48 protein-coding genes and 1 tRNA gene (2 of these 49 running past the window's edge) are annotated in these 57471 nt (G+C 68.0%); 21 read left to right on the forward strand and 28 right to left on the reverse strand.

Annotation, left to right across the window (positions count from 1 at the left end; genetic code table 11):
- From O9271_RS03140 to O9271_RS03185, 10 genes are all read right to left on the reverse strand, one after another.
- A protein-coding gene (locus O9271_RS03140) for a GxxExxY protein (protein WP_298266102.1) crosses the window boundary here: on the reverse strand, positions 1 to 35 show its start. It extends 349 nt beyond the left edge of the window; the window shows 35 of its 384 coding nt (coding positions 1–35); its start codon is at positions 33 to 35; its stop codon lies beyond the left edge, outside the window.
- Between the two features lie 244 nt (positions 36 to 279).
- Entirely contained in the window at positions 280 to 5007 is a 4728-nt protein-coding gene (locus tag O9271_RS03145) for a 2-oxoacid:acceptor oxidoreductase family protein (protein WP_298266104.1), read from the reverse strand.
- A 157-nt stretch (positions 5008 to 5164) separates the two neighbouring features.
- Complete coding sequence (locus O9271_RS03150; protein WP_298266106.1) at positions 5165 to 5332, reverse strand: hypothetical protein; 168 nt, start codon at positions 5330 to 5332, stop codon at positions 5165 to 5167.
- Positions 5333 to 5621: 289 nt separating this feature from the next.
- Positions 5622 to 7229 (reverse strand): M56 family metallopeptidase, encoded by a 1608-nt coding sequence (locus O9271_RS03155; RefSeq protein ID WP_298266108.1) that lies wholly within the window; start codon positions 7227 to 7229, stop codon positions 5622 to 5624.
- Entirely contained in the window at positions 7226 to 7600 is a 375-nt protein-coding gene (locus O9271_RS03160; RefSeq protein ID WP_298266110.1) for a BlaI/MecI/CopY family transcriptional regulator, read from the reverse strand. The genes O9271_RS03155 and O9271_RS03160 overlap by 4 nt, the downstream gene beginning before the upstream one ends.
- 89 nt (positions 7601 to 7689) lie before the next feature.
- Positions 7690 to 7893, reverse strand: a complete 204-nt coding sequence (locus O9271_RS03165) for a hypothetical protein (protein ID WP_298266112.1) — start codon at positions 7891 to 7893, stop codon at positions 7690 to 7692.
- Complete coding sequence (locus tag O9271_RS03170; protein WP_298266114.1) at positions 7890 to 8747, reverse strand: TIM barrel protein; 858 nt, start codon at positions 8745 to 8747, stop codon at positions 7890 to 7892. Before O9271_RS03170 ends, O9271_RS03165 begins: the two co-directional genes overlap by 4 nt.
- Positions 8748 to 8809: 62 nt before the next feature.
- Positions 8810 to 9919 (reverse strand): hypothetical protein, encoded by a 1110-nt coding sequence (locus O9271_RS03175; RefSeq protein ID WP_298266116.1) that lies wholly within the window; start codon positions 9917 to 9919, stop codon positions 8810 to 8812.
- Positions 9920 to 10062: 143 nt separating this feature from the next.
- The gene (gene mtgA / locus O9271_RS03180) at positions 10063 to 10788 is read right to left on the reverse strand and encodes a monofunctional biosynthetic peptidoglycan transglycosylase (protein ID WP_298266118.1); all 726 of its coding nucleotides are present in this window, start codon (positions 10786 to 10788) and stop codon (positions 10063 to 10065) included.
- Positions 10789 to 10798: 10 nt separating this feature from the next.
- Complete coding sequence (locus tag O9271_RS03185) at positions 10799 to 11749, reverse strand: lysophospholipid acyltransferase family protein (RefSeq protein WP_298266120.1); 951 nt, start codon at positions 11747 to 11749, stop codon at positions 10799 to 10801.
- Between the two features lie 73 nt (positions 11750 to 11822).
- On the opposite strand from O9271_RS03185, the gene O9271_RS03190 reads away from it, so the two are divergent.
- From O9271_RS03190 to O9271_RS03215, 6 genes are all read left to right on the forward strand, one after another.
- Complete coding sequence (locus O9271_RS03190; RefSeq protein ID WP_298266122.1) at positions 11823 to 12731, forward strand: cation diffusion facilitator family transporter; 909 nt, start codon at positions 11823 to 11825, stop codon at positions 12729 to 12731.
- The gene (locus O9271_RS03195) at positions 12728 to 13180 is read left to right on the forward strand and encodes a pyridoxamine 5'-phosphate oxidase family protein (protein WP_298266124.1); all 453 of its coding nucleotides are present in this window, start codon (positions 12728 to 12730) and stop codon (positions 13178 to 13180) included. Before O9271_RS03190 ends, O9271_RS03195 begins: the two co-directional genes overlap by 4 nt.
- On the forward strand, positions 13177 to 14019 hold the full coding sequence (locus O9271_RS03200) for a PPK2 family polyphosphate kinase (RefSeq protein ID WP_298266126.1): 843 nt from the start codon (positions 13177 to 13179) through the stop codon (positions 14017 to 14019). Before O9271_RS03195 ends, O9271_RS03200 begins: the two co-directional genes overlap by 4 nt.
- A gap of 206 nt (positions 14020 to 14225) precedes the next feature.
- Positions 14226 to 14299, forward strand: a tRNA-Pro gene (locus O9271_RS03205).
- Between the two features lie 153 nt (positions 14300 to 14452).
- On the forward strand, positions 14453 to 14956 hold the full coding sequence (locus O9271_RS03210; protein WP_298266128.1) for a TspO/MBR family protein: 504 nt from the start codon (positions 14453 to 14455) through the stop codon (positions 14954 to 14956).
- Positions 14957 to 15074: 118 nt separating this feature from the next.
- Positions 15075 to 16715 (forward strand): amidohydrolase family protein, encoded by a 1641-nt coding sequence (locus tag O9271_RS03215; RefSeq protein ID WP_298266130.1) that lies wholly within the window; start codon positions 15075 to 15077, stop codon positions 16713 to 16715.
- A 4-nt stretch (positions 16716 to 16719) separates the two neighbouring features.
- Here O9271_RS03215 and O9271_RS03220 read toward each other — a convergent pair whose 3' ends face one another.
- Positions 16720 to 17796 carry an alpha-hydroxy acid oxidase gene (locus O9271_RS03220; RefSeq protein WP_298266132.1) on the reverse strand — a complete coding sequence of 359 codons (1077 nt, stop codon included), beginning with the start codon at positions 17794 to 17796 and terminating at the stop codon, positions 16720 to 16722.
- Positions 17797 to 17825: 29 nt separating this feature from the next.
- On the opposite strand from O9271_RS03220, the gene O9271_RS03225 reads away from it, so the two are divergent.
- A complete protein-coding gene (locus O9271_RS03225; RefSeq protein ID WP_298266134.1) occupies positions 17826 to 18188 on the forward strand; it encodes a hypothetical protein in 363 nt (120 codons plus the stop codon).
- 75 nt (positions 18189 to 18263) lie between these two features.
- Positions 18264 to 19724 carry a M20/M25/M40 family metallo-hydrolase gene (locus tag O9271_RS03230; protein ID WP_298266136.1) on the forward strand — a complete coding sequence of 487 codons (1461 nt, stop codon included), beginning with the start codon at positions 18264 to 18266 and terminating at the stop codon, positions 19722 to 19724.
- Positions 19725 to 19988: 264 nt separating this feature from the next.
- Here O9271_RS03230 and O9271_RS03235 read toward each other — a convergent pair whose 3' ends face one another.
- The 5 genes from O9271_RS03235 to O9271_RS03255 are packed head-to-tail and all read right to left on the reverse strand — an operon-like array spanning position 19989 to position 23689.
- Positions 19989 to 20732: a DUF4159 domain-containing protein gene (locus O9271_RS03235; protein WP_298266138.1), complete on the reverse strand. Its 744-nt coding sequence runs from the start codon at positions 20730 to 20732 to the stop codon at positions 19989 to 19991.
- The gene (locus O9271_RS03240) at positions 20732 to 21109 is read right to left on the reverse strand and encodes a thioesterase family protein (RefSeq protein WP_298266140.1); all 378 of its coding nucleotides are present in this window, start codon (positions 21107 to 21109) and stop codon (positions 20732 to 20734) included. Before O9271_RS03240 ends, O9271_RS03235 begins: the two co-directional genes overlap by 1 nt.
- A complete protein-coding gene (locus O9271_RS03245) occupies positions 21043 to 21921 on the reverse strand; it encodes a hypothetical protein (protein WP_298266142.1) in 879 nt (292 codons plus the stop codon). Before O9271_RS03245 ends, O9271_RS03240 begins: the two co-directional genes overlap by 67 nt.
- Positions 21918 to 22862: an FAD:protein FMN transferase gene (locus O9271_RS03250; protein ID WP_298266144.1), complete on the reverse strand. Its 945-nt coding sequence runs from the start codon at positions 22860 to 22862 to the stop codon at positions 21918 to 21920. The genes O9271_RS03245 and O9271_RS03250 overlap by 4 nt, the downstream gene beginning before the upstream one ends.
- Complete coding sequence (locus tag O9271_RS03255; protein ID WP_298266146.1) at positions 22859 to 23689, reverse strand: FMN-binding protein; 831 nt, start codon at positions 23687 to 23689, stop codon at positions 22859 to 22861. Before O9271_RS03255 ends, O9271_RS03250 begins: the two co-directional genes overlap by 4 nt.
- 564 nt (positions 23690 to 24253) lie before the next feature.
- On the opposite strand from O9271_RS03255, the gene O9271_RS03260 reads away from it, so the two are divergent.
- Entirely contained in the window at positions 24254 to 27337 is a 3084-nt protein-coding gene (locus tag O9271_RS03260; protein ID WP_298266148.1) for a SusC/RagA family TonB-linked outer membrane protein, read from the forward strand.
- Positions 27338 to 27345: 8 nt separating this feature from the next.
- The gene (locus O9271_RS03265) at positions 27346 to 28758 is read left to right on the forward strand and encodes a hypothetical protein (RefSeq protein WP_298266150.1); all 1413 of its coding nucleotides are present in this window, start codon (positions 27346 to 27348) and stop codon (positions 28756 to 28758) included.
- Positions 28759 to 28997: 239 nt separating this feature from the next.
- Here the strand turns inward: O9271_RS03265 and O9271_RS03270 are convergent, their stop codons facing one another.
- Positions 28998 to 29507 (reverse strand): TonB-dependent receptor plug domain-containing protein, encoded by a 510-nt coding sequence (locus O9271_RS03270; RefSeq protein ID WP_298266152.1) that lies wholly within the window; start codon positions 29505 to 29507, stop codon positions 28998 to 29000.
- 192 nt (positions 29508 to 29699) lie between these two features.
- On the opposite strand from O9271_RS03270, the gene O9271_RS03275 reads away from it, so the two are divergent.
- From O9271_RS03275 to O9271_RS03290, 4 genes are all read left to right on the forward strand, one after another.
- The gene (locus tag O9271_RS03275) at positions 29700 to 29909 is read left to right on the forward strand and encodes a hypothetical protein (protein WP_298266154.1); all 210 of its coding nucleotides are present in this window, start codon (positions 29700 to 29702) and stop codon (positions 29907 to 29909) included.
- A 221-nt stretch (positions 29910 to 30130) separates the two neighbouring features.
- Positions 30131 to 30871 (forward strand): SH3 domain-containing protein, encoded by a 741-nt coding sequence (locus O9271_RS03280; RefSeq protein WP_298266156.1) that lies wholly within the window; start codon positions 30131 to 30133, stop codon positions 30869 to 30871.
- A 144-nt stretch (positions 30872 to 31015) separates the two neighbouring features.
- Entirely contained in the window at positions 31016 to 31501 is a 486-nt protein-coding gene (locus tag O9271_RS03285) for an Rrf2 family transcriptional regulator (protein ID WP_298266158.1), read from the forward strand.
- Positions 31502 to 31582: 81 nt separating this feature from the next.
- Positions 31583 to 32524 (forward strand): glutamate--tRNA ligase family protein, encoded by a 942-nt coding sequence (locus tag O9271_RS03290; protein ID WP_298266161.1) that lies wholly within the window; start codon positions 31583 to 31585, stop codon positions 32522 to 32524.
- Between the two features lie 183 nt (positions 32525 to 32707).
- On the opposite strand, the gene O9271_RS03295 is transcribed toward O9271_RS03290, so the two are convergent.
- The 5 genes from O9271_RS03295 to O9271_RS03315 are packed head-to-tail and all read right to left on the reverse strand — an operon-like array spanning position 32708 to position 36139.
- Positions 32708 to 34030: a M20/M25/M40 family metallo-hydrolase gene (locus tag O9271_RS03295; RefSeq protein ID WP_298266163.1), complete on the reverse strand. Its 1323-nt coding sequence runs from the start codon at positions 34028 to 34030 to the stop codon at positions 32708 to 32710.
- 5 nt (positions 34031 to 34035) lie between these two features.
- Positions 34036 to 34470 carry a Rieske (2Fe-2S) protein gene (locus O9271_RS03300; protein WP_298266165.1) on the reverse strand — a complete coding sequence of 145 codons (435 nt, stop codon included), beginning with the start codon at positions 34468 to 34470 and terminating at the stop codon, positions 34036 to 34038.
- Between the two features lie 20 nt (positions 34471 to 34490).
- Positions 34491 to 34997, reverse strand: coding sequence for a Rieske (2Fe-2S) protein (locus O9271_RS03305; RefSeq protein ID WP_298266167.1), 507 nt, complete (start codon positions 34995 to 34997; stop codon positions 34491 to 34493).
- Between the two features lie 7 nt (positions 34998 to 35004).
- Positions 35005 to 35526: a hypothetical protein gene (locus tag O9271_RS03310; RefSeq protein WP_298266169.1), complete on the reverse strand. Its 522-nt coding sequence runs from the start codon at positions 35524 to 35526 to the stop codon at positions 35005 to 35007.
- Positions 35527 to 35557: 31 nt separating this feature from the next.
- Entirely contained in the window at positions 35558 to 36139 is a 582-nt protein-coding gene (locus O9271_RS03315) for a hypothetical protein (RefSeq protein WP_298266171.1), read from the reverse strand.
- 173 nt (positions 36140 to 36312) lie between these two features.
- On the opposite strand from O9271_RS03315, the gene O9271_RS03320 reads away from it, so the two are divergent.
- The gene (locus tag O9271_RS03320) at positions 36313 to 38607 is read left to right on the forward strand and encodes a BamA/TamA family outer membrane protein (RefSeq protein ID WP_298266173.1); all 2295 of its coding nucleotides are present in this window, start codon (positions 36313 to 36315) and stop codon (positions 38605 to 38607) included.
- A gap of 11 nt (positions 38608 to 38618) precedes the next feature.
- Complete coding sequence (locus O9271_RS03325) at positions 38619 to 43217, forward strand: translocation/assembly module TamB (RefSeq protein ID WP_298266175.1); 4599 nt, start codon at positions 38619 to 38621, stop codon at positions 43215 to 43217.
- A gap of 115 nt (positions 43218 to 43332) precedes the next feature.
- On the opposite strand, the gene O9271_RS03330 is transcribed toward O9271_RS03325, so the two are convergent.
- From O9271_RS03330 to O9271_RS03340, 3 genes are all read right to left on the reverse strand, one after another.
- Positions 43333 to 44799, reverse strand: a complete 1467-nt coding sequence (locus O9271_RS03330) for an AarF/UbiB family protein (RefSeq protein ID WP_298266177.1) — start codon at positions 44797 to 44799, stop codon at positions 43333 to 43335.
- Positions 44786 to 45745 carry an SDR family NAD(P)-dependent oxidoreductase gene (locus tag O9271_RS03335; protein WP_298266179.1) on the reverse strand — a complete coding sequence of 320 codons (960 nt, stop codon included), beginning with the start codon at positions 45743 to 45745 and terminating at the stop codon, positions 44786 to 44788. The genes O9271_RS03330 and O9271_RS03335 overlap by 14 nt, the downstream gene beginning before the upstream one ends.
- Before the next feature lie 93 nt (positions 45746 to 45838).
- On the reverse strand, positions 45839 to 46528 hold the full coding sequence (locus O9271_RS03340; protein ID WP_298266181.1) for a hypothetical protein: 690 nt from the start codon (positions 46526 to 46528) through the stop codon (positions 45839 to 45841).
- A gap of 101 nt (positions 46529 to 46629) precedes the next feature.
- Here O9271_RS03340 and deoC point away from each other — a divergent pair, with 101 nt between their 5' ends.
- From deoC to O9271_RS03360, 4 genes are all read left to right on the forward strand, one after another.
- A complete protein-coding gene (gene deoC, locus O9271_RS03345; protein ID WP_298266182.1) occupies positions 46630 to 47676 on the forward strand; it encodes a deoxyribose-phosphate aldolase in 1047 nt (348 codons plus the stop codon).
- Positions 47677 to 47686: 10 nt separating this feature from the next.
- On the forward strand, positions 47687 to 50152 hold the full coding sequence (locus tag O9271_RS03350; RefSeq protein ID WP_298266183.1) for an aldehyde dehydrogenase family protein: 2466 nt from the start codon (positions 47687 to 47689) through the stop codon (positions 50150 to 50152).
- Positions 50149 to 51903, forward strand: coding sequence for a M3 family oligoendopeptidase (locus O9271_RS03355; protein ID WP_298266184.1), 1755 nt, complete (start codon positions 50149 to 50151; stop codon positions 51901 to 51903). Before O9271_RS03350 ends, O9271_RS03355 begins: the two co-directional genes overlap by 4 nt.
- A 195-nt stretch (positions 51904 to 52098) precedes the next feature.
- On the forward strand, positions 52099 to 52800 hold the full coding sequence (locus O9271_RS03360) for a hypothetical protein (RefSeq protein ID WP_298266186.1): 702 nt from the start codon (positions 52099 to 52101) through the stop codon (positions 52798 to 52800).
- Between the two features lie 76 nt (positions 52801 to 52876).
- On the opposite strand, the gene O9271_RS03365 is transcribed toward O9271_RS03360, so the two are convergent.
- The 3 genes from O9271_RS03365 to O9271_RS03375 are packed head-to-tail and all read right to left on the reverse strand — an operon-like array spanning position 52877 to position 57234.
- Entirely contained in the window at positions 52877 to 55240 is a 2364-nt protein-coding gene (locus tag O9271_RS03365) for an FAD-dependent oxidoreductase (protein WP_298266188.1), read from the reverse strand.
- A gap of 60 nt (positions 55241 to 55300) precedes the next feature.
- On the reverse strand, positions 55301 to 56641 hold the full coding sequence (locus O9271_RS03370; protein WP_298266190.1) for an amidohydrolase family protein: 1341 nt from the start codon (positions 56639 to 56641) through the stop codon (positions 55301 to 55303).
- The gene (locus tag O9271_RS03375) at positions 56641 to 57234 is read right to left on the reverse strand and encodes a DUF502 domain-containing protein (protein ID WP_298266192.1); all 594 of its coding nucleotides are present in this window, start codon (positions 57232 to 57234) and stop codon (positions 56641 to 56643) included. The genes O9271_RS03370 and O9271_RS03375 overlap by 1 nt, the downstream gene beginning before the upstream one ends.
- Positions 57235 to 57353: 119 nt before the next feature.
- Between O9271_RS03375 and O9271_RS03380 the strand changes: the two genes are divergently transcribed.
- A protein-coding gene (locus O9271_RS03380; protein WP_298266194.1) for a prolyl oligopeptidase family serine peptidase crosses the window boundary here: on the forward strand, positions 57354 to 57471 show its 5' portion. 2864 nt of this gene lie beyond the right edge of the window; 118 of the gene's 2982 nt are visible here — the first part of the coding sequence; its start codon is at positions 57354 to 57356; the stop codon falls past the right edge of the window.

Here is a 57471-nt window from a genome sequence, read left to right on the forward strand (position 1 = left end):
CCGATGATGATGCCGGTCAGGTCGTCGTCGGTCATCCCCCACTATCGCCACTATCATCATCGCCCTGTCACTCGCCTGCCGGGGAATGATGAGGCGCGCGTAGCGCTGCCTCCTGGAGGCGCAGGGGAAACGCGGAATCACCGCGATCACCGAGGAGGTCGAGGACACAGAGAACTGCTGGCGCGAGCCTCCACGTCCTCCACCGCCTCCGTGCTCTCTGTGAGCACGCGTTCCCCTCACCGTCTCACCGTCTCACACGTCTCACACGTCTCACCGCGCTCAGGCGATCACCTCGGCCAGCACCGCCGCCAGGTTGGCCTTGGCCTGCGCCACCGGGAGTTCGCCCCTGTCGATGCGCCCCAGCAGCGTGCGCTGCGCCAGATAGTCCCGGTTCACGATCCCGGCCTTGCTCTGCAGCATGCGCCACGACTTGCGACGCTCCACGGCGAACAGCACCATCTGCCGCGTCACGGCATAGTACCGGAACGCCCCCTTCACCTCGGCCTTGATGTAGCAGCCGAAGTTGGGGATGAAGCTGCGGTGCGATTCGCTGAACACGTGCCGGTACGTCACGTCGTCCTGCGTGACGAAGTACAGCTGGTCGTGCATGGGCACCAGCGTGGCCGCTTCGGCTTCGCTGATCTGCTTGAGATGCTTGCGGAAGCGCCCCTCGGTGAGCGCCCAGTGGGCCACGCCGAACGTATACGCCTCGCCGTTGCTGGCGTACTTGGTGTGCCACCAGTCACGGTCCACGCTGGGGTTGCCCTTCAGGTCGAAGGCTTCCTGCACCGTCTCGCCGCGCCGCGGGTTGAACACCCATTCCGGCACGCCGCGCGCATCACGCACCATGCTGGCCTGATCGGCGCTCATGTTGTCGGCCACGCCGTGTTCGGGCTGGCAGGTGGTGTAGCACTGGTAGAAGGCCGTCCCGCGGTACTCGAGCCCATCCAGCATGGCCTTGTACATGCGCGGGGCATTCGCGACCGACACCTGCGCCACGAACGGCGATCCATGCCCGCTCGTGAACGCCTCGGCCACGTTCTTCTTCTCGGTGAGCTTACCCTGCGACGCGACACCGAACTGGTTCATGTCGTAGCCGCCCAGCATCGTGGACGAGTCAGAGTTCTGGCCGCCGGTGTTGGAGTACACCTGCGTGTCGAGCATCAGCATCTTCACGTTAGGGCGATTCTGCAGCATCACCTTCGACACGTTCTGGAAGCCGATATCCCCGAGCGCGCCGTCGCCGCCGACGACCCAGACCTTGGGCAGCTCGCGCACCTCCTGGTCGGTCATGAGCGTGTCATCGAGGTGTGTGAGGTGGAAGTAATCTTCCTCGCTCATTACCCCGCGGGTGTGCTCCAGCAAAGCATCGGACAAACGCTCCGGGGCGACCGAGCGCCGCGCATGCTCCACGATCACCGACTCCGCCATGAGCCATGAAATCGTGGCCCCGTCCTGGAAGAGGGAGTTCATCCAGGGATAGGCGTGCGGGTTGGCCGGCGGGGTGGATCCGTACACGGTGTTGCAGCCGGTGCTGGCGCCCATCATCATGACCGACATGCCGTTGGCGCGGCGCCCGTCGATGGCCTGCAGCTCACGGTGGTTGAAGGCGTCCTGGCGCAGGGCCGCCGCGAGCCCACCCACGATCTGCTCATCGCTGATCGGACCGTGAAGCGCCTCGTAGGCGGCAACACGGTTGGCGGTGTCCGTGTCGTTCTCGCCGCCCAGCCCCATCACAATGTGGATGAACGCCGTGCGGAATCGTGCATAGTCCGCCGCGTCAGACGCCTTGAGTGCCGCCAGACGCGCCGCGCCATCCTGCGCGACACGGTCCGCCTTGGCGGTGAGACGATCGGCCTTTCTGTGGTACAGCGGGCGCATGTACGCTTCCGTGATGCTGGCAATGGAGCGCAGCACGCTCTTCTCGCCGCACCCGGCGCAAGCGCCATCGCCACTCACCAGCGCCTCGTAGTTGCGCCGCACCATGAGATGATTGCGCAGCGTGGCGTCCTTGGAGCTGGTGATGTCGCTGTCGTTGTACAGCCCGAGATACTTCTGCGGCGTATCGGGAAGCAACCGGGAGAACACCTGAGCTGTGGTGAGCTCCGCGTTGAGCTCCTCGGTTTCGCGCGTCATGCGCAGCGCGTCATGGTCGCCGCACACCTGCACGCATTCGCCGCACCCCTTGCACAGGTCCGACACGAAGATCGAGAAGAGTCCCCCCTCGCCTGGGGTCTTGGCCTCGACGGTGCGGAAGATGGCCGGAACGTTGCTGTACGCCAGCGGCAGCTTGTCGATGATGCCCGTGAACTCTGCCCGTGACTGCTCGGAAACGCCGCCAACGGCCGCCACCTCCTCGCGCACGATCGTCTTGAACGGGACACCGCTCTTGCCCTTCACCGACTCGTTCATGCGTGTCCGTGCCCTTGCCTCCAGGTCGGGCAGGGCAGCCAGCAGCGCCTGCCGGTCGCCGCCATCGCGCACGTAGTTCACGACGGCGGTGCGCAGCACCGTACCCACCTCCTGCGCCGTGTTGGGGAGCGCCGTGTCGGGGCACACGGAGATGCACTCCATGCACTGCGTGCAGTTCTCCGGCACATACACCGGCGTTTCCCGGCGCGCGACGTACTTGGATTGCGTCGCGCCGGTGGCCGCAGCCATGATGCCCACCGAGGCCAGCGCGCTCGCCGGCTGGTGGTACCCCAGCCCGGCGCGGAACTCGCGGTCGAACGTCTCCCGGGTCTTGAGGGGAGCACGGGTCAACTGCGCCTCCGGGAAGGCAAACCCGCCGCTGCCGCAGCTCCCGCACCCCGCCGTGGGCGGAAAGTGCTGCTCGGGGTACGGGGCCAGCAGCGGATTGCGCATGCTCGACCGGTCGGGATCGTCCGTGCGACCCACGGTGATTTCCACGGCGCGCGCGAAGCCCTCGTTCATGACCGTCATGTTCGACTCCACCACGGCATCGCCGAAGCGGGCGAACTTCTTCACGTACTGCTTGTGAACGATCTGCTGGAACTGCTCCGGCGTGAGGTGATACCGATCGAGAAACGGTGAGACGCGGAAGAAGGCGCCCAGGAACGCATTGCCCTGCATGCGCAGTTGCAGCTCGGTCTGACTGGTGGCCTTCCGGGCAATGTCGAAGCCGGGAAGGATGTACACCGTGATGTCGTGGTCGAGGATGAACTCGCGGTGCACCGCGGGGATGCGCTGCCAGGCGGAATCGGCGCTTTCGCTCGACTCCCACACCAGCACGCCACCGCGCTTGAGTCCTTCCAGCGGGTTGGTGTGCGTGAAGGCCTTGGGATCACAGCAGAGCACCACGTCCACGTGATTGAGTTCGCAGTTCACCTTGATCTGCGACGGCGCCACCGTGAGATAGTAGTTCGTGGGGGCGCCCTTCTTCTCCGATCCGTACTTGGGGTTGGCCATCACGAAGAGCTTGTCTTCGAGAATCCCCTCCTCGTCGTACGTGGGGTCCTGTTCGGCCAGATACTGCCCGAGGTCGCCAATGATGGCGCCGAGGTTCTTGCCGGTCGTGATCATCCCCCAGCCGCCAATCGAGTGGAACCGCACGGCAATCGCGCCGTCCGGCAGGAGGCTGGGCGTATCCTTGCTGATGACGGCATACGGGTGTTGCACGCCCAGCACGAAGTAGCCCTCACCGTCCTCGGCGGTGCGGCCGTCGGTCCGGGCGGAGACGCCGGTGGCGAACTCGTACGCCCCAATGATGTGCTCGGGGCGGAAGTCGCGTGAGCCAATGCCATACGCGCCACGGAAGAGGCGGGGCGTGTCGTCTGGCGTGATGCCGGGGAGCTCGCCGCCGTAGCGCGTGGCTTCGCTGGCCTTGCCGAGGGCGACGCGGATATCGCGGGCCAGCGGGTTGTCGCCGGCGAGGCTCTCGTCGGTGCGCTCGAGGATGATCACGCGCCGCTTGCCGCGCAACGCCTCGATGACTGCGGCCTCCGGGAAGGGGCGAATGACGTTGATGTGGATCGATCCGACCTTCGCGTTGCGCTGGTCGCGCAGGTAATCGCAGGCGGCCTCGATGTTCTCCGCCGCGCAGCCGAGCGACACGAAGACCGTGTCGGCGTCGTCGGTCTTGTACCGGGTGACGAAGCCGTACTCGCGGCCGGTGAGTTCGCCAAACGCTGTGTACGCCGCGTCGAGCATGGGGAGCACATGCTCACTGAAGTTGTTGCGCCGTGCCACCACGCCGTTCATGTGATGCTCCTGATTCTGTACCGGGCCAAGCAGCGCCGGGTTCTTCAGGTCCATCATTTGCGGCACGCGGCGGCGCGTGGGGCCGAACAGTTCGCGCTGCGCCGGGGTGGGGCAGGGGATGATGTCGTCGGGGGCGCCGAGGTACTCGCGCAGGAACTCCGCCTCCGGGGCCAGGTACATGCGCTCACTGTGCGTGGTGAGCATGCCGTCCTGAATGTTCATCCCCGGGTTGAGCGCCTGCTCGCAGACCTTGCGCAGGATGATCGATTGATCGGCCGCCTGCTGCGCATCGCGTGCCATGAGCATGATCCACCCGGTGTCGAGCGCCGAGTAGATGTCGTCGTGTGCGCAGTGCACGTTGAGTGCGTGCTTGGTGAGGGCGCGGGCACCCACCTGCAGCACCATGGTGGAGAGCTTGCCGGGGGCATGGTAGTACTGCTCCATCGCGTACACGATGCCCTGGCCGCTGGTGAAGTTCACCGTGCGTCGCCCGGTGACCGCGAAGGCCGTGGCTCCCCCCTGCGCGGCATGCTCACCTTCGGTTTCGGCGGCGACCTTCTGCTGCCCCCAGACGTTCAGTTCACCGGTGGCGAACGACGCCTGATAGATCTCCCCGCCCTCGGTGGACGGGGTGATGGGGTAGAAGACGCCGCCTTCGGTAATGCGCGTTTCCACGTACTGCGTGACCAGCTGGTTGCCGCTGCAAGTCACGTGAAAGCCGGGATACTTGTGCTTCCCGTGCCGGGGGGGCGGCGTGGGCGTGGCGGAGACCGTGGCGTCGGACATGGCGGTGGGCGCAGAGGAAGACAGGGGGAGTGTCTGGGCCGCCCGGAGGGGGCCCGAGTTACGTTGCGTCCCGGTACCGCCCCCCGCTACCAGCAGTTACCTGACGACCGTCGGCGTACGGCCGCCCCGTGGCTCCTTCCGGAGCACGGCCGCCGGCTCACGGCGCGCCGTCCGCCTGCTCGCGGTAGTCCCGCTGCTCCGCCGTGCTGGGACGTGCCCCATCGGGGAAGCGCCGGGACATGAACGGCGAGCCGGTGGCATCGGGGCTCGGCGCGTAGCGGGACTGGCGGGACAGCTGCGGCTGTCGATCGAAGGACATGAACATGGAACCTCCTGGTACGAAGAAGGCCCCTCCGTGGGAGGGGCCTCGTCAGTTCGACCAGGTCACCGCCTCCCGAGTGGTCTCGGGAGGGGCGGCGTGTGCGTCACATGCTGGCGACGGTGCGGCCCTGCTCCCGAGTGCGAAGTACGACGAGTACCGTCGCTACAAGAATCGTAGCGACGGCGGGAATAAGGCTGAGAAGTCGGGCCGAGGCGAAATGCGGCGCGGTCATGAGAGGGAGTTTCGGCTTGTCCCGGGACAAAGTCAAGTCGTCCCGGTAATTGGTCGCCGGCTACTTCTTGGTCGTGATGCGGATGACGCCCTTGGCGCCTTCGGGGCCGTAGATCTTCTCGGCGGCCGCGCCCTTGATCACCTCGATGCTCTGGATACGATCGGGGGGCATCTTCATCGCGTCTTCGGTGGCCCGCACGCCGTCCACGAAGACGAGAACGTCGGTGCTGCGCGTCGTCGGGGTTGCCTGGATCTTTTCGCCAACCAGCCGTACGGTGCCCGGTTCCGTCGAGCGTTCCGAACGTTCGGCGCTCGTGGCCAGTGCCGTCGCGACGTTGGCAATGCGCAACGCCGTGGCGGTACTGTCGATCGCGTCGATCTTCATCGTGACGACCGGTGATCCCGCCTTCGCGGGCGACGCGGCCGATGCGGTCGTCGTCGCCGGCTTGGTGGTCAGGCGGATGGCATGGGCTCCCTTGTCCTGCTTCATCACCTCGATGGAGGCGAGACGATCGGCCGAAACGGCCAACGCTTCGACTTCGGTGGCCGCTCGCCCATCGATGTAGTACTGCTTCGAGGCAGACGGGGCGACAGCGGCGATCCTGGCGGTCGCGGTCGCGGCATCCATTCCATCGAGTTCCGCGCTGGTCGGGAGTTCGGCGCCGCAGGCGGCGATGACGGCGAGTGTGCCCAGCGACAGGCTCGCGAGGCGACGCGCCGTGGTGTGGGTGGCAGGGCGATTGGTCATGAAACGCAGTCTCTGTTCGAGGTGGGATGCATGGTGCGAGAAGGCCGCCGCACCGGTGAAGAGCGGGGCCGGAGTGGCCGTCGCCGAAAGGTCGATGAGCAGGGCGCCGTAGCGGCGCGGCGTGGTGCCCGACTGCAGCACGCGGGCGTCGCAATCGAGTTCGATGGCGAGGCGCAACCGCGCGAGCATGTACCACGCGCCGGGATTCCATGGCATCAGCGCCGTGAGCACGCACGCCGTGAGCAGCAGCGCCGGGTCGCCTGCCGTGATGTGCGACGCCTCGTGCGCAACGACCAGTCGCTGTTCGTCGTGCGTACGCAGCATGAACCAGGCTGGCACCACGATGCGCGGTCGCAGCACGCCATACACCGCCGGGCCCGTGCCGTCGCTGACATGCAGGGTGTGTCCGTGCGCCTCCACGCGCGTCGCGCCGCGCACCACCGTGCATTGCCGGCGGTAGCTCCACACCCCGATGGCCAGCAGTGTGGCCGACAGGACGGGCCAGAGCAGCACGAGGACGAGCTTCGCACCAAAGGGCAGGGGGCGCACCGCGGCAGCCGCTGTGGTGGTTGCCGTCGTCAGGAGTCCCTCGGTGAGACGGGCGGTACGCAAGATCGTGGCGCCGGTGATGTCCCACACCGATGGTGCCGGTGGCGCCGTGGCCGCTCGTGCCGTGACCGTGGCTGCTGGTAACGGCAACGCCAGCGGAGCCGTGGCACGACGCCACGGCTGCGTGACGGTAAACGCGAATGCCACCAGCAGGGCGGTGCCCCACACCCACCGGTTCGGGATCGTACCACGCGCGAGGCGCTGCAGGAGAACGGCGATAACGGCAAAGAGCGCGGTGACCACGAGCGCCGTCACCGCCCATGCGGCTACCAGCGGCGCCCCCTGGACAACAGCCAGCGTGAGCGTGGTCATGCGTCGTCTCCCAACCGCTCGGCCAACAGCGTGCGCATGCGTTCGAGTTCCGCCCGGCTGAGCGCCTTGTCCGACACCAGCTGCGCGAACATGCGTTCGGTGGAACCCTGAAAAATGGCGTCCTTGATCCGGCCGATGGCGCTGCTTCCTGCCTTCTCGGCGGCCACGGTGGGGAAGTAGCGATAGGCCCGCCCTTCCGCTTCCGGACGCACGAACCCTTTCTTCTCGAGCGTCTGCAGCGCCGACAGCACCGAGGTGTAGGCCAGGTCTTCGTCAAGGTGCTCGCGCACATCGGCCACGGTGGCGGAGCCCAGCTTCCACAGCACGGCCATCACGGCCAGTTCGCGAGGCGGGAAATGCAGGTCGGTCATTGGGGAGGGGAGGCACGAGGGCACGGAGGTACTGATTGTTCAGTAGTATGCAGTGCGCGCGTTCCCGTGTCAACTGGTTTTTCAGTAGATCAGGTCACGGACGCGCCGCCGCGCACTGGCAACCCCTCCCCCTCCCCCTCCCCCTCCACCGTCCGTGCCGCCCCGGTACCATGGCAGTCGCAGGCAGGAGCGACATCCCCAAGGCGCGCGGCAAAGGCCGAACGCACGAGCTCGCGGAACAGCGACTGCTGCCCCGCGAGCTCAGTGACTTCAGCGACGTCGTCGTCGCTCACACCGTGCAGGTGGCCACCGCTTCCTTGAGCGACGCCACGCCGTTGCGCTTGGGGATGAACTCGTGCGCGAACACGCCGGTGTACCCGGTGCTCGCGATGTACTCGGCGATGCCGCGGTAGTTGAGCTCCTGCGCACCGTCGATCTCGTTGCGCCCCGGCACGCCCGCCGTGTGGAAGTGCGCGATGTACGGCAGGTTGGCCTTGATGGTGGCGATCACGTCACCTTCCATCACCTGCATGTGGTAGATGTCGTACAGCAGGCGGAAGCTCGGACTGTTCAGCCCCTTCGCGACTTCCACCGCCCACGCGGTATGGTCGGCGTGATAGTCCTTGTGATCGACCTTGCTGTTGAGCATTTCCATGCACAGCACCACGCCGTGCTTCTCGGCGGTGGGCATGAGGCGCTTGAGCCCCGCGATGCAGTTGGCGATCCCTTCGCCGTCGCTCATGCCGCCCTTGTTGCCGCTGAACACCACGATCTTCTTCACGCCAGCCGCGGCGGCGCGCGGAATGTACGCTTCGCCGTCGGCCACGAGCTTGTCGTGATTGGCCGGCCGGTTGAAGCCCACGGGAATCGTGCCCCAGCTGTTGCCCATGGTGCACTCGAGCCCGTACTGCGACGGCACGCTCCACTCGTCGGGGCCGAGGAGATCGATGCCCACGAGCCCCACCTCCCTGGCCGTGGTACACAGCTCCTTGATAGGGGTGCTGCTGAAGCACCAGCGGGCGACCGACTGCCGGAGGCGTCCGGCACCGCCCGGCGCGGTGGATACGGCCGACGCGGACATGCCTGGATCGGGCAGCGGAACGCCAACCGCACCAGCCATGGCCACGGTGCCGAGGGTGGAAAGCATGTCGCGTCGGTGCATGGAAGCCGGGTTGGAGGGCGCGCCCGACGCCGCCCGGCGCCGAACCGTTACTGAATCTGGATGTACAGCGGGACGGGCCACAACCGCAAGATTTCCGATCGCGGTGTGCCCGGCTTGTCGTTCTTCGGCTTGGTGAACTGCTTCCACCCCGCGAACTGCACCGGTTCCTTCTTGATGTAGCTGTAGAACGAATCCCGCTTGAGCCACGGCGCCCCGAAGCCGTCCATATGCATCACCACCTGTACCTTGGGATCCAGGCGGATCTGGTCGGCATTCGTGACCCCCTTCTTCGTGAAGCGATGGACCACGAGGATCTTGGGGGGCAGCTTGTACTTCTCCACGAGCTCACCGAGGTAGCGCGTGGCGTAGTTGATGTCGGCGGCATCGTAGGTGCCGATCTTTCGACCGGGCACCTTGCCGTCCTTCATGCTGAACTCGGGGTCGATACCGAGGTGCACGTCGGGGCGCTTGAGGAACCGCTCGAGCCACGGCAGTTCCTGCTGCAGTGTGCTGTGCCCCACCTGCACATCCACGAACATGATGGCGTTCCGGCTCTTCGCCCAGCCGTACACCTTTTCGATGAGCGTGCTGTCCATGCGCAGGCGATACTTGCCGTCACGGCCCGCGCTTCCTTGCGCCACGACGGCAATGAGGTGCAGCGCCGGCTGCGCCGGGTGCTGCGGGTCCAGCCGAGTCCACTCGGCCACTTCCGCGTCGAGCTTGCGCAGCATCTCCTGCGGCTCGAATTCGCCGAGAATGCCCATGCGTTGTGACAGCGGATTGCCGTAGTAGGCAATCACGCGCTTGGCCGGCAGAATGGAGCCGGGGAGCGGCGCCGGCATCTTGGGCGGCCAGAGCGAATCGAGATCGCTGCCCGCGTTGCGATACGCCAGGTGCCGGTCACCTGAGTGCGGCCCGAGTGCGCCGGCAGGGCGCTTTGGGCGGACGCTGTCGGCGGGCGCAGCGGTGCGCGTCTTCTTGGAAGAACCGGTCGCGCTCTGGGCCGGCAATGCGGCCGCGAGTGCCGTGGTCGAGAGCGCCAGCGCCGGCAGCAGCACGGTGGTACGGCGCAGCACCGAACTCGGCCGCAGGGCGGATGCAGAAACGAACAGCTGGGTAATGGCGGACATGGGATGGGGCAGGGAGAACCGCGTCATCGACTGCTCACAGTGTAACGATGCCGCCGCAGGCGTCCAAGACAACGGTCGTGGGCTCGGTTACCACGGGGGCGCGGCTCTTACTGCCGCGCCGGCTACTTGGCCGGCTACTTGGCCGGCTACTTGGCCTGCTACGTGGCCGGCTACTTGGCCTGCTCCGTTTTGGGTGGCGCATACTGCATACGCTGCAAGATGGCGCCGATGCGTCGTGAGGCGACGCTGCCACGCGGGGCCCACCGTCGCGGGGCCGGAAGAATGGCGGCCATGCGCGCCGATTCCTCGCGCGTTAACGACGCGGCACTCTTGCGGAAGTGGTAACGCGCCCCCGCTTCGGCGCCGAAGTGATACGGTCCCCACTCGGCCAGGTTGATGTACAGGTCGAGGATGCGTTCCTTGGTGAGCAGCAGCTCCAGCCACAGCGTGAGATACGCTTCCACGCCCTTGCGCACGAACGAGCGGCCGTTCCAGAGGAAAATGTTCTTGGCCACCTGCTGCGTCAGCGTGCTTGCCCCGCGCAGCTTGCCCCCACGCTTGCGTCGCTCCAGCGCCTTGTCGAGCTCCACGAAATCAATGCCGTTGTGGAGATAGAAGCGGTCGTCCTCGGAGGCCAGCACGGCCCGCCGCAGCGACGGGCTCATCTCGCTGCGGGCCACGGGCGTGTGCACCGGCCATGCGGGCGACTCCCCGGCGGCAAAGCGCTGGGCCGCGCGGCCGATCATGACCATGGTCACCGGGGGGTTGACCACCGCGAAGAGCAGGATGAAGGGCACCGGGGCCAGCGCCACCAGCAGCAGCGCGCGCAGCAGTCGCACCAGCCACGAGCGACGCGCCCGACCGGTGGCGTTGCCGCGACGAGGGAACACACGCATCAGCGGGAACTCAGGGTTCGCGCAGGTGCGGCGGCGTGTCGGGGGGCTGACGCCGCCAGCGACGATGCTGCCAGAAGTACTGCTCGGGGTACTCCCGCACCCGCGCTTCGAGCAGCTGCGTGTAGCGCAGCACGATCGCGTCGACATCATGCTCGCGATCGCCCGTGGGGGCAACCTCCACCGGCTCCACCAGAAAGGCGTAGCGACCGCTCGGCTGGCGGACGATGGCGATGAACACCACCGGGGTGTCGAAGCGCAGGGCGAACACCGCCGGTCCGCGCGGGGTCTTGGCCGGGCGCCCGAAGAACGGCACGAAGGTGCTGGCGAGCCCCAGCGCATCATGATCGGCGAGCAGCGCCACCATGCGATTGTCGCGCAGGGCCCGGGGCGTGCGGCGCACGGCATCCTTGTCGCGCACCACGAACACGCCCGCCTCGGTGCGCGTCCGCGTCACGTACGCCTCGAACAGCTTGTTGGCGGCACCGCGCACCACGGCGTCGATCCCGACCCCGCGGGCGGCGACGTAGGCGCCGCCCAACTCCCAATTCCCGATGTGACCGGTAACGGCGATGATGCCGCGCCCCTTGTCCAGCGCCGCCTCGATGTGCTCCCACCCTTCCACCCGTTCGATGCGGGCGAGAATCTCCTCCCGGGAGGTGCCGGGCAGGATGGCCGTTTCGATGGACGTACGCCCCAGACTCTCGTAGGAGCGCGCGGCGAGCGCCAGCACCTCGCGGCGCGAGCGCTCGGGAAAGGCGGCGGCAATCTGCCGCTCCGTCACGCCGGCCCGAATGCCGAACGGTTTGTACGCGAGCTTCGCCAGCGTCCCCCCCACCCAGCTGGCGGTGCGCCATCCCACCAGCCGCAGCGCCGCCACGGCCACCCGGGTGGCCACGTACTCGAGGCGATGGGACAGCGTGGGGGCGGGGTCCGCCGCCGGTGTGTGGACAGCCGTGCTCATGGTCAGGGAATCTAACCGATCGGGACGGCATTCTCCCCGCCACAGCGACGTGCTTCGGGTCCATATTTCCGCCATGGCCGTCGTCCCTCCTCCCGCCGTGCCGGGTACACAGCATGCCCAGCGACTGGCCCAGATCGGGCTGGTCGTGAATGCGCTGCTGGCGGTGGTGAAGCTGGTGGCCGGACTGCTCGGAAACGCCTACGCGCTGGTGGCCGACGCCATCGAGAGTGCCACGGATATGATCGGGTCGTTGGTCGTCTGGAGTGGGCTGCGCATCGCGAGCCGGGATCCCGACGATCGGTATCCCTTTGGGTACGGGCGTGCCGAGGCGCTGGCCGGCGCGGTGGTGGCCGCCCTCATGTTGGGGGCCGCCGCTGGCATCTCCATTGAAGCGGCTCGCGAAATCCGCACGCCGCATCACGCGCCGGCGTCGTGGACCCTGGCGGTGCTGGCGGTGGTCATTGTGGTGAAGGAAGTCATGGCCAAGCGGGTGCTCTCCGCCGGGGCGCAGAACGGCAGCGTGGCGGTGGCCGCCGATGGCTGGCATCACCGCGCCGACGCCATCACCTCAGCGGCTGCCTTTCTGGGCATCAGCGTGGCGCTCATTGGCGGGCCGGGGTGGGAAGCGGCCGACGATTGGGCGGCCCTCGTGGCGGCGCTCATCATCGCCATCAATGGCGGTCTGCTGCTGCGCACGGCGTTGGGCGATCTCATGGACCGCGCGCCGGCCCCGGGGCTGCAGGACACCGTGTCGCAGGCCGCGCTCGCCACCAGTGGCGTTCTGGCCATCGAGAAGCTCAAGATCCGCAAGTCCGGTACGGCCTTCTACGTGGATATTCATGTGCAGGCCGATCCGCACCTGTCGTTGCACGACGCGCACGTGCTCTCCGGCCGAGTCAAGTCGGCCATTCGGCAGCGTCTGCCGGCCGCCAGTGGTGTGCTGATTCACATGGAGCCCTTCGAACCGAGGAACTCGACATGAGCGATGCCCCGACCTTTGCGGCGCTGACCACCGCGCAGTGTCACGCCCTCCTCGCGTCGCAACAGGTGGGGCGGTTGGCCTTCACCTTTCGTGATCGCGTCGATATCGAACCGGTGCACTACGTGTTTCGCGATGACCGTATCTGGGGGCGCACGCAGTTCGGCACGAAGGTGCAGATCCTCGCCCACCACCCCTGGGTGGCGTTCGAAGTGGATCAGGTGGAGGCCCTCTTCACCTGGCAGAGCGTGGTGGTGCACGGTCGCATCGAGTTTCCCGACCCCGACGGCTCCGCGCAGGAGCAAGCGCGCTATGCGGCCGGGGTGGCGGCCTTCCGGTCGCTGGTTCCCGAGGCCTTCACCCCCACGGATCCCACGCCCGATCGTGACCTGGTGTTCATGATTCCGGTGCACGACCTCGAAGGGCGGTCGGCCACCACGAGGTATGCGTGAAGGCCAACGGGGAGTCCGCCGGCGTGCTCAACGGCGTGCGTCTCGAGCCGGTGGCCCCCGGCAGCGCGGTGGCGCTGGGGAACGACGCGGCGCGCCGTGCCGGCGCACCCGACAAGAAGACCCTCGAAGCGGCCACGCGCGCGCTGCTCGAGCGTCTGGCCGATCTGCAGGATGTGTTTCAGGCCGACGGCCGTCACGCCCTGCTGCTCATCCTCCAGGGGCGCGACGCCGCCGGCAAGGATGGCCTCATCAAGTCGGTGTACGGCGCCTTCAATCCCACGGGGGTGCGGGTGGCGGCCTTCGGGCCCCCCACGCCGCTCGAACTGCGGCACGATTTCCTCTGGCGCGTGCATCAGGTGGTGCCGCCCCGGGGCATGATCGGCGTGTTCAACCGCTCGCACTACGAGGACGTGCTGGCGGTGCGCGTGCGGCAGCTGGCGCCCGAGGCGGTGTGGCAGGCGCGATTTGCGCAGATCAACCATTTCGAATCCATGCTGCACGCCAATGGGGTCATCGTGCGCAAATGCTTCCTGCACATCTCGCAGGATGAGCAGCGGGCGCGGCTGCTGGCACGTCTCGACGATCCGCGCAAGAATTGGAAGTTCCGCCTCGACGACCTCGATGATCGGGCGCGTTGGGATGACTACACCGCGGCATACCGGGACGTACTGGCGCGATGCAGTACCCCGGCGGCGCCCTGGTACGTGGTGCCCGCCGACGAGAAGCCCATGCGCAATTACCTCGTGGCGCGGCTGCTCGTGGAGACACTGGAATCGCTGGACGCGACGTACCCGGCGATGAATCCCGCGGTGCGCGACGCAGCGCGTGACTTCCGGTAGCTCCCGCGCGACTCGTCGCGTCTCCTGTTGCCGTTCTTCCTGCCACCGGTGCCCCCCTGCCGCGCCTCGGTGATGCACCGGCTTCTCCCGGAGCATGACGCGGCGGCGATCGTGGGGGGAACCCGCGGTTTTCCACGGCGGGGGACTGGTCCGGGAGGGCGCCGGGGTTTACAATGCGGGTCTGTTCACGGCGCGGGTTGCCGTGACGGGACGTAGCGCAGCCCGGTAGCGCACCTGAATGGGGTTCAGGGGGTCGCGGGTTCGAATCCCGCCGTCCCGACTTGGCAGGGCCTTTCCGCAACAGCACCGAGCCTCGGCCCCCGGCCGGGGCTTTCGTGTCTTCAGCAGTGCCGCGCCCTCGCCCCACGATCCCCGGGAAGCGGTCCAACACCGGACCCTGTCGCCCGGCGGGGCCGCGCGCGAGCTTTCCGCCATGACGTCCGCTGCTGCCGGCCGTGCGCGTGCCGGCCTTCCCGCCCTGCTTGTCTCGATCGCCGTGACCGGCGTGGCGGCGTTCGGCGCCGCCTTCGCCTCGCGCACCTCGGCCGCGTTCTACGCCATCCTCGACAAGCCGGCCTGGGCCCCACCGGCCTGGCTGTTCGGCCCCGTCTGGAGCCTCCTCTACCTGCTCATGGCCGTCGCCGCGTGGCGGGTGTGGCGCGCCAGCGGGCTCGCCGACGCCCGCGCTGCCATGGGACTGTATCTCGTCCAACTCGCCCTCAACGCGCTCTGGACGTGGCTCTTCTTCGTCTGGCGTGACGGGCCCTGGGCCACCGCGGAAGTGCTCGCGCTCTGGGGCAGCATCGTCGCCACGCTCATCGCGTTCCGGCGCCACGATGCCACGGCCGGCTATCTGCTGGCCCCGTATCTGGCATGGGTGTCGTTCGCGAGTGCCCTCACGGTGTCGGTCTGGCTGCGCAACCCGTCGTTGCTGTAGCGCGCGACCGGCTGCGGGCCGCATGGTCGCGAATGCGGAGTGATGCCCCCGACGGTATGCTTGGGAAGCCCGTGTCGTCACCGGTCGTCGCGGCCGTTCACTCTTCACTCCCCGCTCCATGACTTCCGTCGTTGCCCGTCGCCGTGCCACCGCCGCCCTGGTCACCGCGCTGCTTCCGGCCACCTCGCTGGCTGCGCAGCCCCGTCCGGCCACGGCGCCCCCCGCGGCCACGCCCATCGTCACGAAGCAGTTCGGTGACCTGGGCGCCGGCCCGTACAAGTCGCTGGTGATCCGCAACGCGATGGTCATTCCCGGCCATGGCGGCCCGCCGGCGGGCCCCTACGACATCAAGGTCGAAGGCAACCTCATCACCGAGATGGTGCCGTTTGACCCGGTCACGGCAGAGCGCGCCGGCGCGCGGCCCCGCATGACGGGCGACCGCATCATCGACGCGGGCGGCAAGTTCGTCATGCCGGGCATGATCGATCTGCATACGCACATTCGCACGCTCCCCATGGAGATCGAGTATGTGTACTACCTCAAGCTCGCCATGGGGGTCACGACCATGGTCAATGCGGCCGACCGGGGATACGCAGACGGCATGCGCGAAGCGAGGCGCAGCGCGGCCAATGAGATGATCGCGCCCCGCATGTACCCGCTGGTGAGCTACGGAGCGGGGACGAGCTTTACGCGGCTGCAGCTCGACGATCCCGCCATGGCGCCGCAGGTGGTGAAGGCCATGGCCGCCAATGGCGTGCGGGTGATTTCCATGGACCCGCTGGGGTGGAGCCTGGAACTCGTGGGAGCCATCGCGAAAGCGGCCAAGGCCAACGGCATGATCACGTCCTTTCACCTCCAGCCGGCCAACACGGCGGTGACCCAGGCGGTGAAGGCGGCGTGTGCCGGGGTCACCATGATCGAGCATCACTACGGCTACGCCGAGTCGTCGCTCGACGGGTCCACGCAGGACTTTCCGCGCAACTACGAATACGGCAACGAGAACGATCGTTTTCGTGAGGCTGGACGCGTCTGGACGTACGCCAACCGCGAACGCCTGCTGGGGGCCGTGGTGGATTCACTGGTGCGCTGCGGCGTGACCATGCTCCCCACGCGCGTCGTGTACGAGGCCAACCGCGATCTCATTCGGGCTACCTCCCTGCCGTGGACGGAGAAGTACACGCACCAGGCCCTGTGGAACTGGAACATGCCCAACCCCGCGTTCCACGGGGCGTATCACTACGACTGGACCAGCGACGATGAGTACAACTGGACCGCAGCGTACCGGCTGTGGGGCGATCTCATCTTCGAGTTCAACCGGCGCGGCGGCACCGTGGCCTTCGGCACCGACGACAACTACATCTGGGCCACGCCCGGCTTCTCCACGGTGCGCGAGCTCCAGCTGGGGCGCGAAACCGGCATGAAGACGCTCGAGGTCCTCAAGTCGGCCACCTATACCTCTGCGCGTACGCTGGGCGAGCCGAAGCTTGGCCTCGTGCGTCCCGGGTACACGGCCGACCTGCTCATCGTGGATGGCAATCCGGCGGCGAACCTCAAGTACCTCTATGCGTTCGGCGACCTCGCCCTCGACCGGAGCGGCGCCATGATCCGCACGAAGGGCATCGTGCACACGATCAAGGATGGCATCGTGTTGGAGAACGCCAACCTCATGCGCGAGGTGGAGAAAATGGTGCAGGCCTCGCGCAAGCTCGCCCCGGCGGCTGATCCGGTACGCGATCTCTTCCGCCCGTCGGGCAAGTAGGGCGTCAGGCGATCAGATCGGCCGTGGCCTCGCCGGGTGACCGCACACCGGCGAGGGCAAAGGCCAGATCCACCTCGTCGCGCAGCAGCGACAGCACGTGACGTGCTCCTTGCTCACCGTTGGTGGCCAGCCCCCAGAGCAGGGGACGCCCGAGCAGCACGGCGTGCGCCCCCAGGGCGAGCGCCTTGAGCACGTCGGTGCCGCGGCGAACCCCGCCATCCACCAGGAGCGTGCCGCGCCCCTGCATGCACTCGGCCACGTCGCGCAACGCGCGCGCGGTAGGCACGGCCGTGTCGAGCTGGCGGCCGCCATGGTTGGACACGATGACGCCGCGCGCCCCATGCTCGAGTGCCAGGAGGGCATCATCGCCGCGTACGATGCCCTTCACGTAGATGGGCAGCTGCGTGATCGACTGCAGCCATTGCAGGTCGCGCCAGGCGATGCCGGCATCCCAATGGTGCAGGATGAATTGGGCCAGCGCCGACGACATGTCCGCGGACGTCCCCAGGGTACTCCGCATGTCCACCCCAAGGTTGGGGGCGGGAAACTCGGGCGGAACGTGAAAGCCGTTGAGCAAGTCGCGCTCACGCCGACCGAGCATGGGCGTATCCACGGTGAGGACCAGCCCGGTGCACCCGGCACGTTCGGCGCGCTGCACCAGCTCCATGGTGACGCCGCGATCACGATAGATGTACAGCTGGAACCAGAGCAGCCCCGTCGTGGCGGCCCGTACCGATTCGATCGTGCAGTTCGACAGGGTGCTGAGGATCATCCCCGACCCCGCGGCCGCGCTGGCGCGCGCCGTGGCCACCTCGCCCTCGGCGCAGGCCATCTGCTGAAAGGCCATGGGCGCCACGATGACCGGCCATTCGAGACGGTGACCCTCGAGCTCCACCGACAGGTCGCGCCGGGAGACGTCGCGCAGCACGCGGTAGCGAATGCGCAGGGCATCCCACGCCGTGCGCGACTCGCGCAGCAGGATCTCGTCGTTCGCGCCACCCGCGTAGTAGTCGTACACCATGCGCGGCAGCCGCAGGGCAGCTTCCGCCTCGTAGTCGTGCAGATTGACAGGCATCGGCATATTCTACGGGTCTCCCACTCACCTTGCCCGTGAACAGCCTCTCCTTCACGCGGATCCGCCAGCGCTACACCGACGACACGACCCTGGGCGGCACCGGCGCCGCCCCCGCGCTGGCGCGCGCGCTCGAGTTCATCGGCTGGCGCGCGGTACGCGAACCCACGCCGGAAGAGCTGGCGGGGCATCTGGCACTGTTGCTGGATCATTGCGTGCATGAGCACCGCGATGTCATGGCGCTGACGGACGGCATCGCCATGGCGCTCCGCGACACGGGTCCGCTGCTCGATGGCGGTCTGCCGCCGGTCGAGGCGTACTATCCCGCCGCGGAAGCGCTGCTGCGGCGGTATCTGGCTGATGATGGCGTGGCACATCAGCCGGTCCCTTCGTTCCTGTAGCCCCGCAACGCCTCCCCGCCGTCGTCCCGCCGTTCACCGCTGGCAGACTCCCCCCTCACGCCGCAGGAGCTTCCCATGGGTCGCCGTTCCGTCGTTCTGGTTACCGCTGTCGCCGCGCTGGGGGCCATGGGCCTTCCGCAACACGCCGGGGCGCAGCCCGCGTCTGCCGTGTATCGACCCGGGGCCCTCACGCCATTCCAGCAGATGACCCGCGAGATCTACAAGGAGCTGGTGGAGATCAACACGGGCGTGGAAACGGGGAACATCACCACGGCGGCAAACGCCATGGCCACCCGCTTCCGGGCGGCGGGTGTTCCCGACGCGGACATCTTCGTGGGCGGGCCGCGTCCCGAGAAGCACAACGTGGTGGCGCGACTGCGCGGCAGCGGGCGCGGTGGCCCGCAGAAGCCGATTCTCCTCCTGGCCCACATCGACGTGGTGGAGGCGCTCAAGGCCGACTGGTCCCCCGAGTTCGATCCGTTCGTCTTCACCGAGAAGGACGGCTACTACTACGGGCGCGGCACGGCCGACGACAAGGCCATGGCCGCCATCTTCGTGGCGAACGTGTTCCGCATGAAGCGGGAAGGGTACGTGCCCGACCGCGACATCATCATTGCGCTCACCGCCGACGAGGAGAGTGGTCCCGCCAACGGCGTGGACTGGCTGCTCAAGAACCACCGGCCACTGGTGGACGCCGCGCTCGTCATCAACGAGGGGGGCGGTGGCACGCTGCGCAACGGGAAGCCGCTGTTCAACAGTGTGCAGGCCGCGGAGAAGGTCACGACCAACTTCACGTTGCGCGCGACCAACAAGGGCGGCCACTCCTCGGTGCCGCGCGACGACAACGCGATCACGCAGCTCGCCGATGCGCTCGGCAAGGTCGGGCGCCACAAGTTCGCCGTGAAGCTCAATGACGTGACGAGGGCGTTCTTCTCGCAAACGGCGGCGCTCGAGGAGCCGGCGATGGGACGGGCCATGACGGCGCTGGTGAAGAACGTTGGCGACGCAGCGGCGGTGGCGGTGGTGACCGCCGATCCCCGCTACAACTCCATGCTGCGCACCACCTGCGTGGCCACGGAGCTCAAGGGTGGGCACGCCACCAACGCGCTGCCGCAGCTGGCCGAGGCCAACGTGAACTGCCGCATCTATCCGTCGGAGTCGGCGGAGTCGGTGCGGGCGGAGCTTGAGCGCGCGGTCGGCGATACGAACGTCAAGGTCATCATCCGCTCGCAGCGTCCCAGCACTCCGGCGTCGGCGCTGTTGCCGGAGGTGATGACCCCCGTGACCCGCATTACGGCGGAGCTGTGGGGCGCCATGCCCATCATCCCCACCATGAGCACGGGGGCTACCGACTCCCGGTTTTTTCGCGCCCTGGGGATTCCGGCGTTCGGGGTATCGGGGCTGTTCAGTGATCCCACCGTGGACGCGCGCGCACACGGGCGCGACGAACGCATGGCGGTGAAGAGCTTCTACGAGGGGCAGGAGTTTCTCTATCGCCTCACCAAGGCGCTCGCGAGCGCGCCGACGCGGCAGTAGGCGCCCGCCCCAGCGCTCCCTTTCTCTGATTCTCCGGTGGTCCGTTCCCCTCCAACGCGCGTCATGCACGGCTGTGCTTGCGGCACGCGCCGCACCCGGCCGGCGGGGGACTGATCGTGGGAGAATCGGGGAACGGGAGATACTGGCGCAACGGTCAGGGTACGCCCGCGCTCCCAGCGCTCCCTTTCTCTGATTCTCCGGTGGTCCGTTCCCCTCCCCAAACGTGTCACGCACTGCTGCGCGCGCGGGTACGCGGAGAGACGGTCAGTGCGTGAGCGCGTACACCAGATAGTTGGTGGCGAACTTGTATGCGTCGTTGCTGAGGTTCACAGCGTACCAGCCTTGCCCCGACCACTCCATGTAGTCGCCGATGTCGTTGTTGAAGTTCACGATCACCATGAGACGGCGCGACGGATCATTGCCTTCGAAGATGCCATAGTACTCGGCCCTGGCTGAGCGCGCCGACGGATGATGCATGCCATCGAGCGTCCCGATGGTGAAGAAGGCGTTGAAGATGGGGTGCGTGCGGTCGAGGCGGATGAACTGGGCCTCGGGAAGCACTGCGCGCATTCCGCGTGCAAACACCTCCCACTGCCGCAGATAGAAGTCGTCGACGATGAGGAAGCCGCCTTTCTGCAGCCATGTCCGCAGTCCGGCGGCTTCCTGCTCGTCGGGGTACCAGTAGCCCGGCTCCGACAGGTAGGCGATGGGATGGTGCGACAGCAACGGGTCGTCCATGCGGTGCACGTTGCTGCCGGCCACGTGCGGGCGCATGGCGGTGAGATCCTGCACGATGGTCATGAAGTTGCGCTCCATGGCCGGGTAGTCGAACGCCCAGCCATTGGGGCCGTACTCCGTGTAGCGCAGACGCACGAAGGTGAAGCGCCCATCGTAGGGCACGTTGGGCTCCACGAACGTGCGAAAGCGCTGCGACCATCCCAACGACGTGGTGCCCGCCAGCAGCAGGAGCCCCCCCAGCAGCCGGCGCGCATGGCGGGGAGCGCGCATCAGCCCGGTAACCGGAGCAGCGTGTGCAGGGCGTCGCGCGTGGCAGCGGGAATGGGCGTGGGGCGCCGCGTGCTGCGGTCCACGTGGACATGGACGAAATGCCCCGTGGCACAGGCGAGTTGGTCGTCGTTGCGAAAGACTCCCAGCTCGTAGCGCACGCTCGACGTGCCCAGATGCGCCACGCGCAACCCCACGGTGATGCGGTCCGGGAAGGCGAGGGGAGCGTGGAAGCGACACTGCGTTTCGGCAACGAGCGCGATGGTCTCGCCCGCCACCACATCGAGCAGCTGGCGCTCGATGAGCCACCGATTCACCGCGGTGTCGAAGTAGCTGTAGTAGACGACGTTGTTGACGTGCCCGTAGGCGTCGTTGTCCATCCAGCGTGAATCGAGTGCGATGCACTCCGCGTACCCTGCACGCGTTTCCACTTGCGCCATCCTTCCCAGAGATTGGCCACCAGCAACCCGCCCAGCAGGAAATACACCGCGCCCACCAGCATGAACAGGGCAAAGCCGGCCGCCGCCGCAATGATCCCGAACACCACCTGATCGGCGGCCTTGGGGGGCGAGGTGGGCGGATCGGTCAGCATGAAGCTGGCGAAGAAGAGCACCATGTGCACGTCAGGGGCCCGGTACAGCTCGGCCACGCGTGCGGCATCGCCAAGGAAGGCCACGGTGGTGCCCAGCGCGAAGTGCGCGCCGAGGTAGGCCAGGAGCAGCGGCAGCTTGTGCAGGCGCTGCGTCATGAAGAGGCCGGTGGCCACGGTGAGCAGCAGCCAGGGGGTGGCAAGCTCCGGGAGCGCGCCCCACCAACTCTGTCCGGTATCGAAGACGTAGTAGCTGCTCACCAGCGCCGCCGCCGCCGGGTTGAGCACATTCGCCCGGCGCACGCGCAGGGCATGCTTGGCCACGATGCCCAGCACACCCGTCGCGCCGGCAACGGTCCACGGGACATGGGGGCTGAGCACGAGCCCCACCAGCCAGCCGGTCAGCATGGCGCCGTCGGGCACACTCCAGTGTCCATCGCGCCAGCGCAGCAGCGGGGTGTCGGTGATCGCCGCCGCCGTGATGGCCGCGAGCACCCCCGGCAGCACGAGCGACCAGCCGGCATGGTGCGCGGCCGGAACCGTGAGCAGCAGCAGAATGCCGGAAAAGAGCCCCTTGGGGGAGCGCAGCCAGCGGGCGGTCATGCGGCGTCGGAACGGGTGAAGGTAGACGCGCCCCACCCGTGCACCTCGTGGTGCGCACCCGCGGCGTCAAGGAAGTAGCCGTCCACCTGTTGCGCCCGGAGTAGTGCTGCACCGGCCTCTGCCCCCAGCACGAACGCGGCGGTGGCCAGCGCGTCGGCTACCACGGCCGTCGGCGCAACCACCGTCACACTGCGTAACCCCACCGAAGGCGTTGGCGCCGTGGCGCGCGGGTCCAGCAGATGATGGCCGGCTGCCGTAGCGCGGGTGTAGTCGCCGCTGGTGCACAGCGCGTATTCCTGCGCCGCGACGTCCACCACGCACGCGGCTCCTTCCCCCTCTACGGGATGGCGCACCGCCGTGCGCCACGGCGTCCCCCGCGGATTGTGCCCTCGACAGTGCAGGTCACCGCCGGCCACGATGCACACGTTTGGCACGTCGTGCAGTGATTGCGCCGCAAGGTCCAGGGCAAAGCCCTTGGCGATCCCTCCCAGGTCGAGCACCGTGTGCGGCGGCAGCGCAATCGTGCTTGCTGCCTCGTCGAGCACCGCCTCGCGCCAGGCCCCCGACAGGTGTGGAGCCGTCGCGTCGGGGGTGGGCCTCAGCGACACCTGGTGACCATCCTGCCACGACCGATCGAAGCCGTGGTGGTGCAGGGCGCGGCCAAGTGTGGGGTCGAACGCCCCGTCGGTGGCCGCGGCCACCGCCCATGCCACGCGCAGGAGTGCGAAGAGCAGCGGCGACACCGGCTGCGGGCTTCTCTCACCACGGCAGAGCGCGCTCACCTCCGAATCCCCCAGGAAGCGTGAACAGTGTGCTTCCACCACCCGAAACCACTCCACGGCTTGTGCGGCGCGAGTCGCGGCCTCGGGGATGGCTCCGACCAGCTGCACCGACACCGTCGTGCTCATCGCCGTGGTCACGAACTCCGTGGCTGCAGTCACTGACGCGCGGCCTTCAGCGCTTCGACGACGGCGTAGTAGAACGCGTTGGCGCTCTCCGTTGCGCCGGACACGTTGTCCACCTCGGGGCTTTGGCGCTCCACCACCTGCGGCTGCAGATGCGCGATCCAGGAGCAGGAGTAGCGCGTGAGGCAGCGGCTGATGGCGGCCGCGGTGATGCGTCCCTTTTCGATGATCACCGTGGCTTCCACGTCGCCGTGCCGTGAAGTGCCCCACCCGGAATAGGTCCCGTCCTTCAAGCTCACGGGTCCCGCCGGCTTGGCGGGGGTTGGGGTGGGGGCGGGGGTGGCGGTGGGGGTGGGGGTGGGCAGCGGCGTCGGTGTCGGCTCAACCGGGGGAGAGGGCGCTGCGAGCGTCGGGGCCGCAGCGGGCGCGGCAGTCGGTTCCGCTGGCGATGGCGCCACCGCCGATGGAGTCGCAGGTGTGGTGGGGGCGGCGAGCGTTCTCGCGGAGACGACTGTTGGCGTGTCGGCGCGCCGCTTCGGTGCCACAGCCTTCACGCGCTCTGACCCCAGCTCTGACCCCAGCTCTGACCCCAGCTCTGACCCCAGCTCTGACCCCAGCTCTGACCCCAGCTCTGACCCCTGCTCTGACCCCTGCTCTGACCCCTGCTCTGACCCCTGCTCTGACCCCAGCTCTGACCCCGGGACACTATCGGCGCTGGCGGGGGGACGCCGCATTGTGCTGCGGGCGGCCAACTCGGTCGCCGCCGCCTCGGTACGCACGTAGCCAGCCGCATAGGCAGCCAGCACGGCGGCCGTACTCACGGCGAGCAGCGGACCGGATGGCGAACTCGGCTTGGCAGGCACGGGCGACGGGACGCGGCGAGGGGGAAGGCACCGACTGCATGGCGGGCGTACCACGACGCGTACGCTATGGTGAAAGAGAACGTTGGTCGGCAGACCAGACGAGGGATACGACCAGTCCAACGCGCTGTTCAACGGCTGCACCGACCGGAATCCTTGAGTCCGGACCTGTGCACCAGCGGTACGCGCGGCCCCTGCTCCTGTGGAGCAGGGGCCGTTTGCGTTCGCACTGTTTCCGAAACAGTGTCGCGTGTACCGGCGCCCAACGCGACGCGAGCCTTCGGTTGACCCCAAACGCCGCTGCTGTGACCCGACAGGGCGCGTCTGCGGTTGCTAAAAGTGCGCCAATGTGGGACGAGTCGATGGCAATCGCATCCGTCGCTTGATCTGCCAGTCGCGGCGCATACACTTCCGCTGGCGAACACTGCCGCATCGATGCGCGGGCGACACCTTACCGTGAACCGCTCGCCGTCGTGCCGGTCGCTGCAACCCGGCGTTCTCCCCCCTCCGAACGTCGGTCCCCCCTCCACCAATCCGTCGCCCTTGCGGGCGTCCGGAGGCGAATTCATGAAGATGAGTATCCCGCGGGTCGTGCGGGCCATGGCGGCGGCTGTGCTGGCCGTCGTGGTCCATTCGGGTACACTGGCTGCTCAGGATCGCACCGGCGTGGTTGCCGGTCGCGTGGTCGAAGCGGGCGGTGCCCCCATTCCCAACGCACAGGTGTCGATTGCCGGTACCACGCTTGGCAGTCTGACCAACGCCGAAGGGCGATTCACCCTGCGCGGTGTCCCCGTTGGCAATGTGACGGTGCGTGTGGCGCGCATTGGCTATGCGGAAAGTACCAAACCCGCCGTCATCACCGCCGGCTCCACGACCACGCTGGATTTCTCGCTCACCAAGGTGGCGGTCAACCTCACCGCCGTCGTGACCACGGCCACCGGCGACCAGCGCCGCCTCGAAATCCCCAATCAGATCGCGCAGATCGACGCCGCCAAGGCCATTGAGAGTGCGCAGATCAGCAACGTGGGTGACCTGCTCATCGGCAAGGCCGCCGGTGTGCAGCTGCTGCCGGGGTCCGGCGTGAACGCGGCGTCGCGTATCCGCATTCGCGGCACGTCGTCCATCTCGCTCAGCAACGATCCCATCATCTTCGTTGACGGTATCCGCATCAACAGCTCCACCTCGGGGCTCGGCACGGGCGGCGCGCCCGCGGGACGCCTCAACGACATCAACCCGGAAGACATCGAGACCATCGATGTCATCCGCGGTCCCGCCGCGTCGGCCACGTACGGTACCGATGCCGCCACGGGCGTCATCGTGATCACCACCAAGCGGGGGCGCCAGGGTGCGGCCCGATGGTCGGTGTACACCGAGCAGGGTGTCACGCGCGACCGCAACAACTACCCCGACGCCTACACGGCGTGGGGGCGTCTGGCCAACCAGACCAACCCGGCCAACAACGGCCGCGCCGCGGACTGCCAGATCAATACGATCGCCGCGCGCACCTGCGTGGTGGACTCCATCACCACCTTCAACCTCTGGCGTGATCCGCGCGCCACGCCGCTCAAGGATGGCATTCGTCAGCAGTACGGCATGACGGTGTCCGGCGGCACGGAAGCGGTGAACTACTTCACCGCCGTCGAGCATGAGCGCACCACGGGCACGCTCGGTATGCCCGAGTTCGAGCGCGACCGCTTCGCGCGGCAGGGTATCCCGGTTCGTGAGGAGTGGGCCGATCCCAACACCTTCCAGCGCTTCAGCCTGCGGTCGAACATCGACATCAAGCCGTCGCAGAAGCTCACCATTCCCATCCGCAGCTACTTCCTCAGCAGTCAGCAGCAGGCCCCGCAGGACGGCAACAACACCACCGGTCTCGGCTCGCATGCCTTTGGCGGTCCCGGCACGCGCAGCCGCACCCTCACTGCCGGCGGCACCGACTCGCTATACGGATATCGCCAGTTCACCCCGGGCGACATCTTCCAGCAGTACAACAACATCGACCTGCAGCGCTGGATCGGCTCGGTGAGCCCGCTCTGGTCGCCCACGTCGTGGTTGCAGATGCGCGGTAACGCCGGTCTCGACTACTCGGCCGAGTCGTACGACAACTACTGCCTGCGCGACGAGTGCCCGAACTTCGGCCAGAACCGACTGGGCTTCAAAAACACGAGCCGCTCGCGTCAGTTCCAGTGGACCGCCGACTGGTCGGCCACGGCCAGCTTCCGCCCGCTCGAGTGGCTCTCCACGCGTACCACGGGCGGCTTCCAGTTCGTGCATCGCCAGGACGACGCATACAGCGCCAGCGCCGCACAGCTTCCGCCCGGCGGCCTGACCCTCAGCCAGGGCTCGGTCCCCTCGGTAAGCGAAGGCACCACGGTGTCGAAGACGGCCGGTGTGTTCATCGAACAGAACGCACAGCTGTTCGACCGCCTCGATCTCGTGGCCTCCGTGCGCGGCGACAACAACTCGGCGTTCGGCCGCAACTTCGGGACGGCGTACTATCCGCGCGCCGGTGCCTCGTACCGCGTTTCCGAAGAGGCGTGGTTCCCGCTCAAGGACCAGATCAACCAGCTGCGCCTGCGTACGTCGTGGGGGCAGGCCGGTATCCGCCCGGGTACGACGGCCGCCCTCCAGTTCTTCGCCTCAAACGTGTACCGCGAAAACGCGGCTGACGTGCCGGGGCTCATCTACCAGACGCTGGGCAACGCCAACCTGCGTCCGGAAACGGTCACGGAGGTGGAAGGCGGCTTCGACTTGGGGCTGTTCAACGACCGCATCACCACGTCGCTCACCTATTACGACAAGAAGTCGAGCGACGCCATCGTGAACCAGACGCTGGCCCCGTCCATTGGCACGGGCTCGACGGCGCGTGCGGTCAATGTCGGCGCCATCCGCAACTGGGGCTGGGAGTACCTGGTGACCGCCCGCCCGGTGCAGTACAGCAAGTTCAGCTGGGACATCACGCTGAACGGCTCGTACAACAGCAACGAGGTGCTCGACCTGGGCGGCCAGCCGGCCGGTACGGGTACGGTGCGTAACGCGGAGGGCTTCCCCATCAACTCCATCTGGGATCGCCCCTACACGTTCGCCGACGCCAACGGCAACGGCATGATCGAAATTGCCGAAGTCAACGTGGACTCGACCCCGCGCTACATGGGGTACAGCGTGCCGCGTACCGAACTGTCCATTCAGAACGGCTTCGACCTGCTCAAGGATGGCCAGCTCCGCGTCACCTTCCTCATCGATGGCAAGCTGGGTGGGCTCCTCAACAACACCACCGAGCGCTTCCGCTGCGCGACCCGCCTCAACTCGCAGGAGCGTATCGATCCGTCGGCGCCGCTGGCGCGCCAGGCGCGTTGCGCGGCCTTCCAGAAGCCGGGTGTGTTGTCGACCAACTTCGGCTTCTTCGAGCCCACCGACTACTGGCGCCTGCGTGAACTCGCCGTGTCGTGGCGCATTCCGCCCAGCCTCGCGAGCCGCCTGCCGATGGCCAAGAACGGTACCATCACGCTCTCCGGCCGTAACCTGAAGCTGTGGAGCGACTTCACCGGCGTCGATCCGGAGACCACCGGCGGCGTTGGCAACATCCAGGACGAATTCCAGATCACGCCGCCGCTCCAGACGTGGACGGTGCGCTTCAACTTCGGCTTCTGAGACACCCCATGCACAAGTTGATTTCGAACGGGGCGCGCCTCGCGGCTGTGGCAGCCGGAGCCGTCTTCGTGTCCGGCTGTCAGATCGACAAGCTGGTGCAGGCCACCGACCCCGACATCATTGGCGTGGAGCTGGTCACGAGCCCCACCGCGGCCAACGCGCTGCGTGTGGGTACGCTTGGCCGATTCAACGCCAACACCACCGGCGGCGAGTCCATGTTCCTCTACGGCGGCCTGTTCGGCGACGAATTCGGCACGGGTGACACCTTCACGCAGCGTGTTGAAACCGACCAGCGCGCCCTGACGCCGCAGAACGGCAACATCACGACGGCCTATCGTGGGCTGCACCTGCCTCGCATTGGTGCCATCCAGACGCGGGAAGCGCTCGCCCAGTACGCGCCACTCGCCCCGGCGTGGAACTACAGCGAGATGTTCTTCGTGGAGGCGTACATGGTCAACCTGCTGGCCGAGTACTTCTGCAACGGCCAGCCGATCAGCAGCATTGCCGACGGCGTGGAAACCTACGGCGACCCGCAGCCCAACGCGGCACTGTTCACGCTGGCGTTGGCCAAGGTGGACTCGGGGCTCACGCGCCTGGGGAGCACCACGGGCACCAACGAAACCCGCGTGCGCAACTCGCTCAACATCCTCCGTGCGCGCATCCTGCTCAACCAGGGGAACTTCGGGGCGGTGGCGGCCACGGTGGCCGCCGTTCCCACCACCTTCACCTGGAACCAGGAACACTCGCTCACGGCCCGCACGCCGGGTGTCTGGTCGCTCATCAACAACCAGCGTCGCTACCTCGTGGCCAACAACGAGGGACCGCTGCAGATGAACTTCGGCACCGCCAACGACCCGCGCGTACCCACCTGCTCGGTGGGGCAGGCGGCGTGCACGGCGGTTGGGCTTACCACGTCGCGCCCGTTCGACAGCGGCAACACGGCGGTACCCAACATGCTGTATCAGCTCATCTGGACCACCGACGCGTCGTCGGTGTCGCTCATCAACGGGCTGCAGGCGCGGTTGTACGAGGCCGAGGCGCTCAATCGCACGGGCAACTTCGCCGGCGCACTGGCCATTCTCAACAGCCTGCGTGCCACGCCGCCGGGGTACGGCCGCACGATTGCGGCCATGACGCCGTTGGCCGATCCTGGCACTGAAGCCGGTCGTCGCGACATGATCTTCCGTGAGAAGGGTTTCTGGCTGTTCGGCACCGGCCACCGTTACCCCGATATGCGCCGCATGATGCGGCAGTACGGGATGACGGCCAACCAGGTGTTCCCCAACGGCAACACCTGGCAGATCAACCGTGCGCCGGGGTACGGCAACGACATCGTCTTCCGCACGCCAACGGCGGAGACGTTCAATCCGCGCGTGCCGCAGGTCAACGGCGAAGCGCAGTGCATCGACCTGAACCCGTAAGGGATCGGGTGGGATGAAGGAAACGAGGGGCGGTGCCGGATGGCACCGCCCCTCGTGCGTTCCGGCCGGGGCCCACGGCACGGGGGCGGCACGGGGTCAGAGCATTGCTCTGACCCCAGCTCTGACCCCAGCTCTGACCCCAGCTCTGACCCCAGCTCTGACCCCAGCTCTGACCCCAGCTCTGACCCCAGCTCTGACCCCAGCTCTGACCCCAGCTCTGACCCCGGGCGGGGGATGGATCAGCGTGACCGCGTCACCACGATGATCGCACCGGCACCCGACGACAGCGTGCCGAAGCGCTGTGTGGCATCGCCCGGGGAGATGAGCTCGATCCGTTCAAGCTCGCTCACCCGGATGCGGTGTAGCAGGTCGAAGTCACTCACCTGCGCCCCGTCTACGACCAGAACGGGACGGTCGGCGTTGCTGTTCGTGAAGCTCGATTGGCCACGACGCTGGCGAATGGAGACCCCGCCTCGGTTGTTCTCCGAGAGCCGATAGCCCCCCAGCCGCTCGATCACGGCATACGCGTCGAGTACGTTGAGCTCGGCGATCTGTTCACGGGTAATGACGCGACTGCCGGTGCCGGTGGGCATGGCTGCCGAGTTGCTGTGCGCGCGCGCGTTGTTGGGCGCACACCCCGCCATGGCAAACAGCACCGGCAGCGCGACGGCGGCCACGAGCGCCGCACCGTTGAGCGGGCGACGCAAGCAATGCGGACGCGCGCGCGGGCGAAACGGAGGGAAGGACATGGCGCGAGGACTGGAGTGAAGACGGGCCACCTGCACGTGCAACACTGTTGGCGTTGGTGGCAACATGCAAGCAGTACAACACGAAACGCGGCGGTGCGGGTCTCAGGGGTGCCGTACGGAAAGACGGGACGGACCGGGCGGCGTACTCCGCGTCACCAGGCGTACGGAACGGAAGTTGCCGCTCTGCCATGCATGTCGTACACCGTGCTGTGTGGGGCGTTGGTGACGCTGCTGGTCGTGAGAGGCGCGATCGCCTGGCTGTCCTGGTGGATTCGGCAACCGAGCCACCGGCCGCGGGCGTACCGCGGAATCCCGTTGCCACTGTTCAGTCATGCGCGTGCCGCGGCGTGGCTGCGCAAAGGCGACGAGCCCGACGAGGACGAGGATGGGACGGCCACGTGAGGGGGAGGCGAACCGAGACCGCAGCGGCATCAGCGCCCAGTTGGCCGCAAGCGAATGCGTTCCCGAAACAGGAACGATAAAAGTTTGACGACTTGCTCGGAGGCACGTAGCGGGGAATCGATTTGTCCCCAATCGTTACCTCACTTCCGCGCGGGCCGTCACTCCCCGGACGCTTCTCGCCCGTTTTCGCACACTCTTCGTGTCCCTCGGCCGTTCTCCGTATGGCCTACCTTCGTTGCACACAGTGTGGTGCCAAGGCTCTGGTCGCTGCCTCGCAGTGTCCGAAGTGCGCGCATCCGTTTCATCTGCTCGATGGTCGCGGTGAGCGCGCCAAGCTGAAGAAGTGCCGCTCCTGCGGCATCATGCACCGCGTGGACACGCACTGTCACTGGTGCGGTGAAGTGAAGGGATTCTCGTTGCCGCGCGTGAGCAGCGCCGCGTGGCGCAGTGCCGCTGCGGTGGCGCTGACGCTCACGGCCGCTGGCGGTGTGTGGCAGTACGCGCCGGCGCTGCGCGATCTGGCGTTGGAAGCACGCAGCGGTGCCACCACCGCGGTGGCCGTCGCCAACACCACCCCGCAGGACAACCGTACCGTGGCCACGGCAGCGGGGCTTACGAGCGCGGCAACGCCGTTGCTGGCAGACAGCAGCGCCGCCCTGAGCCAATCGACTGCACCCGCTGCGGATTCCATTGCCGCAGCCGGTTTCACAGCGCAGGCCGCCACTCCGATGGCCCCGGCCGCCGATGGCATCACGTGGACGCCAGCCGTGGCACGCACGTGGGTGAACGTGCGTAGCGACGCAAGTCGTGGCGGCGAAGTGGTGGGCGTGATCAAGCCGGCGTCACGTGCCATGCTGGGCACCGATCGTGCCGGATGGCGGCAGGTGCGCTCTCCCGACGTGAGCGGCTGGGTGGATCCGCGGCTCTTCGAAGCCGACAGTCTGCGCACTCGCGGCGAGTAAACGCCGTTCGCTGTGCGGGAATACCGTACCCACGTGTCGGGTAGCGGTTGGGAATATCTGTGCCTTCCCCGACTTCGGCAGGGCGTGAAAGAGGCGAATCTCAGCGTACCATGAGGTTTGCTCTGTCTTTCAACCGGATCTGCCATGCTTTCGGCCACTGCTGAACATGCCGTTCGTGCCGTGTTGCTGCTCGCCCGTCACAACGGTGCAAAGGCACTGTCCGCCGATGCGATCGCGGCGGAACTGGGTGCGCCGCGCAACTATCTCGCCAAGACCCTGAACGCGCTGGCCAAGGCCGGTGTGGTGCACAGCGCCCGTGGCGCGGCCGGTGGCTTCACACTGGCCATCTCGCCGGAAAAGCTGACGCTGGCGCGCATCATCAACCCGTTCGATGATCACGCGCGCACACCGGCCTGTCTGCTGCGCAATCGCCCGTGTGATTCGCAGAATGCCTGCGCGGTGCACGGACGGTGGAACGCCATCGTGGGACACGCGGCGGCGCGATTCGAGCAAACCACCATTGCGGAACTGTTGATGGATGCCGGCCCCGCCGGGGCCTATACGCCGGCGGCCGCAATGACGGTGGACATGGCGGTGCCGGTGCATCAGGTGGCAATGCTGCGCGCGTGATGGGGAACGCGCCAGACGCCCGTCGCCGGCGGGCGTGGGGCGTGCCATTGATGACGTGCCCTCATGCCGATAGCGTGCGGCATGGCTTCGCCCCAACCCGACTGGCGCCACCGGCTTGCGCAGGCGCTGCCCCCCACGGGGTGGCGCACGCGCTTTGCGCCAGCGCCGACCGGATACCTGCACCTCGGACATCTGGTCAACGCGCTGCATGTGTGGGGCGTGGCCCGCGCGCACGGGGGCACGGTGCTGCTGCGTATCGAAGATCACGACGGCACACGCTGCCGCCCGGAGTACGAAGCGGCGCTGCTCGACGACCTCGAGTGGCTGGGGCTGCACGCCGATGTGTACGACACCCCCACCTTTCGCGCCGATCGGAGTGGGCACGCGGCCCGACAATCCAATCAGCACGCGCGCTACGCGACGGCGTTGGCGTCGCTGCAGGCGGCCGGTCTCGTATACCCCTGCCGGTGCACGCGCCGTGACATCGCCATGCGGGTACCACACCAGCCGGGTGAGGAGCCATGCTACCCCGGCACGTGCCGCGACGCGGCGGTGCTACCAGGGGAGTCGTTCGCCCGGCGGGTGCGTCTCGATCCGTTCATCGCCGCCTTCGACGACCTGCGACTCGGCCCCATGGTACACGAGCCCGCTCGGCAGTGCGGTGACCTCCTCGTGCGTGACCGGCACGCGCAGTGGACGTACCAGTTTGCGGTCGTCGTGGACGACCAGGCGCACGACATCGATGTGGTGATTCGCGGGGAGGACCTGCTGGCGAGCACGGGGCGGCAGCTGCAGCTGGCGGCGTTGCTTGGCCGCACGCGGCCGCTGCGCTTCCTGCATCATGCGCTGCTGGTGCACCCCGACGGTAGCAAGTTGAGCAAGGCCACGCACGATACGGCACTGCGGGATATGCGCGCGGCGGGGGCACGTCCCGAGGCGCTGCTGGCCGAAGCGGCGCGACGTGCCGGCGTGGCGCAGCGGCACACGCTGCCGGCCACGGCCATCGCCGAGCTCTTCGGGTAGTCGGTTGTCGTCACGACCGCCAACACCGGACAGCGCCAACTGAGAACTGACAACTACAACTAGAAACTGAAAACCTCCCGGATATCACGTGATCTCCGGGAGGTTCTGAGTTCTGAGTTCTGAGTTCTGAGTCCTTAGTTCTTAGTCCTCAGTCCTTAGTCCTTAGTCATTAGTTCTCATCTCTCACTTGACCCCGAGCATGCCCAGCACCGCCAGCAGCACCCACTGCGGTCCCTTGTAGCCGTCGGTGCGGTCGTCGTACGACTCGTCGAGCGAGTGTGCGCCGCGTCCCACGCCGCCGCCGTCAAGCGTGACGGCCGGGATGCGCAGGTTCATCGGTACGTTGGCGTCGGTGCTCGAAATGGTGAGCGGCGCGTACACGTTCATGGTGCGCGCCGCGGCCAGCGACGCGCGCACGATGAACGACGTGTCGGGAGTGGTACCAGCGGGGCGCAGCCCCATGGTGTCGATCTGCAGTGTCAGCGCCGCCTTGCTCTGCGGCCAGCGCGCCTTTTCCTCCACCACCGCCTCGCGCAGCGCCTTCTGCAGGCGCCCATCGATCTCGGCCAGTGCCGCCGCCGTTTCGCTGCGCAGGTCGATCTCCATGATCGCTTCGAACGGAATGGAATTTACCGACGTGCCGCCCGACACGATGCCCACGTTGAAGGTCACCTTGGGCGTCGTGGTTGCCTCCAGGTCCGCGATCTTGGCAATGGCGCGCCCCATGGCGTGCATGGGGTTGGGCATGCCAAAGGCCCCGTAGCTGTGTCCGCCCGGCCCCTTGTAATGCACGCGGTAGCGGTTGCTCCCCACGCCACCGTTGGTGACGCCAAAGCCCGTCCCGTCAATGGAGATGAACATGTTGATCGAGTCGCGCAGCGGACCGGCGAAGATGGCGCGCATGCCGCGCAGGTTGCCGGGGCCTTCTTCACCGACGTTGCCCACCACCAGCAGGCGGCCGCTGAAGGGGATCTTCTGCGTGATCACCTGCTTCGTGACGGCAAGCACCACCGCCAGCCCGCGACAGTCGTCACCAATGCCCGGGGCAATCAGCTTGGTGCCTTCGCGCTTCACCCGCACATCGGTGCCTTCCGGGAACACGGTATCCAGATGACCTGCGAGCATGAGCGTTGGGCCGGGGCGCGCGCCCCGGATTTCACCGATCACGTTGCCTTCCTTGTCGATGCGCACGTTCTGCACACCGAGGTCGCGGAAGCGCTTGGCATACTCGGCGGCGCGTGCCTGCTCCTTGAATGGCGGGGCAGGGATCTGGCAGATCGACGCCTGCTGGTCGAGCGTCCACGCATTCTCGTTCTGCAGCGCCGAGAAGGCCGCCGTTACCGCAGGATGCTTGGCGAGGCGGTCCACGCTCGCTTCGAGCGGCGTGGGCTTGGCGGCGGCGGCTTTGGCTTGGGCCAGCAACGGGGCGGGCACCGCGGCGAGGAGGGAAACGCACAACGCCGGGAGCATGCCCCCGGCGTTGGTCGCGAAACGGGTGGGACGCATGGGGGTCAACTCGTGATCGTGATGGTGCCGGCGGTCGCGTTGGAGGTCACGGTGAACTCGACCAGGCCGGAGGTACGCTCCCCCCCGATCCACCCGCCGTTGGCATTGAACGTCGCGCCATGATTGGGACAACGGAAGCCCGTGGCGGTAATGCCGATGGTCGTGCCCTGATGCGGGCAGACCATGGAGAAGGCGCGGTAAGTGGCGGGACCGCTGCGCACCACGGCAATGGGCGTTCCCGTGGTGGTCACCCGGGCAATTCCCCCCACCGCGGCGAGAGCGGGGAAGCTGGCCAGCGTGACCGTGACGGAAGTGCCGCCCGGCGGTGGGGCCGTCGGATTGCTGTCCCCGCCGCCACAGGCGGCGAGGAACGCACCGACCGCCGCCAGGGTGCCGGTGGCCACGAAGTCACGACGAGAGCACGAATTGCAGCCAGACATGCAGATCTCCGGGGTGTGAGTCAGAGCTTGATGGACGCGGCAGCCCAGCGCGCCGGATCGGTATCGCTTTCGAACGCCAGGTCGGGATCGACGGTGAGGGTATTGCCGTCCCGGGTGATCTGCAGCCGATCCATGTTGCGCGTGGCGCGGCCGCTCACGAAGGTGCCGTTGGGCTGATACTTGGACTTGTGCCGGGGGCACTGAAAGCCTGCCCCCTTGGGCAAAACCTTGAGCGCGGTATTCTGGTGCGGGCAGGAGAGGGCGAAGGCAAAGACCTCGCCTCCCGCGCGGCAGAGGATTACTTCGTTGGTGCCGTCAATTGACACGCCGTCGGCCGCAGGGAGCGGATACTTCACCGGTCCACGCCCGCCGGGCCGCACCGCGAGCGCCTGCACCGTGCTCACCGGGCCGAACAGCGCCCAGCCGGCCATGGCAGCGCCGGTAGTGAGTGATTGGCGGAGGAAGGCCCGTCGTGCCGTGCAGCCGTCGCACGCCGATGCGCTGTTGTCGGGAGGCATGTTGGACATGTTCAACTCAGATGTTGGCGACCAGCACCCCGAGCAGCACGATCACGATCCACGCGGCGAGGCTCACGTAGGCATGACGCCGCAGCAGGAGCCACGGCCCGGTAACCTCCGGGCCTGCGGTAGACATCTCGATCGTGTTGCGGGCGTTCGTGAGCACCTGCCGTTCCACCCGCTGCATGAGCGCACCGTTCAGCACGAGCAGCGCGATGGCGCCCATCTTCAGCCAGAATACCCGTGACGGCCAGAAAGTGCCTAGGTCGGCCGTGCACAGGGCCACGCCGCTCATGACGGTCAGGGCCAGCGCCATGATGACCACGCGGTGGGTGGCGTGCAGGTCGGCCGCCACCGCGAGATAGGCGTCGCTGCTTCCGGGCGTGGCCAGCACGACGCGCCGATCCGCCCCCACGGCAATGCCGCCGCCGATGAACAGGGCCACGACATGCACCGCGATGACGGCCGTGGGCAGCCAGCTGCTGGCCGCGTAGAAGTCGGCCCATGGTTGAAAGGCGGCCGTGAGGAGGTCCTGCATGGAGGCGGGGTGAGGGGGAAAGAAGGCGCGATCAGTTGCCCACGAGCATCAGCAGCCAGCTCGCGGTCGATGCGCCCATCGAGCCAAGGGCCACGTTCCGGTGCAGACGGCGCTTCTCGCCGTTTTCTTCCGGCTCGTCGGCCAGGCTGCCCGCGTAGGCGAACCCGCCACTCGCCGCGAGGAACAGCACGCTGTGCACGATGCGCCGCGTGCGTCCGTTCGGATCCTTCCGCCCCTCCCAGAGGTTCCACGTGCCCGTGACCGCGTTCGCGCCGAACAGCAACGCCGTGCCCCCCGCCGCATACGGGTGGATGGTCTCCGCCCATGCCGGCGCGTCGGGGCCCTTCGAGAGCAGCTGGTCGCCCGATACGTACGACACGGCGAAGAGCGGCAGCATGGCCCAGCTGAGCGCGCGGTGAATGGTCACACGGCGGGTATAGCCGTCGCTGTACGTTACCGCCTTGCGCGCCCGCCGCTTCACGGTGTCCTGCGGTGCCGAACTCACCAGCGCCACCGGTGAGACCACGGGGCCAAGCACGACGGCGCGCGGCACGCTGTCGGATGGCACGACCGCGAGCAGCGAAGCAGTCAGGAGCGCCGGGAGAAACGACATGGGCAGCCTCGAAACGTTAGGGGGAGGGAGTCGGACTGAGCATCAATGTACCGCCAAGTGGCAATGCGCATGACCTCGCCATCGCGCATCAACACGCTGCATCCCGCCGACCCCAGGTGCCGCGAACGTTCCCGATGCCCCGTCGATCGCCGGGTTCATTACATTCGAACACGATGCCCCCACGCTCATTGCCGTTGATCGCCCCCCGCGCCGTCGCCCGGAAGTCGGACGCGTCGGGCGTGGTGCGTCGGTGGCGGGCTCAAGTGATGTGCGTCACGATCGCGGTCGCCGTGCTGCTCTGTGCCCTGCCGCTCGGTTCCCCGTTGGCCGCGCAGCGTGCCGTCCGCTGCGGCGATGGCGAACGGGTGAAGGCTGTTGGCTTCGAGGGGAGCCCGGCCTTCGATGGGTTGGCCATGGCCGCCACAATCGTGACGCACCAACCCGGATTCGCCACCCGGGTGTTGCGCCTGGGCACCGCCCCGTGTCTCGATTCCCTCGAGGTCCGCCGCGACGCCCTGCGACTGGCCATCCTCCATCGGCAGGCGGGGTGGTTCCAGGCCTCGGTCTCCCCGGTCATCACACGCCGCCCCGATGGGGTGCGGGTACGCTTTGTGGTTACCCCGGGGCGCGAGGCGCTGCTCGATACCATTCGTGTGCAGGGCATGCCGCAGCCGCTCCCTGGACGGCGGCCCTACGATGCGCCCTTGCTGGCGTTGCAGGGGCAGCGATTCGACCGCACGCGCGTCGATACCACCGTGTCGAGCGTCGTGGCCCACCTGCGCGACGCCGGCTTCGCACGAGCCGGTATCCCCGCCAGTCACATCACCATTGACAGCATCAACGCCCGCGTGTCCCTCGATCTCACCTTCGAGGTGGGACGCCGCATGCAGATCGGGCAGGTCCACGTGGAGATTCGTCCGGTCACCTCCGGACGCCCCCGCGTGGACTCGGCCGATGTCGCGCGCCTCGTGGCCATCGATCCTGGCGATCGCTTTCAGGCCACGGCGCTGCTCGACGCACAGCGTGCCCTGTATCGATCGGAAGCCTTCCGTCTGGTCCTCATGGACACGGTCACGCCGGCGACCGGCAAGGACAGCGTCCTCGACCTGCGCATATCGGTGGCGGAGGCGCGCACACGCGCCGCTCGCGTGGGACTGGGCTGGGCCACGCAGGACTGCGTCCGCGTGCAGGGGCGCATCAACGATCGCGGCTTTCTCGGTGTGGGCCGGCGCGTGGAGCTCTCGGCCCGCGCCTCCAAGATCGGCGTGGGCGCCCCAACAGACGTGGCGCCGGCGCTCTGCTCGCAGCCGTTGCGCGATGATCCGTTCAGCCAGCGCCTCAACTACTACGTAGGGGCCACGCTCACCAATACGCGCCTGTTCGGGCTGCCTCTGGTCCCGCTGGTGTCAGTGTACAGCGAGCGGCGTGGCGAACCGTTCGCCTTCCTGCGGGAAACGTCGGTGGGAGCATTGGCCGAGGTCTCGCGCCAGTTCTCTGTCCGCACCGCGGGCACCTTCGGCTTTCAGTACGAGAACGGGAAGACGACTACGGACCCGGTGGTGTCGTGCACCCGGTTCGGCCTCTGCCGTCCTGAGGAGCTGGTGCTGTCCGCCTTCGGGCGCGGCGTGGGCATCGTGAGTACCTCGGCGTCACACGATCACACCGACGATCTCGCCGACCCATCGCGCGGCTGGCGGGTGCGCGGGGAAGTGCGGCTTGGCGAAACGGTGTCGGAGCTGGTCTCCACGGTGCGCTTCCAGCGCTTCACCGGCGAGTGGGCCGCGTTCAGCCGGTTGTTCGGGGGCGTGATTGGGGCGCGGGTACAGGCCGCGGGCGCCTTCGCGCCGGGGGCGGAACTCGTCGATGGTACCCCACTCATTCCGCAACAGGAACGCCTCTTCGTAGGCGGGCAGAACTCCGTGCGCGGATACCAGCAGAACCTGCTCGGGGCCGTGGACTACGTGGTGACCTCGGTGCGCCCGGCCGGTGCGAACGGTGACGAGTTTGAGGTCGCGCCGGGAGCGGGCGGGCGCGCGGTGCCTCGCGGGGGCACGGCCATGCTCGTGGGCAATCTCGAGTGGCGTCGCGGCTTTCGCTTCATCGCCGAGCGGCTCCAGTTCGCGGCGTTCCTCGATGCCGGCACGTTGTGGGAAACGCGCTCCGACCGCTTTGCGTGGAGTGACCTTCGCTATACCCCGGGGCTGGGTCTCCGGCTGGTGACGCCGCTCGGCCCCTTCCGGGTGGACATTGGCTATCGCCCCTACGGCATGCGCGCGGGACGGGCGCTCTACTTCTCCCCCAACAGCCAGGAGGGCGTGGCCGGCATCTTCTGCGCGAGCCCACGAACGCGCGATGCCGCCGGTGACTTCTTGAGCGTCTTCTCCTGTCCGGCCACCTTCAGCCCGCCGCCCTCGCGCAGCGTGCTCTCGCGGCTCGTCTTTCACTTCGGGCTTGGGCAGGCGTTCTGATGGTGCGCACCATGTCGCCCAGGCAGCGTCGCTTCTGGTGGGTGGTCGCCATCCTCCTCGGTGCTGGCGCCGGCATGAGTCTGGGATACCTCGTGGCCACGCGCACCGACGCTGGGCGCCAGTGGTTGCTGTCGGCGCTCGTGACGCGTGCGAACGGCGTCTTCGGCGGCCGCGGGTCCCTGCGCATCGGGAGCCTGCGGGAGATCTCCCCGGGGCGGGTCGTCGCCGAGAACGTATCGCTGGTGGATACCGCCGGCGTGCCGGTGGTCACCGCCGAGCGGGTGATCGGAACGCTCGATGTGCGCGGCCTGCTCGGACGCGCCATTCACATTCGGCAGCTCGCGTTGGCCGGCGTGGCCATGACGCTGCGTCAGGAAGCCCCGGGGCGGCCGTGGAACATCGCGCACATCATTGCCGGGGACACGGCCACCAAGGTCCCTCACACCGGCGTCCGGTTCGGCGACGACGTGCGCATCGATTCGCTGCGGATCGAGCGTGGCGTCGTGACCACGCGCGCGCCGTGGGCGCCACACCCGATCTTCACCGGAGCCGCGCGCGACAGTGTCGTTGCCGTGCGTGACAGTCTGCACGATCTCGAGCGGCTGCCGGATGGGCAGATTTTCGAACGGCGCCGCATTGCGCTGGACGTGGTGCAGGCGCACGACGTGGTGATTGTCGACGTGCAGAAGCGCCCCGCGTCGCTGCAACTCGATTCACTGCGCGGGGTGCTCTCCGATCCCCCGGTGCCGGTGCGGCACGCCAGCGGACAGGTCACGTGGACCTCCGACTCCCTGCAGCTCGTGTTGCGTGAGGTGCGCCTCCCCGACTCGCGGGGAACGGCCAGTGGCTCGGTGGCGTGGAACCGGCCCGGGCCAGTGCGCTTCGATGTGCAGGTGCAGTCCGATGCCGGGCTCGCCGACCTGGCATGGATCTGGGATGCGCTGCCGCGGGAAGGACGGGGGACCGCGCTCGTGCACATGCGCACGCTGGCCGATGCGTACGACGCCGAGTATCGCTTGCGCCAACTCGACGTGACGAGCGGCGGCTCGCGGGTGCGCGGAGATATTACGGTGACGGTGCGGCCGGCCGAGCTGCTGCTGCATGATATCGACCTGCAGTTCACGCCCCTGCAGAGCGCGCTGGCGCGACGCCTCAGCTACGACGCGCTCCCCGCCAACGTGCGTGGCGTCTTTACGGGGCATCTGCTGGCGCGCGAGGGGGGCGCACTCACGGCCTTCAGGATTGACCGGCTCGATGCACGCTTCGTGGACGCGGCGGTCCCGGGGAACGAGGCCGTATCGAGTGTGCGACTTGCTGGCATGCTCTCGTTCGGAGCGGCGCCTCGCGCGTGGGGGCTCACGGTCGCGGATGCCGTGGCCGACCTGCGTACGGTTCGGCTGCTCATGCCAACGATGGAGGCCATCGACGGGGTGGTCCGCGGCCAAGCGCAGGTGCGCCGTGCCGATCTTACGGCGGCGGACGTGCACGACATGGCACTCACGTGGACCGACGCCGTCGGCCATGTCTCGACGGTGCGCGGCGATGCGCGGGTGCGCTACGGCGTGGCCACGCCAGAGGTGTACGCCAATCTGGTGCTCGATCCGCTCTCCATGCCGGCACTGGCGCGCGTCGATACCACACTGGCCCTGCGTTCCCGGCTGGCCGGAACGGTCGCCCTCAACGGCCCGCTCAACGCACTCACCTGGCGTGCCCGCCTGCTGGCGCTCGACGGGGCGGCGGCGCGGCTCGCACTCGACAGTGCCGGTGTGCCGGTGGGGACGTCGCTCGCGCTCTCGGGCACCGCCATGCTGAACGCGCACGACTGGCAGGGGACTGCCGAAGGCACGCTGTCGGCGTTCGATGTGCGTGCGTGGATGGGGCGCGAGACGGTGCCGGCTACCGCGCTCGAGGGGTCGGTACGCCTCGCGGGGCGCGGACCGCTCGACTCACTCGCGCGCGGGCGCACCGACTCCCTTGCAATCTCGGGTTTCGAGGGCGGCGGTGAGGTCGTGCTAAGCCAACGTGAGGGCCCGGCCCGCCCGGCCTTCGATCTCGTGGCAAGCGCCTCGCTGGGCCGCGAGCGGCTGGTGGTGGATTCGGCGCTGGCGCGGTCGGGTGGCGTGCTGCTGTCCGCACGCGGCGCCCTGGCGCGCGATACCCTGCGCGTGGATACGCTGCAGCTGTCGCTGCAGGCCGACTCGCTGCAGGTGGTGCGCGCGCAATTGGAACGGTTCGCCGACATGCTGCAGCCGGTGGACACCGCCTTGGCGGCGTCGTTGCGCGCCGCGGCCGCCGATACGCTGACCGGCGATGTCTCGCTCTCCGGCTACCTGTACGGGAGCCTTGGCAAGGCCGACGCGACCGCGGCGCTGGGTGGGCGCGGGGTGCAGATCGGCGCGATTCACGCCGGCCGGGTGTTCGGCTCAGCCCGCGCCACCGACGTGCTGCGGCGGCCTGCCTTCGAAGCGGTGGCCAGTGTGGACGACGTCACCGGCATCGGGGCGGTGCGCCTGCAGACGGTGACCTTCCGCGTGAACGAGGCGAGTGCCGACAGCGGGATCATGGTGCTGGATGTGGGCACCGACGATGATGCGCATCTCGTCGTACGCGGTGGCTATGCGGCCGACGCCCGCAGCACCACCGTTCGCGTGGATTCGCTGCGACTGGCGTACGACAGCGTCTCGTGGCGTTCCGCTCGTGTTGCGCTCTTGCGTCGTGACAGCGTGGGGCTCACGCTCTCGCCCCTCGAACTGCGTTCGAGTGCTGGCGGGGTGTTGGCCGTCGAGGCCTCCGTGCCAAAGCAGGGGGCGGTGCAGGGTACGCTGCGCGTCGAGCGGTTCCCCTTTGGCGAAGTCGGCGCACTGCTGGCGGGTACCACCCCGCTGGCAGGGACCATCAGCGGGGGGGCCACATTGGCTGGTGCGCGCATGGAGCCGCTGCTCAGCTGGAATCTCGTGGCCGACTCGCTGGGGGTGGACGGGGTGCGGCTGCCACCCATCACCAGCACCGGCAGCTATGCCGACCGACGGCTCGTGGCCCGCGCCGAGCTGCGCGACACGCTGGGCGGACGTGTGCAGGCGCAGGCCACGCTGCCGGTAGATCTCACCCTCGCGTCGGTCGACACGCGGTTGCTCGCCGATGGTGTGGAGGGCGAGGTGCGCGTGGACTCACTGCGCTTGCAGGGGCTGCCGCTCACCATCGATGGGGTGAGCCGACTGCGGGGGCTGGTGGCAGGGCGCTTCGCCATTGGCGGCACCTTCGAGCGACCCACGGCCAATGGTCTCCTCACGCTCTCCGACGCCGGCGCCCGCATCGACGATTTCGGCATCGAACCGGCCGACGGTGCGCTCATGTTGCGGGCCAATGCCGACTCCCTGGTGCTCGAGCGCTTCCGGCTGCGCAGCGGCCGTGTCAGCGACACGGTGGGGGCCTCGGGGGTGCTGCGCTTCGCGGCCGGAGAGAGGCCAGCCAGCGTGGACCTCGCGCTCGCCGCCCGCGACTTCGTTGTCTCGCGGCAGAGTGACGGCACCGATCTCGATGTCGGCGGCGCGCTGCGCCTGTCCGGCCCGCTCAGCCGCCCACAGCTGAGTGGCCGCGTCGTCGTGCCGCGGGCCAACCTTGTTGTGGACCCGCTCGGCGCGCGCACGGCCCTCGATCTGTCGAGCAACGCCGCGCGCGCCCTGCTGGGTGCCGACGAGGTGCCCGTCGCTGAATCAGCGGCGCAATCACTCGCCAGGCTTGGCGCCTCCATCACTGTGGCGAACGCGCGCGTGGAGCTGGGGAATGAGGTGTGGGTGCGAACGCCGGAGGCGCGCGTGAATCTCTCCGGAGGCCTCGATGTCACCAAGAACGGCGATCGGTTGGCGCTCGATGGCGAGATCCGCGCCAACCGCGGGCAGTATCGCCTCGAGCTGGGAGTGGTCAACCGCAGCTTCAGCGTGGACTCCGGGCGCGTGCGCTTCTTCGGCAACAATGCCATCGCGCCCACCCTCGACATCACCGCCACCAACGTGGTGCGCGTGGCCGGCGGCAGCGAGATCCCCGTGCGCGTGCACATCGGCGGCAATTACGACAAGCCGGTCCTCACGCTTTCGAGCACCGATCCGCTCTACGCCAGCGCGCCTGAAAGCGAGATCATCTCGCTGCTCATCTTCGGCGCGCCCACCTTCGCCCTCGATGGACAGAGCCAGAGCACGGTGCGGGCGGTGACGGGCATTCTGCTGCCCAGCGTGGGCGGATTGGTGGAAGGCGCGCTGCAACGCTGGCTCCCGGTGAACACGATTCAGGTGAGCACGGGGCGGGGCCAGCAGGATGCGGCAACGACGGGCACCTCGCTCATCGACAATCTCAATCTCAGCATCAGCGCCGGCAAGCAGTTCGGCGAGCGCACGTTCCTGCGCCTCAACACCGGCATTTGCCGCGGCGTGGGGCAGGCCACGCAGCGCGGTGCAGGGCTGTGGGGCGGCGTGGCGGCCGAGTACCGCATTGCGCGCAACTGGTGGGGGCAGGTGGGCGTGGACCCCGGTTCAGCTCCCTGCACCCGCCCTGCGGGTGACGTGTTCCCGCGACTCCAGTTCGGCTTCGATCTGTTCAGAGAGTGGATTTTCTAGTCAGCCGATCGAAGACGCGTCGCACGGAGGTTCACTCGCGACGAGAGACTATCACTACGAACTCCCAACTCCCCCGACCCTCGCGCGATTGCCAAACGCGTTCCTCGTTCGGAGTTCAAGTCTTCAGCTTCAAGTCTACACGTGTCGATGGCGAAGTCGTTGCGTCCCCCAACGGCCACCACCGCTTGACCACCGTGTAGGCCGTGCCGGCAAGGGCGCCCAGCGTGGCGGCCCACGTGACCAGGGGCTCGCGCTTGCCGTCATCGCCGAGCAGCGCGGCCAGCAGCTCGCTGCGCAGGCGCAGCATCACCGGTGAGGCCACGCGGATGCTGTTGAAGTGCCGGTCGTAGCGCGCCCCAATGCCCTCGATGAGCGCCGCCGTCCGCGCGAAGTACACCAGTTCACCCGGCAGAATGATGGGCCAGTTGAACAGCTCGCGCATGACGCGGTCGGCCACCACTCTGGCACGTTCCACCGTGGCGGTTTCGCTGTAGGCAATGTCCAGCAGCGCCGCCACGAGATCGGTCATCGTTTCCGGCGACGTGCCGGGCGCCACCATGCCCAGGTCGAAGAAACCCTTGGCCGTACCGGCCGCATCGCGGCGGATCGCCGCGAGGATCGTTTCGAACAGCGCCTTGCGTGTGTGCACCGGCACGTCGATCACCATGCCGAAGTCCAGCAGCACCAGGCAGCCTTGCCGATCCACGAGCAGGTTCCCCGGGTGCGGGTCGGCATGGAAGGCACCGTCGCGCAGCATCATGCGCGCGTAGGTCTCGATGAGCGTTTCGGTGAGAACGTCGGCACGCACCTCGCCGCGCGCGATCTGCGCGTCGAGCCGGTCAATGCGGGTACCGTCGAGATACTCCAGCACGAGCACCTCACGTCGCGTCAAAGCCGTCTCCACACGCGGAATGCGCAGCCGCGGCTCGTCGGCGAAGCGTTCGCGCATGCGCAGGCACTGCATGGCTTCGCGCTCGAAGTCCATCTCCTCGCGCACGTGGCGGTCGAACTCGTCGAGCACCACGCGGAACCCCAGCACGTGCACGTGCGACCAGCGCGCGTACACCGTATCCACGATGGCTCGCGACAGCCGCACGTCGCGGTCCACCACGGGCTCCACCCCCGGCCGCAGCACCTTCACCACCACGTCACGCCCTTCGTAGCGCGCGCGGTGCACCTGCCCGAGTGATCCGGCCGCAATGGGCGTACGGTCGAGTGCCTGCACGACGTGATCGGGCGGCGCCCCCCACGACCGGGTCAGGGTGGCCTCGATGTCGCTCCAGGGGACGGGCGGCACACGATCGGTGAGTGTGCCCAGGGCGTGCAGGTAGGGTTCGGGGATGAGGTCTGCGCGGCTCGCGAAGATCTGCGCCAGCTTCACGAATGTCGGCCCGAGCGCCGCCAGGTCGCGCACGATCGCCGTGGCGCGACGCTCGTGAAAGGCCGGGCTGCGGGACAGCGGGGCGCCAAACCAGAGCCAGCGCCGACGGTCCCGAAGGAACGACACCACCAGGGGCACCAGTGTGCCGAGGATGAGCCACAGCCTCGGCAGGTCTCGCCACGGGACCTTACGACTGGTCATGAGGGGCCGGCGCCCTGTTGGGCGAAGGGAGAGTCGAGCTGACGGGCCCTCGGGCCTCGCCGGCACATCTGTCGCCATCGAGCGCCGTAAGCGTACCTGACCGCTGCCAGAGCAGCTCCGCGAGATCCTCGCGCCGGGCCAGGCGAGACGGTGTGACCATGCGGCGCCGGCACCAGTACCGGCCGCTGTCGTGGGTGGCCTCGACGGCACCGGAAAGCCACACGAGGGTGTCGGCGCCCGCGGCTGGCGAGATCGACACGAGGTCCATGACGCCCCGCAGCAGCCGCCCCATGCGGCCGTTGTTGGTGGCGAAGCGCGTGCTCACCACCCCCGGGTGCAGGGCGTGGGTGACCACGCGTGCCGTGTCGAGTCGGCGTGCCAGGCTGGTGGTGAACCAGATGTTGAACAGTTTCGAGTTGGCGTAGGCGCGCCAGCCACCGAAGCCCTGCGTCAGCTGCAGGTCGTCCAGTTCCGGTCGCGCATTCTCATGCGCGCGACTGGAGACGTTCACGATGCGCGCCGGGGCGCCAGGGGCCGCCGCAGCATACAGGGAGGGCAGCAGCAGCAGGGTGAGCGTGTAGTACGCCAGGTGGTTGAGCGCGAAGGTCTGCTCGAATCCGTCCACGGTAAGCTGGCGCTCCAGGAACATGGCGCCGGCGTTGTTGGCGAGCACGTGAATGACCGGGTGCGCCGCCTGCAGCCGCGCGGCGAGGTCGCGCACGGCATCCTGACGGGACAGGTCGGCAATCTCGCAGGTAATGTCGCGGCGGCCGGTGTCGGTCATGATGGCGTGCGCGGCGGCCCGGGTCTTGGCCTCGTTGCGCCCCACCATCACCACCCGGGCGCCCCCGAGGGCATACTGCCGCACCGCGGCCTTGCCGATGCCGTCACTGGCACCGGTAATCACGACCGTCTGGCCGGCGAACGAACGCATGGGCATGACCATGGGTGGAAGATGACGAAGGGAGCGCCGGTAAACGACGCTCCCTTCTGCAACCCGTGGCTGCCGCGTTCGGTTCGCGACGCGCGGGGCGGCGCGTCAGTTCGCGATGGCAGTGATGGTGACGGGACCAACGGTTCCCGACGTGGCGGTGGCGCTCTGGAGGCCGGCCTGTGGTCCCAGCGTCCAGCGCACCGTCACCTCGCCGAGGTTGTTCGTCACCGCCGACTGCGGCGAGAGGCTGCCGCCCCCCGAGGCAATCGTGAGCGCCACGGTTTGCCCGGGAATGGGTAGGTTGTTTCCGCCCGTCACGCGCAGCACCAGCTGCACCGGCAGCGCCGCGTTGGCGCGTGCCGACTGGTTGTTGCCCTGGGCAATGACGATGTCCGAGGGCAGTACGCCCACCGCACTCAGGGTGACCGGTTCTACGCCGGGGGCGCTCCCCGATACGGTCTGCGTCGGCTGTCCCGGCCCCAGTGTCCAACGGGCCTTCACTTCTCCGTTGGCATCGCTCTTGGCCGTGGCCGGGTCCACCGAGCCACCCCCGGCAAGCACGTTGAAGCTCACCGGGATGTTCGCCATGGGCGACCCATCGGTGGCCAAAACCCGCAGCACGATCGGCGTGGGCAGCAACGTACCGGCGGGCGCCTGCTGCAGGTGCCCCTGCACGATGGTCAGGCGCGACGCGGCGGGCGCTTCCGTGGTCTTGGTGCACCCCGGGAAGGCCAGCAGCGTCGGGATGGCCGTGAACAGGACTGCGAGTAGATGAGTGGGACGGGCGGAACGCATAGGCTGGTCGGTCAGGGTACTCCTCTCCGTGGGATGGTATCGACCGGCACTCCCGCGGAGTTGAGCGCCATCCCCGCCGTTCGTCTAGATTGCCCGAGGTTATGACCGTCACTCCCTTGCACGCGCCTCGACCCGCCCGCTCTGCGGAGCAGTCCGGCGGGGCCCCGCGCTGGCCGTCCGGACTGGCGCCGGATGTCCACCCCGCCCGCAACCCGGGCACCGCTCTCGACCTGTCGCTCGTCCGCTCCCTGCGGATCAATCGCAGTGCCGTCGAGCGGCGGACCGCCTCGCTTCCCGGCCGCCGTACGGTGAAAAAGGAGTGGCAGGCCGCATGGCTGCTGCGGGCCATTGCCTGCATGGACCTCACGACCCTGGCCGGCGACGATACGGCCGGCAACGTGCGGCGCCTGTGCGCCAAGGCCGCGCATCCGATAAAGCCGGAATTGGTGGCGGCGCTCGGCGTTGCCGACCTGCGTCTCACCACGGGAGCGGTGTGTGTGTACCACCAGTACGTCGCCACGGCCGTCGATGCCCTTGCGGGCACGGGTGTACCGGTGGCTGCGGTGAGCACGGGGTTTCCCGCCGGCCTCTCCCCCTTCGAGCAGCGGCTGGCCGAGATTCGCGCCAGTGTGGCCGCCGGGGCGACGGAGATCGATGTCGTCATCACGCGCGCGCACGTGCTCACGGGCCACTGGAGTGCGCTGTACAACGAGGTGCGTGCCTTCCGCGACGCCTGCGGCGAGGCGCACCTCAAGACCATCCTGGCGGTGGGGGAGCTGGCCACGCTGAGCAACGTGGCCCGCGCCAGCATGGTGGCCATGATGGCGGGGTCCGACTTCATCAAGACCAGCACGGGGAAGGAGAGCGCCAACGCGACGCTCCCCGTGGGGTTGGTCATGACGCGCATGATCCGCGAGTTCGGCGAGCGCACCGGGCACGAGGTGGGGTTCAAGCCGGCCGGCGGCATTCGCACGGCCAAACAGGCGATCGACTGGCTCGTGCTCATGAAGGAGGAGCTGGGCGATCGTTGGCTGCGTCCGCACCTCTTCCGTTTTGGGGCGAGCGGGCTGCTCACCGATGTGGAGCGGCAGCTCGAGCATTTCGTGACGGGGCGCTACGCCGCCGCGTACCGCCAACCGATGGTTTGAGGAGTCGTTCATGGCCACCACCACGCCTCCTTCCGCATCGCCGGGCGATGCCGGCCGCGCACCCACCGTGCGCGAGTTGTACGACCGCATGAGCTACGGGCCGGCGCCCGAAGGCGACGCGCCGGTGCGTAGCTGGATTGCCCAGCACGGCGGGCGCTTTCAGCACTACATCGGTGGCCAGTGGCACGCCGGCACGTCCACGTTCGAGGTGTTCGAACCGGCCACCGGGGCGCCGCTGGCGCAGGTGGCGCAGGGTACCGCCGCCGACGTGGATGCCGCCGTGGCGGCGGCTCGTGCGGCGCTGCCGGCGTGGCAGGCGCTCGATGATCATGCGCGCGCCCGCTGGCTGTACGCGCTGGCGCGCGGCATCCAGAAGCACGCGCGGCATTTCGCGGTGCTCGAAACGCTCGACAATGGCAAGCCCATTCGCGAGACGCGCGATATCGACGTCCCGCTGGTGGCCAGGCATTTCTACCACCATGCCGGCTGGGCGCAACTGCTCTCCACCGAGTTCGCCGGCTACCACGCATACGGGGTGGTCGGTCAGGTGATCCCGTGGAACTTCCCGCTGCTCATGCTGGCGTGGAAGGTGGCGCCCGCGCTTGCGGCCGGAAACACCGTCGTGCTCAAGCCGGCCGAGTACACGCCGCTCACCGCGCTGCGCTTCGCGGAACTGGTACACGAGATCGGCCTTCCGCCGGGCGTGTTCAACCTCGTGACCGGCGATGGGAGCACCGGGGCCGCCATCGTGGCGCACGACGGGGTGGACAAGATCGCCTTTACCGGCAGCACCGAAGTGGGGCGCGCCATTCGCCTCGCCACGGCCGGCAGCGGCAAGGGACTGTCGCTCGAACTCGGAGGCAAAAGCCCGTTCATCGTCTTCGAGGACGCCGATCTCGATAGCGTGGTCGAAGGCGTCGTTGATGCGATCTGGTTCAACCAGGGGCAGGTGTGCTGTGCCGGCTCGCGGCTGCTCGTCCAGGAAGGCGTAGCCGATCGTCTGCACGCCAAGCTGCGCGAACGCATGGAGCGGCTGCGCGTGGGCTCTCCGCTCGACAAGGCCGTGGACATGGGCGCCATCGTGGCGCCGGTGCAGCTCGAGCGCATTCGTGCCCTCTGTCAGCAGGGGATCGACGAGGGCGCCACCTGCTGGCAGCCCTCCTGGCCGACACCCACCGACGGCTGGTTTCATCCGCCCACGTTGTTCACCGACGTGGCCCCCAGCGCCACGATCGCGCAGGTGGAGATTTTCGGTCCCGTGCTGGTGAGCATGACGTTCCGGACCCCCGACGAGGCCGTGGCACTGGCCAACAACACCCCCTTCGGGCTGGCCGCGAGCGTGTGGAGCGAAAACATCAATCTCGCCCTCGATGTGGCGCCCAAGCTGGCCTGCGGCGTGGTCTGGATCAACAGCACCAATCTCTTCGATGCCGCGGCAGGATTTGGCGGGTACCGCGAGTCCGGCTTCGGTCGTGAGGGTGGACGGGAAGGGATGTGGGAGTATCTCAAGGCGGTACGGGCGCATGAGGTCGCGCCGCGCCCCGTCATGGATGCCCCCCTGTCCACGCGCGGCGGCGAGGACGACGAGGCCCGTGCGGGGCACGACGCCGATCGGGAGGGTGACGCGCTTCCCCCCATCGACCGCACCCCGAAGCTGTTCATCGGCGGCAAGCAGGCGCGCCCCGATTCGGGGTATTCGCTGCCGGTGCGCGCGCTCAACGGCCGCGTTGTGGGCGAAGTGGGCGAGGGCAACCGCAAGGACATCCGCAACGCCGTCGAGGCCGCCCACGCGGCGTCGGGGTGGGCGAGGCTCACCGGCCATCAGCGGGCGCAAATTCTCTACTACATCGCCGAAAACCTGTCGGCGCGTGGCGACGAGTTCGCGCGGCGCATCGTGGCCATGACCGGCGATCCACTCGCGGCCGGCGTGAGCGAGGTGGAGGCGGCGGTGTCGCGGCTCTTCACCTACGCGGCCTGGGCCGACAAGCACGATGGGGCCGTGCACGATGTGCCGCTGCGCGGCGTGGCGCTGGCCATGCACGAACCCCTCGGCGTGGTCGGCGTGGCCTGCCCCGACCCGTATCCGCTGCTGGGGCTCGTCTCGCTTATCGCACCCCTCATGGCCACCGGAAACCGGGTCGTCGCCATTCCGTCCCCCCGCTTCCCTCTGGCGGCGGTGGACCTCTCCAGCGTCCTCGAGAGCTCCGACGTGCCTGGCGGCACCGTAAACATTGTTACGGGTGACCGGGAGTCGCTCGTCCGTACATTGGCATCCCATGACGATGTGGCTGCCGTCTGGTATTTTGGATTGCAGTCGGGAGCGGCCGAGGTCGAGCGCGCATCGGCCGCCAATCTCAAGCGCACCTGGACCGAATGGACGGGCCGGGAATGGCTGGATCCGCGTTCAGGAGAGGGACGGGACTTCCTGCGGCGCGCGGTACAGGTCAAGAACATCTGGATCCCCTATGGCGAATGACTGATACCGTTGACACGATGATCGATCTTCCCGCCTCTCCGGAGGCGTTCCGTGACGCAGCATGGACCGATGTGCTCCCCCATTACGATGCGCTCGCCGCCGTGCCGCTGGAGCCGTCAGGGGCCTCGGTCGAACCGTGGCTGGCCACCTGGTCCCGTCTCGATACCCTCGTTGGGGAAGCGGGTACGCTGGCGATGATCGCCTACACCGGCGACACGGCCGACGCGGCACGTGAGGCGGCGTACCTGCGGTTTTCCATGGACATCTTTCCGAAGCTCGAGGAGCAGCAGGTGCGTCTGGCGCGCAAGCTGCTCGCGGTGGGCTGGTCGCGGCCAGATCTGGAGACCACGCTGCACCGGTTCCGCACCGACATCGAGATCTTCCGTGAGGCCAACGTCGAGCGCTTCTCGCGCATCGAGGAACTCTCGGCCGGCTACCAGAAGCTGGTGGGGGGACTCAGCGTCGATTGGGACGGTGACGCCAAGACCATCCCGCAGCTGCAGCCGTATCTCAAGGTGGCCGATCGCGCCGTGCGTGAACGCGCGTTTCGGCTGGGGGCACAGGCCTATCTCGACAAGCGTGACGAGCTGGCCGAATGCTTCGATCGCATGTACGCCCTGCGCGTCGAGGTGGCGCGCGAGGCGGGCTTCGCCGACTACCAGCAGTATTGCTTCACGGCCAAGCATCGCTTCGACTACACGCCGCGAGATACGGCGGCATTTCACGATGCGGTGCGACAGACGGTCACGCCAGCCGCGGCCCGGCTCATGGACTATCGCCGCCGCTCGCTTGGCGTAGAGGTGCTGCGTCCGTGGGACGTGAACGTCGATCTCGATACCAAGGAACCGCTCAAGCCGTTCGATACCGTCGACACGTTCGTGGGCCAGGCCCGCAACATCTTCCGACGCGTTGACGCCGAACTGGGGGCGCAGTTTGCCCTCATGGCCGACGAACGGTTGCTGGACCTCGAAAGCCGCCCCGGCAAGGCGCCTGGTGGCTACTGCACGGATCTCGCCTTCCGCGGTCGGCCGTTCATCTTCATGAATGCGGTTGGGGTGCCCGACGACGTCAACACGCTCGTGCACGAGGCGGGGCACTGCTTCCACGACTTCGCCACGCACGACCTGCCGTATACGTGGATGCGCAAGACGGGGCACGAAGCCGCCGAACTGGCGTCCATGAGCATGGAACTGCTCGCCATGCCCTATCTCGTGCAACCCGATGGCTACTACACGCCCGAACAGGCCCGTGTGGCGTGGCTGGAGCATCTCGAGGACGTGTTGGGCGCGCTGGTGCACATCGCCAGCGTCGACGCCTTCCAGGCGTGGATCTACACCAGCCCCGAAGGCGCCGATCGCGAGGCGCGCGACCGCGCCTGGCTGCGCCTGCGTGAGGAGTTCGAACAGGGGGTGGATTGGAGCGGTCTCGAGCGGGAGCGGTTGGCACGCTGGTATCGCCAGCTGCACATCTTCGAGTTGCCGTTCTACTACATCGAGTACGGCCTTGCGCAGCTGGGCGCCCTGCAGGTATTCCGCAACGCCGTGCGCGATGCCGGAAATGCGGTGACCATGTACAAGCAGTTCATGGCGCTCGGTGGCACCCGTACGCTCCCCGAGCTGTACGCCGCGGCCGGAGCCAAGCTGGTCTTCGATGCGCCCACCATGCAGGAGCTGGTGGACTTCACCATGGAGCGCATCGAGGCACTGCGCGCCGGCGCCGACGCGCCGTTCGCCGGTATCGTGCCGCGGTAGCAACTCAAGACTCAAAACTCCAACGCAAGACTCGAAACTGCTCGAGTTCCGAGTTCGAGTCCCGAGTTCCGAGTCCCCCGTTCGCGCACTGGCCGGTGAGTATCCTCACCCTGGAAATCGTCCGGCTGAAACCATCGGGACCCTCGCGCCGTAGTGTGGCGCGAGGGTTTTCCTTTCCTGTCACCTGGAGCGTACATGCGTCAGTTCGCGTGGGCAGCGATCGCTGCCGTGATGATGGTTGGTGGGGCCGCTCGCGCCGAGGCGCAGACCCCCACGGTGCAGCAGGTCTACGACAAGTACGCGACGGCCGTTGGTGGGCGTGACGCGTGGAAGGCGGTGACCGGGCGCACCGACAAAGGCACGGCGAACGTCGCGTTCGCCGGTATTTCCGGCGCGTATGAGCGCCACACGGCACTGCCCAACAAGATGCGCATGATCATCGATCTCGGCGTCGTGAAGATCGATCAGGGCTTCGACGGCGAGAAGGGGTGGGTGGATCAGGGGCAGGGCATGCAGCCCATGCCGGCAGAGCAGGCCAAGGAAATGGCCGAGCCCAGCGCTGATGGCGCGGCATTCCTCGATCCGTCGCGTTACGCCAAGTCGGCCGTCGTCGGCAAGGAAACGTTCGAAGGCGCAGAAGCATGGAAGCTCGAGCTCACCAGCAAGGCCGGTCGCACCATCACCGAGTATTTCGATGTGAACACGGGGCTGCGTTTGGGTACGGTGACCACGACCCCGATGGGCGCGCAGACGGCCATCTACAAGGACTACAAGGAGTTCGACAAGAAGAAGGTGGCCACCACGCTCATCCAGCGCTCGGCGCAGGGTGACGTGATCCTGACCAGTGAAACGGTCACCTTCGGCACGCCCGACGCCGCGCTCTTCAAGCAGCCGTAACGGGTACCCCTGCCGGCCGTGCACGTCGCGGCCGCAGACCTGTCGCCAACAGCGCACTGGGCGGGTGAGCCACGGCTCATCCGCCCAGTATGCGTCCCGCCATGGCCACGCCGCTCAGCCAGGCCCGTTCCACATCGCTCGCTGCCTGCGGGAACGCCATCGCAAAATCGCCGCACGCCCCCACGCTCTGCGCCGCACTCCAGAGGCAGGGGCTGTCCACCCCCTGTTCCGTGCGGGCGTAGCGCCAGCGATGGCTGGCCGCGTGCAGCACCGTGCCCGCGATTTCCAGCTGTGCGCGCAGCAGCGGGGCGACCTCGGCACAGATCTCCTCGGCGGGGCGCTCGAGATGCGCCCGACTCCAGTCGGCGCCGGACTGGGCCACCCATGCATCCGCGGTCGGACGCCCCGGCAGCGCCGGCTGCCAGATGCACCGCGCCACCCGCGCATCGTTCAGGCGCAGCTCGCCATGCCGCAACTGCTCGGTGAGGCGCACCGGCGGCGGCGCATCGAAGACCACCATCGTGCTCCAGCACGGGGCCATACGCACCTGTTGCAGGGGGGCCAAGTCGGCGGGCGCGTCGGTGACCAGCAGCGCTGCCGCCTGCGGCGCGGGTATCGCCAGCACCAGCACGTCGGCGAGGTGCGCCTGCCCCCGCTGGTCGTGCACGTGCCACTGCGACCCCTCGCGCTGCAGCCGTTGCACCTGCACGCCGGTCTGTACGGGCAGATCGGCGGCCAGATGTTTGGGCCAGGTGGACATGGCACCACGTCCGGCGTGCGCGTCCTGCAGGGCGGTCAGGTACCCGTCGTGTTCCCACGACTCCACGAGGCGCCGCGTGCGCGCATCGCCGAAGTGCATGAGCGGCGCGCCGTGATCGAAGCGCCAGTCCCCCTCACGCCGCGTGCTCAGCCGTCCTCCCACGCCGCGCCCCTTCTCCAACACGGTCACGGTGAATCCGTGGTCGGCCAGGGTGCGAGCGCACGCCAGCCCCGACACGCCGGCCCCCACCACCAGCACCGACGGCGCCGACGACCATGCCGGCCGCTGCACCCGGCGCCGATACGCGTTCAGGTCGAGTCGCTTGCGGTGCTCGCCGGTGGGGCGCGGGCGCACCGTGCCCAGCACGCGCACAGGCGGCGTGAAGGGACGGTCGAACTGGCCCAGACACCACAGCAACCCACCGTACGAGGCCGGGTCGCGACCGTCCAGTGCATAGCGGTGGTTGAGATCCACCAGCCGCTCGAGCGCCTGCTCGGCGTTTTCCGACCACAGGGGCAGCGCCTTGCCCCAGGTCATGCGCACGTTGTTGTGCAATTCGCCGTGCCGCACCAGCGACTGCTGCGTGGCGTCCCACAGGTCGTCACCCGTGCGGGCCCGCGCCAGACGCTCCCACGACAGCACGTCGCGATGATCGCGTTCGTGCGTGGCCAGCGTGTCCCGTGCCCACGCCGGAATGCCCTCGATGGTGGTGGGGGCGGCATGCCAATAGCAGAACGCGTACGCCAGCTCGCGCCACACCAGCAGTTCGTCCAGATACTTCTCGGGGCCGTCACCCGCCATGGCGGCGCATTCCCGCGCCACGCGCAGCGCCGACACCATGCCGTAGTGAAAGTACGCGGACATGCGGCTCACGCCGTCGATCGTGGCGTCGTTCCGCTTGGCCGCATAGCGCGCCAAACGCCCACTGTGCTTGAATGCCTCCCAGCGCGCATACCCGGCGCGTGACCCGCCGCGGGTGTGCGGGACCGGTCCCACGCCGTGATCGATCTCGCACTGGGCCACCAGAGCCGGAATGTCCGCCGAGGCGAGCCGTACAGGCGCAAACGGCAATGCCGACGGCACGAAGGCTGGGTGTACCGGGGTCACCTCCGGCCACGCCCGCTGCAGCCGGTCCCGGCGAATCGCCGCGGTATCATCACGGAACGCAAAGGCCCGCGTGTGCGCCTTCTCCACCAGCGGCATCGGCACCACACAGGCGGTGTCCACACTCCACACCGGGCAGGGCGCCTGGTCGGCGAGGCCGTCGGTGAGCCAGTCCAGTGGCGGCACCGGCATCGTTTCCGTGATCACGATGCACGCGCGTTCCGCAAGCAGCCTGAGCGCGGGCTGGCGATGCCCCGGCCGCTCCAGATGAAAGGCGTACCCGATGCCGCGCACGGCACATTCCGCTTCCACATCGCGGGCCCCTTCCAGAATGAAGGTGTGATGGCGATCGGAGGCGTACGGGTAGCGCTCGCTGAGCGCGTGATAGATGAACACGGGGCGCCCCAGCCGCTCACCGGCGAGCAGCGCCACATCCAGCGCCGGATTCTCGTGCGCACGCACCGCGGTGCGCATCCAGTACAGGACGAACTCGCCGTGCGTCGCGGCGGAGCGAGCGGCCGAGTGCGAGGTGATGCGTTCGGCGAGATGGTCGGGTAACGATTCGGGTCGGAGCACACTGAACAACGCGCGCCGACCCGATGCCGTGCCCGAGAAATGAGGGCGATGCTCGCGGCGCTACTGCCGCACGATCACCCCACCCTTCATCACGAGGCGCACGGCGCGAATGGCCGAGATGTTGCGCGTCGGGTCCCCCTGCACGGCCACGAGATCGGCGAGCAGCCCGGGGGCCACGCGCCCGAATTCGTTCTCGCGATGCATGATGCGCGCATTCACGCTGGTGGCCGCCCTGAGTGCCTGCGTGGGCGTCATGCCGTACTCCACCATCAGTTCGAGCTCCAGCGCATTGTTGCCGTGCGCGAACACGCCCACATCACTGCCGTTGCAGATGGTGACCCCGGACGCCAGCGCGTCCCGGAACATCCGCCGCTTCTGCGCGATGCCGGCCGGTTCCGGGTCCACGCCCTTCTTCCAGCCGCGATAGCGGGTGGTGCTTTCCGTGGCCGCCAGTGTTGGGCAGAACGCCACCCCCTTCTGCTTCATGAGCGAGAACACCTCGGGCGTGGCGGCATCGCCGTGTTCGATCACTTCCACCCCCGCCATCACCGCGCGCGTGATCCCTTCCACGGTGCTGGCGTGCGCCACCACCGGGCGCCCGCTCGAAGAGGCCGTCGCCACGATGGCTCGCCACTCCTCGTGGGTGAAGGTGGGTCGCGCCTCACCGCGCGGTCCCCAGCGGTAATCGGCGTAGATCTTGATCCAGTCGGCGCCGTGGCCGATCTGGTCGCGCACCACGCGCGTGACGCCCTCCACCCCATCGGCTTCTTCCGCGCCCTGCGGCACGCCGATCTCGGCACCAAATCCCTTCGGCCCGTACGAGCCTGTCGCCACGATGGCCTTGGTGGTCACGAAGAGCCGCGGTCCGGGAATGATCCCCTGATCCACCGCCTCCTTGAGCCCCACATCCGCGTAACCAGCACCCTCGGTGCCCAGATCCCGCAGCATGGTGAAGCCGGCGTCCAGCGTGGCCTTGAGGTGATTCACCGCCCGTGCCGTGCGCAGCGCGAGCGACTCCCGCAGCACCTGATCGTTCCACGGTGTTTCGTCGTACGGGTGCAGCAGCACGTGGCTGTGCAGATCGCTCATCCCGGGGAGCAGGGTCGTGCCCGGAAGGGGAACGCGCCGCGTATTCGCCGGCACGGTCAGGGTGTTCGCCGGACCCACGGCACTGATCCGCTGACCGGCTACCAGGACGGCCCACCCCGGCTGCAGCGCGTCGGTCGTGCCGTCGAATACCGCGTCGGGGAGCAGCAGGACGGGTACCTCGGCGCGAGGCGCGGGCTGCGCCCGCAGCGCGGCCGGTGTGACGACCGGTGCGACAGCCAGCGCGACGGCCAGCGCGACGGCTCCGGTCACGCCGGCGGTGAACAGGGCGGAGAAACGGCGAGTCGTACGCATCAGGCGCTTGGCGGAAGGGCGGCGAATTCGCCGGTCGATTGCGACGATTGCACGAGGCCCGCCACACCGCCGGACACCACGAACGCCATGGCATCGGCACTCGCCACGTCGATCGGCTGCACCTGCGACCTGCGGACCACGTACAGCTGACCCGAGAAATTGTACGAGTGCGGGCAGTACACGGCCACCTGATCGGTGAGCCCCAGATGCCCCAGGCTCTCCTGGGTCACGAACCCCAGGAGGCACACGCTGTGGTCGGCCGTGAGGCTCACGATGACCGGCTTGTCGAACCGTCGCTTCTCTCCCACAAAGGCATTCAGCAGATCCTTCGTGGAGCCGTACAGCAGACGCACAAAGGGGAGCCGGGCCATCACGGCTTCCAGCGCCGACACGGCCGATCGTGTCAGCAGGCTCGAGCCGAGGAACCCGAACAGCGTGATGAGCGCGAGCGTGACCACGAAACCCGCACCGGGAATGGGCAGCCCCAGCCAGCCGTCCACGCTCCGGAACACGATCCAGCACACCCACACCGTTACGGCCAGGGGCGCCAGGAGCACCAGCCCCCGGGCGAAATAGCCGAGTAAACGTCGCATCGATGTCCTCACGCGGCTCGCGCCGCGCCGTTAATCTTCGGGGTACAGGAACCTTGGGTGCAACTTGGGGCCCCGGCGATCCTGCGACCAGCCCACGCACCCGTCTCGCTCCCCCTCCGATGCGATCGATCGCCCTGCGTTCCGTCACGCCTGCTGCAGCGCGTGTCACCCTCGTGCCGCTCGTGGCGGCGTTCGTGCTGACCGGTGCGCCTGCTGCGCTCGCCGCGCAGCCCGCCA

This window comes from Gemmatimonas sp. (genome assembly GCF_027531815.1).
In the GTDB taxonomy this organism is placed as follows: Bacteria; Gemmatimonadota; Gemmatimonadetes; order Gemmatimonadales; family Gemmatimonadaceae; genus Gemmatimonas.

Bases quoted from the DNA above. Each gene is read 5' to 3' on its own strand.
- O9271_RS03290 (WP_298266161.1), top strand. From the start codon at position 31,583: ATGGCTTCGCCCCAACCCGACTGGCGCCACCGGCTTGCGCAGGCGCTG.
- O9271_RS03230 (WP_298266136.1), top strand. From the start codon at position 18,264: ATGGGTCGCCGTTCCGTCGTTCTGGTTACCGCTGTCGCCGCGCTGGGG.
- O9271_RS03280 (WP_298266156.1), top strand. From the start codon at position 30,131: ATGGCCTACCTTCGTTGCACACAGTGTGGTGCCAAGGCTCTGGTCGCT.
- O9271_RS03295 (WP_298266163.1), bottom strand. From the start codon at position 34,030: ATGCGTCCCACCCGTTTCGCGACCAACGCCGGGGGCATGCTCCCGGCG.
- O9271_RS03215 (WP_298266130.1), top strand. From the start codon at position 15,075: ATGACTTCCGTCGTTGCCCGTCGCCGTGCCACCGCCGCCCTGGTCACC.
- O9271_RS03245 (WP_298266142.1), bottom strand. From the start codon at position 21,921: ATGACCGCCCGCTGGCTGCGCTCCCCCAAGGGGCTCTTTTCCGGCATT.
- O9271_RS03340 (WP_298266181.1), bottom strand. From the start codon at position 46,528: ATGCGTTCCGCCCGTCCCACTCATCTACTCGCAGTCCTGTTCACGGCC.
- O9271_RS03320 (WP_298266173.1), top strand. From the start codon at position 36,313: ATGCCCCCACGCTCATTGCCGTTGATCGCCCCCCGCGCCGTCGCCCGG.
- O9271_RS03285 (WP_298266158.1), top strand. From the start codon at position 31,016: ATGCTTTCGGCCACTGCTGAACATGCCGTTCGTGCCGTGTTGCTGCTC.
- mtgA (WP_298266118.1), bottom strand. From the start codon at position 10,788: ATGCGTGTGTTCCCTCGTCGCGGCAACGCCACCGGTCGGGCGCGTCGC.
- O9271_RS03195 (WP_298266124.1), top strand. From the start codon at position 12,728: ATGAGCGATGCCCCGACCTTTGCGGCGCTGACCACCGCGCAGTGTCAC.
- O9271_RS03310 (WP_298266169.1), bottom strand. From the start codon at position 35,526: ATGCAGGACCTCCTCACGGCCGCCTTTCAACCATGGGCCGACTTCTAC.
- O9271_RS03185 (WP_298266120.1), bottom strand. From the start codon at position 11,749: ATGAGCACGGCTGTCCACACACCGGCGGCGGACCCCGCCCCCACGCTG.
- deoC (WP_298266182.1), top strand. From the start codon at position 46,630: ATGACCGTCACTCCCTTGCACGCGCCTCGACCCGCCCGCTCTGCGGAG.
- O9271_RS03160 (WP_298266110.1), bottom strand. From the start codon at position 7,600: ATGACCGACCTGCATTTCCCGCCTCGCGAACTGGCCGTGATGGCCGTG.
- O9271_RS03315 (WP_298266171.1), bottom strand. From the start codon at position 36,139: ATGTCGTTTCTCCCGGCGCTCCTGACTGCTTCGCTGCTCGCGGTCGTG.
- O9271_RS03360 (WP_298266186.1), top strand. From the start codon at position 52,099: ATGCGTCAGTTCGCGTGGGCAGCGATCGCTGCCGTGATGATGGTTGGT.
- O9271_RS03155 (WP_298266108.1), bottom strand. From the start codon at position 7,229: ATGACCACGCTCACGCTGGCTGTTGTCCAGGGGGCGCCGCTGGTAGCC.
- O9271_RS03375 (WP_298266192.1), bottom strand. From the start codon at position 57,234: ATGCGACGTTTACTCGGCTATTTCGCCCGGGGGCTGGTGCTCCTGGCG.
- O9271_RS03350 (WP_298266183.1), top strand. From the start codon at position 47,687: ATGGCCACCACCACGCCTCCTTCCGCATCGCCGGGCGATGCCGGCCGC.
- O9271_RS03335 (WP_298266179.1), bottom strand. From the start codon at position 45,745: ATGGTCATGCCCATGCGTTCGTTCGCCGGCCAGACGGTCGTGATTACC.
- O9271_RS03330 (WP_298266177.1), bottom strand. From the start codon at position 44,799: ATGACCAGTCGTAAGGTCCCGTGGCGAGACCTGCCGAGGCTGTGGCTC.
- O9271_RS03145 (WP_298266104.1), bottom strand. From the start codon at position 5,007: ATGTCCGACGCCACGGTCTCCGCCACGCCCACGCCGCCCCCCCGGCAC.
- O9271_RS03170 (WP_298266114.1), bottom strand. From the start codon at position 8,747: ATGCTTTCCACCCTCGGCACCGTGGCCATGGCTGGTGCGGTTGGCGTT.
- O9271_RS03325 (WP_298266175.1), top strand. From the start codon at position 38,619: ATGTCGCCCAGGCAGCGTCGCTTCTGGTGGGTGGTCGCCATCCTCCTC.
- O9271_RS03175 (WP_298266116.1), bottom strand. From the start codon at position 9,919: ATGACGCGGTTCTCCCTGCCCCATCCCATGTCCGCCATTACCCAGCTG.
- O9271_RS03275 (WP_298266154.1), top strand. From the start codon at position 29,700: ATGTCGTACACCGTGCTGTGTGGGGCGTTGGTGACGCTGCTGGTCGTG.
- O9271_RS03265 (WP_298266150.1), top strand. From the start codon at position 27,346: ATGCACAAGTTGATTTCGAACGGGGCGCGCCTCGCGGCTGTGGCAGCC.
- O9271_RS03370 (WP_298266190.1), bottom strand. From the start codon at position 56,641: ATGCGTACGACTCGCCGTTTCTCCGCCCTGTTCACCGCCGGCGTGACC.
- O9271_RS03220 (WP_298266132.1), bottom strand. From the start codon at position 17,796: ATGCCGATGCCTGTCAATCTGCACGACTACGAGGCGGAAGCTGCCCTG.
- O9271_RS03270 (WP_298266152.1), bottom strand. From the start codon at position 29,507: ATGTCCTTCCCTCCGTTTCGCCCGCGCGCGCGTCCGCATTGCTTGCGT.
- O9271_RS03150 (WP_298266106.1), bottom strand. From the start codon at position 5,332: ATGTTCATGTCCTTCGATCGACAGCCGCAGCTGTCCCGCCAGTCCCGC.
- O9271_RS03260 (WP_298266148.1), top strand. From the start codon at position 24,254: ATGAAGATGAGTATCCCGCGGGTCGTGCGGGCCATGGCGGCGGCTGTG.
- O9271_RS03305 (WP_298266167.1), bottom strand. From the start codon at position 34,997: ATGTCCAACATGCCTCCCGACAACAGCGCATCGGCGTGCGACGGCTGC.
- O9271_RS03240 (WP_298266140.1), bottom strand. From the start codon at position 21,109: ATGGACAACGACGCCTACGGGCACGTCAACAACGTCGTCTACTACAGC.
- O9271_RS03235 (WP_298266138.1), bottom strand. From the start codon at position 20,732: ATGCGCGCTCCCCGCCATGCGCGCCGGCTGCTGGGGGGGCTCCTGCTG.
- O9271_RS03300 (WP_298266165.1), bottom strand. From the start codon at position 34,470: ATGTCTGGCTGCAATTCGTGCTCTCGTCGTGACTTCGTGGCCACCGGC.
- O9271_RS03355 (WP_298266184.1), top strand. From the start codon at position 50,149: ATGACTGATACCGTTGACACGATGATCGATCTTCCCGCCTCTCCGGAG.
- O9271_RS03210 (WP_298266128.1), top strand. From the start codon at position 14,453: ATGACGTCCGCTGCTGCCGGCCGTGCGCGTGCCGGCCTTCCCGCCCTG.
- O9271_RS03190 (WP_298266122.1), top strand. From the start codon at position 11,823: ATGGCCGTCGTCCCTCCTCCCGCCGTGCCGGGTACACAGCATGCCCAG.